Here is a 57671-nt window from a genome sequence, read left to right on the forward strand (position 1 = left end):
AGTCATAGCAACTGCTTATGGATATGGCGAATTTGAATCTTATGCCTACTCGGCAGGGGCTAGTTTCCTTCCCCTCAATGCCAGTCCCATTCCCGAAGGAGGCTGCCTGAATGATACCATATTTTTTTCCACGGGATTACCCGAAGATCGCGTCTCGGTCCAATGGGATTTTGGAGACGGAAATAGTTCTACAGACTTTGAGCCAAGCCATATCTACACTGCCTTAGGGTCTTATCCTGTAGAGGTAATCATAGAGGATTTTTGTCTGAATACCATTGATACAATCAATCAGGATTTGCTCGTTACTCTCCGCCAAAGTCTTGAAGCGTTCAATGACACCCTTGTTTGCGAAGATGATCCCGTACAATTGGGGGCGACTGATCTGGCAGGGGCAAGTTTCGAATGGCAAGGACCCCTGGACTATTTTTCGGAGGAACAGTTTCCTCTGATTGATAATACGGATCCGGCTATGACAGGAGCCTATACAGTAGTCGGGATCATATCCGGATGCGCCACCTTCCCCAAAGAACAATTTGTAGAAGTGCGTCCCCTACCTGATCCCGCTCTTGGCATGGATACCGTAATCTGCGATGGAGGTCCCATTCTACTTGATGCAGGCAATTGGACGAGTTATCGCTGGCAAGATGGGAGTATGGAAAGCTCCTTTACCGTTACGGAAGAAGGAAATTATTTTGTGGAGGTAATAGATGATTTGGCTTGTGTAAATGCAGATTCTATCCAGATAAATCGATATTGTCCTCCCACCCTCTATGTCCCTACAGCCTTTACTCCCAATGATGATGGGCTCAATGATTTTTTTGGTATCCTTGCTGAGGATATGACCCAGTTCAACTTAAAAATATTTGATCGCTGGGGAGGACTGATTTTCCAAACAGATTCTCCTGATGAATTTTGGAATGGGCGGATTGCCGGTGGAAAAATGGCTCCACAAGGAGTATATGTATGGCTGGTCAGGTATGAATTGCCCCTGAGAGATAACACAAGTTTCCTCCGTCAGGAAAGCGGAACCGTAAGCCTGCTTAGATAAATAGAAAAATATCCACCATCTATTAACAATTTTAACATCAGGGATACAATGCATTGAATAAGTCGTATATTTGGCGGGTTAAAATTCTAAATTATGCAATTATCTAGTCGAATAGCTTCCGTTGCACCTTCAGCGACCCTTTCTATTTCAAAGAAAGTAAGAGAGTTGAAAGCAGAAGGTCGCGACGTTATCGGACTTACATTGGGTGAGCCCGATTTTGATACACCTGAGCACATTCGTGAAGCTGCCAAAGCAGCCCTGGATGCAGGTTATACTCACTATCCTCCCGTTGCAGGATATCCTGAACTGAGGCAAGCTATTGTAGATAAACTTAAACGGGATAATGGCTTGAGCTATGCTCCAAATCAGATTGTAGTCTCGACAGGTGCGAAACAGTCTCTGTACAATGTAGTTCTGGGTATGTTAAATCCTGGAGACGGGGTTATCCTCCCTACTCCTTACTGGGTATCCTATGAGGCCATGTGTATCCTTGCTCAGGCGGACATCACCCGAATTCCAACCAGCATTGATACTGCTTATAAAATCAGTCCGGAGCAATTAGAGACTGCCATCAAGCCCAATACGCGTTTGCTATTCCTTACGACTCCTTCTAATCCAAGTGGAAGTATGTACAGCGAGGCAGAATTGGCGGAATTGGTGAAAGTGCTGGAAAGACATCCGGAAGTGTATATCATTTCTGACGAAATCTATGAACATATCACTTTTGGTTTTGATCATGTAAGCCTCGGAAGCTTTGAAAGTATTTTTGATCGGGTGATCACAGTAAATGGCTTTTCTAAAGGCTATGCCATGACAGGATGGAGATTGGGATATATCGCCGCTCCTCTAGAAATAGCGAAAGTAAGTGAGAAGCTTCAGGGTCAATGTACTTCCGGCCCCAATGCTTTTGCCCAACAAGGAGCAATAGCTGCCTTAAATGGAGACCTCTCCCCTACCTATGCTATGCGGGAAGCATTCCGCAAAAGGAGAGATATGATGTATGATGAATTGAGAGCTATAGAAGGACTGGAAGTAATTCTACCCGATGGAGCTTTCTATTTCTATCCAGACCTCAAAGCATTTTTAGGTAAAACTTCTCCCGCTGGCAAGAAGCTCGATGACATTGGAGAGCTTTGCCTTTACCTGATAGATGAAGTAGGATTGGCCCTTGTTCCTGGCAATGCCTTCGGAACAGCAAGTCATGCCCGTATATCTTATGCCTATGCAGATGAGGTACTAAAAGATGCGGTAAATAGATTAAAAACAGGCCTGAGTAAACTCAGCTAAGACATATTTCACAAAAAATCGGTCAGAATCTGTAACCTGGCCGATTTTTTTTCGTTAATATTACAACATTCCAACATTTGTTCATATATCTGAATATGTCATTGGTAAAAAGAAGAAATATCCCATTAGAGTCTCTCAGCAAAATGGCTGGGATTCTCAAAACCATTGCTCATCCGGTAAGATTGGACATATTAGAATTGCTTGAAGCGGAGAAATCTCTGACCGTAAGTGATATCAAGGATAAACTAGGGCAGGAAGTTGAAACCTCTATGTTATCCCATCATTTGATAAAAATGAAGGATAAAGGCATTTTGGTTTCTGAGAAAAAGGGCAAATACATCTTTTACCAATTACGTGATCCCCATATCTTGCAGATCTTTGATTGTATGCAGGCATGTAGATTAATTTGGGAATAAACTCTAAAGAAACACGCAGGAAATAGATTACATGGAAATATTAGGATACTTTTTAGCACTACTTATTGGCTTCACCATGGGATTATTGGGAGGAGGAGGTTCTATCCTCTCTGTTCCGGTATTAGTATATATCCTGGGGATCAGTCCAGTACTTGCTACAGCCTACTCCCTTTTTATAGTAGGAGTAGTAGCCAGTGTAGGAGCAGTAACCAATTTTAAAAAAGGTCTGGTTGATTTAAAAACAGCTATTGTTTTCGCAGTCCCTTCTTTTATTGCTGTTTACCTTACCCGGACCTTTCTTCTACCCGCAATACCCGATATCCTGATAACAACAGAATCCTTCGTTCTGACCAAGGATATTGCCCTGATGATTTTCTTTGCCATCATCATGTTCGCAGCCTCTATTTCCATGATTAGGAAAAAGTCAGTCCCTTCTCTCAAGAAATTCAGGGAGCAAAAGTTCAATTATCCGATGATTTTATTGGATGGTTTTTTTGTGGGTACCCTGACGGGAATTGTAGGCGCTGGTGGAGGCTTCTTAATAATACCTGCATTGGTTTTACTGGCGAGGCTGCCTATGAAATTGGCAGTTGGGACTTCGCTCACTATCATTGCCATAAAATCTTTGATCGGCTTTTTAGGCGATATACAAACGGGTCAGGTCATAGATTGGAACTTTCTCCTCTTTTTCACCCTGCTGGCAGTAGGAGGAATTTTTATCGGAGGGTATGTATCTAATTATATTCCCGGGAAAAAGCTTAAATCCGGCTTTGGCTGGTTCGTCTTATTCATGAGTATTTTCATTTTGGTAAAGGAATTACTCTTCAATCAATGAATCTTAATTTTTTAAACTAAATACTTGTTCTATGCGAAACAGATCACAGAAGTATTGTCACATCTATTTCGCATATTTGTAGAATTTTAATCCTCACTATTATGGTAGTTGAACAAATTTATACAGGATGTTTAGCACAGGGTGCATATTACATCGAGAGTGAAGGGGAAGCCGCGATCATCGATCCCTTGCGTGAGGTACAGCCATACATTGAAAAAGCCGGTAAAAAAGGCGCAAAGATCAAATACATTTTTGAAACCCATTTTCATGCGGATTTTGTCAGCGGTCATGTGACCCTCGCAGAAAAAACAGGGGCTCCTATTGTATATGGTCCCAATGCAAATCCAAAATTTGAAGCACATATTGCAAAAGATGGAGAGGTATTTCAGCTAGGGAATCTTAGTATCACTGTACTACATACTCCAGGCCATACCATGGAAAGTTCGACCTATTTACTCAAGGACGAAAAGGGGAAGGATTATGCCATCTTTAGCGGAGACACCCTCTTTCTGGGAGATGTTGGCAGACCGGATCTCGCACAGAAAGCGGCAAGCATGACGCAGGAAGATTTGGCTGGAATGTTATTTGATAGCCTGAGAAACAAAATCATGCCGCTATCAGATGACATTATCGTTTATCCTGCGCATGGAGCAGGTTCTGCCTGCGGGAAAAACATGATGAATGCCACCCAGGACAAATTGGGGAATCAAAAAGAGATGAATTATGCCTTACGGGCGGATATGACGAAAGATGAATTCATCAAGGAAGTAACGGATGGCCTCCTGCCTCCTCCCGCCTATTTCCCCCTCAATGTACAAATGAACAAAGAGGGATATGAAAGCATCGATAAGGTTTTGAATGATGGGAAAATGGCGCTTTCTCCAGATGCTTTTGAAACAGCTGCAAATGAAACCGGAGCAGTTGTGCTGGATGTGAGAAATCGCGAAGACTACATCAAAAGTCATATCCCACGCTCTATCTTCATAGGGCTCGACGGAAGCTTTGCTCCCTGGGTAGGTGCCCTGATCAAGGATGTCAAACAGGAAATTCTCCTGGTGGTGGATGAAAGCAAAGTGGAGGAAGCCATTACACGCCTTGCGAGAGTAGGCTTCGACAATACCCTGGGTTATCTGAAAGGAGGCCTTGAAAGCTGGCAAGCAGCCGGAAAAGAAACGGATCATCTTCCTACAGAAACCGCCCTTGAATTTGCGGACAAATTTGCAGAAGGAAATATTCAGGTACTGGACGTGAGAAAGCCGGGTGAGTATGCCCTTGAGCACGTAGATCAGGCCTATCATGCACCTTTATCTTTCCTTAATGATCACCTGGCCAGCATTCCCAAAGACAAAGCCGTGTATATGTATTGTGCCGGTGGGTATCGTTCGGTAATCGCAGCTTCCATCCTGAAATCCAGAGGTATTCATAATCTTGTCAATATCAAGACCGGATACAAGGGAATCGTAGAGACTGAAGTAGCTCGCAACAATCAAGTTGCTGCAAAATAGAAACCCCTGTGGTTTGCTACAGAGTATATTCCCTTTAATGAACAAATTAACCCCTACCCACAGTAGGGGTTTTTCTTACCTTAAAAAGAGCTTGATATTTTACAAATTGGAAATTATCAAGTTGTGTGTCAAATTTATAGACAAATTAGTTCTGATACCTAAAATCATTTATAACAGGTTACAACGCTATTCTCAAATACAGTGGGATTCTATAAATACACTTTAATGAATTAAACCTGGTACAGTCTAACTTCTTAATGTCTCCACAGTTTTTGAATAATTTCTGGGTTGCCTGACTCAACATACTCTCCTAATAATATGTACTTAATAATTCGGTCGGCTAATCAAGCTACCATAAAAATCAGAATATTTCGGATTCTTCAAATATTCTACTGAAATTAGATTCAACTCCTAATAAATCCAATTTGTTATATCCACAATGGTTAGAAAGCTATTTTAAATATAAATACTAGCACACTCTTTACTATGACTACAGAACTTTTCAGAATATTGGATTTCCGGCCCGTGCCGCTGGACACTATTGATAGTTCCATAAATTGGTATAAAGATCAAGTTACAATTGATCAAAATGAAGGAATTTATGACCTAATTAAAAAACCGAAAGAGGACTATACACCTGCTGATAAGACTAAGCTGGAATCACATCAATGGCTGGACGATAATAGCTTCAAAAATTATTTCCTCACTCCCTTAGCCAAAGAATGGAAAGATTCAAGTAGCTCTTTAAAGGATTTAAGAAACTTGTTGATAGTAGACGCTGCAAAAATAAACAGCTACAAAAGCACAAAGATCATAGCTGACTGTTTGGCTTTGCACCTCATTGAAAGTTATAATCTGAATAGAAAAGAAAATGCCCGCATAAAAATCAAGGATGAAATTGAGAAACGAGTTCCCATTTATCATAATCTGCCTCTGTTAGTACTTGCTACTAAAACCTATGTGAACAAAGGTAGCCTCAGCAGATCTGAACTGATTGAAATTCGGCAACTCAACCCCTATAATCTCCAGGCTCTGTTTCATAAACAGGAGTACCAATCTATGATGGTAGTCGATGAAAACATAAAACAGGTCAATGATAGCCTGAATAAGGCAGTAAAGGAACAAAAATCTTTACTTGAAGAGTTGGAGAGTCTTGGCGAAGAATTAAGGCGGGAAGCAAAAAAATTACAGGTAGAAAAAAAACGAATCCAGGAAAAGTACAATACCGATATTGAGACTGGAATAAATGAGAAAAGCAAAGGACTCTGGATATTTAGAAAAGAAACGTCCACCCAGACTGAGGCCAGCAAAACGGCAGAAAAAGAAAAAAAAGCTGCCTTAATGAAAGCAGAATCAGCTGCTTTCCAAAAAGCAAAAAAGATCCTTGAGAATAAAACCGTCAGAAAAAACGAGAAAGAAGTTAAGCTCCTTGAAGCATTTCCCGCATTAAAGGCTCCTGTGGATGAAGAGTTTCAGTCTGAAAACACCCCCCATGCACTTTTAGCAGAATTGGAGAACATTCCTTTGCAAATTATTGCCAATCTAAACCTAATATACTTGCATCTATCCGAGTTGGAAACCTATGGAGAATCCCTTCCAGAGGATTTGCCCGCCTGGACCCAGGAATATCTGGAGGATGGCAGGCCTGTTCGACAAAAACCCGCCTTAAGAGATATAGGGATAGCACAGGTACTGGATGTGGAAATGAAACCCAAGGCTTATTTCGTAGAAGAGGTATCGGATGTTGAGATTATTCGGGCCAATGAAAGCTATGAGCATGAGATTACCAATAGTATCGAAACTTTTGAAGATACGGAAGAGGAAACAGAGGAATCAAAATCAGAGTCTGAAAATTTGTCGTCAGAAGTCTCCGCTGAGTTTAGCAAAGATATAAGCAAATCAACAAATGAAGCAATCAAAGCCGAAGCCAAGCTTAAGGTTAGTGCAAAGTACGGAACAGCAAAAATACAAGCATCCGCAGGCGGGTCTTATTCTCGAAGTCAATCTGAGCAGGAAAATTCAAGCCGGAATACCGCTCAGAAAATCACCAAAGAAGCTGAAAAAAGTTTTTCTCAAAGACAATCAAAAAGAATCAGGAAGGCCATAACGACTAGGAATATTGAGCGACATCTTTTCAAAAGAGAAGCAGCCGCCCTAAGCAAAACGGAATTAAATCTTTGGCTTAAAATGCGCCAGGAAGTACAGCTCAGGCAATTTGATACAGCCCTGACCCTGGTTTTTGATATTCCTGAGCCAGGAATCTGGCTGTTGCATCATCTTCAATCCCAAAACTCACATCTGAAGGAACCCGAAATTCATAGGATCAGTCTATCCAGCATAGATGAATCAGAAATAGAGCTATGGCAAAATCGATATCCTGAAATAAGCATTCCTCTTGCCCCCAAAAAGTTCATCTACCTGACGGCTCAGGAAAATAGTGCCCAGAGTGAAGGAGCTGATAATTTTCTCGAGAATCCTGATAACAAAATCAACTTTAGCTCAAGTATCCAGTTTGCAAAAAACATGAGAATTCCTGCTCATTACATTCCTGCTAGTCTTGATGTCACTTGTTCAGGTTATTATAGGGAAAGTTCTAGTCGCAAAGATTGGTTTGAATGCCGTAGTACTTTTGGTGGAAAATATCTTGGAAGGCTAAGTGGATATGGAGTACAAAATGAAAATTATGACCTGACTGATCTATTCAGAGAAAAAGATGTAAACTATGCTGAAGGTCTTGATTTAGCTATCCATGTGCTAAGTGCTCGGCACAAAATTGCCCAGATTAATACTAAGCTGCTATGTAAACGCACAGATGCAGCCATGTATGAATGGAAAGCAGAAGTACTTCGTATAATCAAAGAGGCTCAGCTTGTCCGACAGGAAGAATATGAGCGACAATTAAGCATTGCAGAAATGCGCGGGAAGGATACTACCGTATTTAAAGAACGAAGCCCTGAGGAAAACAGGCGAATGATGGAAAATGAATTGAAAAAATGGTGTGTGCAATCTATGATAGGAGAACCTCTAGGATTTAATGAATCTGAAATTCTCGTACATAATATCAGCTATGGCAGCTTAAATATGCCCGAACCGAGATTTGGACAGGAAATGATGGGTAGGAATGGTTTGGCTTATTTAATGAATGAGTGGTTTGAATGGGACGCTATGACCTTCTTTTCTGATGATTATCTAGCAGCCAGAAGGTCGACCTGGGCAAATAAACTATCCCTGAATTATGCTGACAAAGAATTCGAAACCTTTTTGAAAGCAGGAAGGGCATCAGTTTATGTACCTGTAGCTCGAGGTAGTGAAACCAAAGTACTCAGTTTTCTACAACAATTAATGAATGTACATACTCCTATAGCTGAGATTGTCAATTCGTATTTAAGCTATGTTGACTCTGAAGATCTGGAAACATTGCCGCATATTGATCTACTCAACAAAGTACTGAGAGACAAAAAGAAAGGTTTTATTCCTGGTCCAGGTTCGCTTTCTTTTGACAATGCGGATTTAAGTAAGGCCATCCTATCATATAGTGAAGAGGATTTTGAATTGACGCGCTGGTACCCGTCAATGGATGATATAGGTAGAATTATAGAAATTCGAGGGGTTGAATATGAAATAGTTGATACAAATGATGAAGATCTTACACTGACGCTGGGAAGGCCTTATGAAGGTGCTATAAAAGAAAATTTGAGCTATCGCTTAAAAGGGGTAGCTATTGGAGAACCCTTCTATATAGATTTGCCTACAGGATTTGAGATCAACCTTACCGACGCCAAACTTGTCCTTGAGAAGCTCAATGAAATGATTGCTGGAAGCCTGCCTGAAGCTCCCCCCATACCTGTTGCCCCAGCCCTCAATGAAGAAGAATAGTTTATGGAAGATCAAAAGGACAATAAGGAAATCGTCTATGGAACAGATGAGCAGAAAGAAATTGATCAAATTAATTCATTTGAAAAAGATGATAATGCAATCCTCGAATTAATAAATGAAAGCAAAGAACGCCAATTGTTCGCGCTGAGAAGTATGAGAAGCGCAGCTATTATAGCTGTAAATGGGGTACAAGACATGAGGATTGGGTTTTTGGAAAAACCAGAAAAACCTTCGTTAAATGAGATCCTCACAGATTTAACCTTCAATACCCTGCTTTCATTTGGCCTGGCGGTAATGGGGGGACCTGGAATAAAATCTTTACTTGATACTTTGATGACTCCGATCCTGAGGTCACGTCATGTATTTAATGCTTCGGCAACATTAGGTAAACTCAGCGACCGTGGCTTTTCTGCTTATACGCGTATAAACTACAGTATAGTCAGGAAGAACAAAGGATTGCTAACGGACCGTTTTTTAGATGAAATTAAAGAAAAAGATCTGGCCGCAGCCTATAGTTTTTCTATATCGAAAGACATTCAAAATGGATATAATCATATAGATAAAACTAAAAAAATGATGGATAAGTTGAGTAAAGCTGGGAAATATAAAGAACCAGAAGTGAGAAGCAGTTTATCTGGAAATCTACTGGAAAAAGTTCTCTCTCATGTCAATTATCAAATGTATGAAGTAGGCATATTACACAAAAGCTATGAAGTTCAGATCAATTCAGGTTTACTTAACAAAAAAGAAAACAAACTACAAAAGATTGACCTGATTAGGCTGCTAATGGAAAATTGCGCTCCTGTACCCAGACCGGATCAATTTCCTATAGCTTATGACAATCTAGCTCGATTTTTTGAAGCCTGTCTATGGGCCAAATATTTATCGGAAGATTTGCTATATAAGGATCCTGAAAATCCGGATGTAGTAGGATGGGAAGCTATTGGTGCAGGTAATTTCATTGTGAAAGGTGCAGGAAAAGAACTCTCTACCTATCTGGCGAAAAGATTGGTAAATGAGAAAGGCATTTCCTTTTTTACTGCGGCAGATGCAAGAGGTGGAGGAAAAGCATTGGAATCCGCTATAACTACAGTTGGTCAGTACCTGCGAAACACCCTGGTTGAAATGGAAAAGAAAAAGAATAATAAATTTTATAAAGCACTTAGAAATCCTGAGAATTTAAGTAGATAATCAAGTGCCAAGTCGCATTTTTACTAGGTTTTCTCAATTTTTTCAACTTCTTATTTCAAGTCTAAAATTTTGAATCCATTCGATCTCCATAATCCTTTAAGTAAACGCAGGTTGGAAGAAAGAAAGAAAAATCCAGAGGCATCCATAACCTGATCAATATCAAAACGGGTTATAAAGGTATCGTAGAAACAGAAGTTCCACGCAATAATCAAGTGGCGGCAGGAAACTAAGTATAAAATATGTGAAGAATTCAGGGAGTGACTAAGCCTTGGCTCCCTGTTTTTTTTGTGTCTGCTTTTTTAGCGCTTGTTTTTTCTTTTGCTGAAGAGAAATGAAAAGGACACCCCCCAGAACCAGCACACCGCCCATAATCTGAACCATGCTCAACCTTTCTCCCAGAAAAATATAGGCAAGAATAATGGTCGAAATAGGACCCGAACTTCCGACAATGGCAGCATTGGACGCACCAATCAATCGAATGCCTTCGGATACCAGAAAGGTAGGAATGACTGTACTGAAACTCGCCATCAGGGCTGCATACATGTATACCTGCCAGGGGAAATCCAGGCTAGCAAATCCCTGATTATAGATGAGGTAATGGATAATCACTGCACTGGAGGAAACGGTAAGGGCATATGAAGTAAATACCCAGGTACCCATTTTCGGCAGCAAGCGCCCACTCCCGGCTAAATAAAGTGCATAACAAAGCGCACTGCCAAGTATCAAGGCTCCTCCCGTGTATAAATCCTTTTTGCTTCCAATTTCTACATTGCCGAAAAAGACAATCATGATCCCTATATAGGTCAGAATCAAGGCAATGATCTGCTGCCAGCTCAATTTCTCCCGAAAGAAAAACACCCCTATCAACACAACGATGGTCGGATAGATAAATAGAACCAATCTTTCCAGGCTGGCACTAATGTATTGCAAGCCCAGAAAATCAAACAAACTGGCCAAATAATAGCCCAGGATTCCTAGTGCAAAGATTTGCCAATAATCCTTTCCCTTGGGTCGATAGGTTCCAGCCTTTTGTGATAGGTAGATGGCGATCCCCAGAAAGATGGGCAGCGAGAAAAGCATCCGAAACAGCAGCAGGCTAATTGCATCGACTTCATACTGATAAGCCAGTTTTACAAAAACGGCCTTGGTCGAAAACATAACTGCTCCTAATAAGGCCATAAAAATTCCCCACAATTGCTGGTAATTTGCCCCCTGCCGTTGATTTTCCATGCTGTTTTAGCGCGCTTTTTGACGCGGACGCAAGTTAGAGGAATTGTCTGGAAAACATGCAGCTTTGCTCGAAAGTTCTGGGGCTGTATCTTTGCCCCTCGAATTAGCGTAATAAGTTCCATGACAAATAAATTGAAAGAACTGGTTGAATGCGAGATCAATTCGATTTCCAGTATTCCCCTCGATGGAAAAATTGAAGAGGCGGTTGAACTTATCTATAAACAAATCCATGAAATTGGTGGGAAGGTCGTAGTTTCAGGGGTTGGGAAAGCGGGCTATGTAGGCAGAGCGATATCTTCAACCTTTTGTTCCACAGGCACGCCTTCTGTATTTCTGGACGCCCTGGATTCACAGCATGGAGATTTAGGAGTTTTACAAAAGAACGATGTCCTATTCCTGATCTCCAATTCAGGAATGACTCGTGAGATCATCGAGTTAGCCGAACTGTCTTTAGCGTTGTATCCCAATCTTTCAATTGTCCTCTTAAGCAAAAACCCGGAAAGTCCTTTGGCCAAAATGGCTAAAATATGTGTCCTGACCGGATCGCCAACCGAAATTTGCCCACTAGGCCTTACTCCCACTACCTCGACAACAGTTATGGGAGTGGTAGGAGATCTGATTGTGGTTTTATTATTGGAAAAAATCGGTTTCACCAAAGAAATGTATGCCGCTCGTCATCATGGCGGGTATTTAGGTAAAAAAGCCAGACAATGAATAGCTCACTCACCCTTATCAGCGGTCCCTGCGCAGTAGAAGAATTGGAAACCTGCCTGGAGATCGCCAGAGAATTGAAACGAATCACCGCAAAACTGGGGATCAAATATATCTTCAAAGCCAGCTATAAAAAAGCCAATCGAACCAGCCTTAACAGCTTTACAGGAATCGATGAGGATAGCGCTTTAAACATCCTGAAAACGGTAGGAGAAGAAGTGGGAGTAGAAACCATAACGGATGTTCATGAAAGTAAAGATCCTGCGAAAGTAAGTCAGTTTGTTGATCATCTTCAGATACCAGCCTTCTTATGTCGTCAGACAGATCTTTTGTTGGCTGCGGGCGAAAGTGGATGTGGTATCAATATCAAAAAGGGCCAATTCCTTTCTCCGGAAGCCATGAAGTTTCCTTTGGAGAAGGTCCTTTCTACCGGAAATGAGAAGGTCTGGCTATGTGAAAGAGGAACTACCTTTGGCTATCAGGAATTGATTGTGGATGCAACTTCTATAGCCCGAATGAAAGAGCATGGAGCAGCAGTCATCATGGATTGTACCCATGCTACCCAAAAGCCTAATCGGACCGTAGGTACAACAGGAGGTGATCCCGCTATGATTGAGACCCTGGCCCTATCTGCCATTGTTACCGGAGCGGATGGGCTTTTTATTGAGGCGCACCCCAATCCTTCTGTAGCAAGGAGTGACTCTGCAACCATGCTTTCTTTGGAACATATGGAAGCTCTCTTGACCAAGGTGATGAAAGTGAAGGCTGCAGTTCTGTAGAAATTGTCATCTCGAAGCTTGGTAGAGGAAAGGCTTGCGGGCTGAAATATCTGGTATTTGGACTGCCTTATTTTGAGAATCATTTTGTGATGGCTAGAGATCCCGGCTCTTGGATTAAGGCCGGGATAACAGTTCGTGCATTGAATAAGTCGTAAAAGCAGCTAAGCCTCTCATCCCGGAATCTATCAGATGTCCAGGATCTCTAGCTTACTCAATCCCCCAATTTCACTCCACAGAAAAAGCCACCCCACTCGCATGGGATGGCTCCAAGGTAATAATGAGATTCCTGATTTCTAGTATCCGGGGTTCTGGGTCAATTGTCCATTGACATCCATCTCCCGTTGTGGGATCGGATAAACAAGGGCATCAGCATCAAAAGCCAATCCTCCTATGCTTACCTGATTTCTTTTTCTATCTCTCAAGAGATGACCCTCAAACATCAACTCAAGCTTTCTTTCCTGAAGAATGCGATCCAAATCCAGATTACCGGCATCTATCGCAGCCAGGCCTACTCGGGAACGCACCAGATTAATGTCTTCGGCAGCTCCTGTTGCATTTCCAGCTCTGAAACGAGTCTCAGCGCGAGTCAAATACATTTCTGCTAAACGGAGAATATTGATGTTACCGTCCTGCGCAGAATTGTTGATCCACTTTCCAGTACGATCGATCCCATTTCCATCTACATAAAATAAGTCGCGACGGGCATCACCGGATTCATATTCTGCCAGGTGGGCAGGAGTAACATCGATATCTCCCCTACCTCCAAATTCTGGAGCTGCGTAGAAAGTGATAAAATCATTAGCGCCGTCCTGTGAGGTTACCTCTATAGAGAAAATATCCTCTGGCGAATTAGAAGATGCATTAAAGCTGGCAGCATAGCTGGCATTAAGTGAATACCTCAAAGAGGAGATCACACGATCAGCTTCCTGGTCAGCCAAATCATAATTCCCCATCATGAGATGCACGCGGGAAAGAATTCCACTTGCTGCAAAGGTTGTTGCAAATACTCCATTCTCTTCTGGTAGATTTGCCTTTGCATAGTTCAGGTCAGCCAGAACTTGCTCATAGATTTGAGCAACACTCGCCCTGGGCACTTCACTGGATGCATCAATAGCACGTGTGGGTAGCAAGACGAGGGGCACAGCGAGATTACTGCCAGGATCACCCGAATTATAAGGCTTGCCAAATAAATTGACCAGGTCAAAATAGATCACAGCTCTCACAAATCTGGCTTCGGCCTCAACTCTTCCCTGATCCCCAGCTTCCAGAATATCAATGGCACTTAGGACATTATTTGCCCGGTTGATGGCTTCATAACTTTCCGTCCAGAATCTTTCTACATCTCCATTTTGAACGAGAATGGTTTTCTGAAAAATTTGCTCTGGCTCTTCAAAGGTTCCTGCCCAAATTTGCTCTCCATCATCAGCGAGCAATTCTGAGAGGTGCTGCCCTCCGCCCCAAACATCATTGTCAGACAATCCGTCATAGGAACCGACAAGCGCAGCGATAACATTATTGGCCGTATTGAGTGCAGTTTCTTCATCAATAGACTGCTGTGGAGTCACATCCAGTCTGGTATCGCAGGCAGTAAAAACCAGCGCCCCGGCACACAATACGGATAGGAATTTATTAGATAGCTTATTCATTGTTCTGTTCATTTAATTAAAATCCGATGTTAATACCAAAGATGATTGTCTTGGACTGAGGAGCAGAGTAGAAATCATTCCCCAATCCGATATTACCGGCAACAAAGTCAGCATTTACTTCTGGATCCCAACCCTGATAATCGGTGAATGTCATTAGGTTTTGACCAGTAGCATAGATGCGTACTCTGTTCATGCGGAGTTTTTGCGTAAAATCTGAAGGCAATTGGTAACCAATGCTTACTGTTTTGAGACGCAGATAAGAACCATCATCGATAAATCTGGAAGACTCACTCGCTCCATTCAGGAAGCGAACCTCTGGGATGTCTGTTACATCTCCGGGATTCTGCCAGCGGTCCAAAACTCTTCTGTCCTGGTTGTCAAACCAACCAAATCCATCCATCTGGAATACTCCACCGCCATTGTAAATCTGGTTTCCTGAAACTCCCTGAAGGAAGATATTGAGGTCAAAGCCAGCAAATGAGAAGGTATTATTGATTCCGTATATGAAGTCAGGATTAGGATCTCCAACAACTACACGTTCGGCTTCATTGATATTGTTAGTCGTACTAGTTTCATCAATTACATTTCCATTATCGTCCATAGTGTTCAGGAAGAAAAGAGCATCTCCTGTGGCAGGATCTACGCCTGCATATTCAGGTGCAAAGAATACTCCGATTGCCTGACCTTCTACTGCACGGTTGATGAAACCTCCTTCGATAACCTGATCATCCAGATTGGTAATGAGGTTCTGGTTTCTGGCAAAGTTGATGCTGGTAGTCCAACGAAATTTGCCAACAAGGTTTTCGGTATTCAATACAAATTCCCATCCCTTATTTTCCAATTCTCCAACGTTTCTCAGCTGAGAAAGGAATCCAGTTGTGGAAGGAACGTTTACATTGAGAAGAAGGTCTGTGGTGTTTTTGATGTAATAATCAATTTCACCATTAATTCTTCCTTTGAACAAACCAAAGTCCAGCCCAATGTCTGTCTGTGTAGTTGTTTCCCACTTCAGATTGGGGTTAGGAGATTGTGTAGGGTTGATACCTGAGTTCCCGGCGAAAGCCGCTCCCCCACCCCATAATCCTCGGGATGGGAAGTTGGTGGTTGGCGTATTACCCGTGATACCGTAGCTAGCTCTCAATTTCAAGAATGAGATAAGGGAATTGTCTGTAAGGAAATTTTCTTCTGAAAGAATCCAGCCTAAAGAAGCTGCTGGGAAGAATCCATACCTTTCGTCATTTCCAAAACGTGAATCGCCATCCACACGACCTGCAAGAGAAAGCAGGTATTTATCCCCAAATTTGTAGTTGGCACGTGCGAAATAGGAAACAATATTAAAGATGGTTCCAGTGGAAGTACCTCCAAATATTTCAGCGGCACTGGCCAGTTTTTGGAACTCATCATTAGGGAAGTTACGGCCTTCTACACGAGCAAATTCTGTATTAGATTCCTGGAAACTCATTCCCCCTACCAAATTCAGATCACTCTCCCCAAAGCTTGCATTATAGGTCGCAAAGTTGTTGAAAGTGAAATTGAGGGTATGGGTAAAGTTATTTCTTCCCAATCCATTAGGTTCACCAGTATTTCTGGCAACTGCACTACTGAAGTATTGCTCCTCATTTTGTGAAAGGAAGTCAACCCCAAATTCCGATCTTAAAGAGAGTCCTGGTAACACTTGCCAATCCGCATAGAAGTTTCCGATCGTACGGAAAACTCTTGCTTGAAAGCTGGTATTATTTTCATAAAGTTTACCGTTGAAGTAAACCGTTCTTTCGAAAAAATCTCCTGTTTCCGGATCAACCACCGGCTGGGCTGATGGAAGAGCAATCAATTGAAGAGGAGTTGAAAAGGAGTTGTCATTAGGTAATCTGTCGTTTCTTGTGCGGGCGAAATTCATGTTCATTCCGATCTTCACATTTCTGGAAGCTTTGTGATCCAGATTCAAGCGTCCACTGAAACGGTCGAAGTTGTTGTAAATGAGGATACCTGACTGATCGAGATAAGAAGTACTGATAAAGAAACTGGATTTATCCGAGCCTCCACTTGCACTCAGGTTAATTTCCTGAAAACCTGCGTCTTCCTGGAAAGCTTCCTGCTCCCAATCTGTATCATTGCCATCTCTCCAACCAGGGATACGGCGGTCTCTCCACTCATCAGCGGTCAAACCAAATACAAGACCGTTTCCATCATTGAAATCAGAATTGTCAAAGGCTTCTTGCCATAAATCCAGGTATTCAGGTCCGCTCAACCATTCCCGGTTATTAGTCGGCTCACTAAAGCCCTGCTTATAATCTACATTAAAGCGGGTTTTTCCAGCTTTCCCTTTTTTGGTAGTAAGGATCACAACACCATTGGAAGCACGTGAACCATAAATTGCAGCAGCAGAGGCATCCTTGAGGATTTCAATCGATTCAATATCATTGAAATTAATATCCGCCAAAGGATTCGTCGGTGCATTCAGGCTGGATTGACTGGCAGAAGTAATTACAACCCCATCAATCACATAAAGAGGTTCATTACTAGCTGTTACAGAGGCAGATCCACGGATTCGCATATTGATTCCCTGGCCCAGTTTCCCGTTTTGCTGAGAAACCAACACACCAGCAGCTCTTCCTTGCAAAGCCGACTCGAAACTGGTTACAGGTATATTTTCGATATCCTGACCGGAGATTTTAGCGATATTCCCCGTAAGGTCTCGCTTTATCTGAGTTCCGTATCCTGTAATAATTACTTCATCAATTTGCAGACTCTCGGTCATGTTGATATCAATGACCGATCTACCGTCAATGGTAATTTCCTGTGTTTCGTAGCCAACATAGGTAAAAACAAGTACTTTCGAATTTTCGGGTAAATTCACCACGTATTTACCCTGAGCGTTAGTGAGTGTGCCAATCGTTGTTCCTTGAACAACGACAGTTGCTCCTTCCAGTGCATCACCTTCCTCATTCAGGACGGTTCCAGACACTGTCCCTTGTCCATATGCTGAGGTGAACAGCATAAAAACCAGGGCAAGAGATAAGAGTCTATTTCTCTTCATAGGTTAGATGTTTAAAAAAGGCTAAAATAATTCTGTTCGGTCCTAAAGACCGTCATTACATTTAATCCGTAATTGATAGGTGCTTATGCGAGAAATAGGCGAGCGTAGATTGTGTTTTCTATACTACGCAATTGCTTGATTGCTCATAGCAATTCAAGATTAGCATAAACTAAAATAGGAATCTCATCGGTCGAATGACCATGCATGCATGTAATCTCAAATGATAGTTGCTTTACAGAATGGAGGCGAGTATTATTTGTGCTTTCAGAATGTGTCTTTCGTAGTCTCTTTTGATTATACAACATCTACATCAAATGACAGTTAAACGCCGATTTGACCTAGACTCATTTTAAATTCCCAAAAGGGATTTTGTTTATTCCAATTATGTAACGGGGAGAAACTCTAATGAGTAGCCTCTAGCTTAATTATTTCTTCAAAAATATTCTAAAAACCATGCCCAGCCTCTCGAATGCCGGTTTTTGAGAATCTGTATTCGGTGGAAAATCCTACCCCATAACAGTGTTATTATTTATTTCAATTATATATCATTCTGAAATTTTTCAAATCAGCTCTATGCTTTTTCTGTCTTTTTTCTTCAAATTCATAAATCATTCTTCCTAATTCTGCCAAAAATGGAAAGCCAATTTCCTCATATTCATAGGTATCATCATTAAAGATTTGGTTCTCATTCACAAAAATCGTCGCCGTAAGCATGAACTCTATCCCCTTTTCCAAATCAATGATGTAGGCATTGTCCGTAAGAAATCCATAGGCTACTCCTACTTTATTAAACACCCGGATATGATCCGGTATTTTTTCCTGATTATCCCCAAACATGAAAAACTTCACATATGAGTCATAATAATAACTGCTATCTGGATAGGAGGGATATCTACTCTCCCTGGGAAGGATAGACATATATTTCCACAGAAATTGACGATCCTCTTCTGACAAGTCAAATCCTAAACTCCCCATAACACTGTTAGGAAAAAATACAGACTTCAAAAGCCTTTGTTGATCTTCTATTGGGAAACGATTTTTGCTAGCGAAATCTTTGGCTTGGTTTATCCTTTCCCCTCCACGCATCTCTCCTTTTCCTAATAAGAGGCTTTCTCCATCTAAGAAAGATAATTGGCTGATCTTGCCTTCTTCCCTATATATTTCCTTCTCTTCCTCATAAAAGGTAAATGGATTTGTATGCTGATTTTCAGCTTCGCTCAAGGCAATCGATAGACGGTGGCTAATTTTCGTATCCAATAGACCTTTATCCCATAAAGCTTGATTGAGAGCTTCCTGGCCTAGAAATTCATATAGCCGGTTGAAGGCATCATTATCACTTACCACCATCACCTTTTTGATATAATTTCCGATAGAAGGAAGATAATTTTGAGCGCTGCTATCTGCCACTACCTGACTTTGTCCTGAATACACACTATCAATCCTAAGTGAAGTTTCACGATCCAGACCGTCTATATTGAGTTGCTTCAACTTTTCAAGTGCTAGCACTGCCGCCGGAAACTTAACAGTGCTGGCTGGATAGAAATACTCATCTTTGTTTAATCTAAAGGAATGGCTATGAAAGGAAGGTTGATTTTCTGCATCCCGATTAATTTGGGTATACTGGATTTGGAGACGAAATTTCTCCGCATCTTGATATACTTCGCTTACCACCCCTCCCCTTTCTTTCATCATACTTTCCAATAAAGGCACTCTCTCTTCTTCACAACTCAAAAGAAAGACCAGGAGGATTATCAGGGGACTAAAGGTTCTCATCTTGATTATTTCTTATTTTGAAACACCAATTTACACTGGAATGATTCGAAAAAATAAGATAAGCTACCTGATCCTTTGTCTTTTTCTCTTGCTCGGCTGCCGGGAAGAAAGAAAAAAGCCCCAGGAAAAAACTGCGAGACTGGAAATCATAGATAAACCCATTCAATTTGACAGCTTGAGGAAAGCACTCTCCCTTGAGTACCTCAAAGATCATCATGGACTCATTCAAAAGGAGCCTATGATTATTCCCAGGATCATCGTAGTCCATCATACGGTTATTCCCAGTCTGGAGAAAACATTTGCTGCCTTCGATCCTCCTACCCTCCCCGGAAATCGAGCTTATATCCAAAAGAGTTCGTCCCTCAATGTTTCCTCCCAATTCTCCATTGATCAAGACGGGAAAATCTACCGTTTTCTTCCAGATACGACTTTCGCCCGCCATGTCATTGGCCTCAATTATTGTTCTATCGGGATAGAAAATGTAGGCGGAAGCCAGGAATTGCCTTTAAACAAGGAACAAATGGAATCAAATATTCAACTGATCCGCTATTTGGTAGCAAGGTATCCCATTGAGTATGTAATCGGTCATCATGAATACCAGGAGTTTATAGGTCATCCCCTCTGGAAAGAAAGTGATCCCAACTACCTGACAGATAAAAATGATCCGGGAGAAGAGTTTATGTCGGGAATCAGAGCCGCTTTAGCTGATTTGAAACTAAAAGGCCTGCCTAAAAAACCTATATAGTCTTTCGGATTGATCTCAACATTTTTGGTACTCCCCGCCCTATTTGCGTAATTGTCGCTGAATTTATTAACCTAACCTATGCCTCTTGCGATGTCAAATAAAACCATCTTGAATAAGCAAAACCTCATCTTCATTTTCAGTTTTTTGTTTGTGTTTACCACTTTCGCCTGCGCACAAAAAGTGCGGGTTCCAATTGTCCATAGCAATATGGAAAAGAAAGGCGGCAAACTACAGGTAAAGGCTGGAGATCGCGTCTTTGTTGAAAGAGTTACAAATTCCAGCCTTAATCTCAACAATATGCGCGGGAATCCCACAGGTACAGAGAGTGGGATATTACTCGATTTTGCAGATACAACTTTTAGCGGAAAAGTATTCTACGGATTGCTGCCGTATCATGACTCAAAACACCCCATGCCTATTTATCGCAGACAGTTGGCGGTAGAAAAAGGAAAAGTCGAGCTGGTTTTGGCCAGAAGTTTCGAAGGAAGGTATGATATGATTGATTGGGTAACAAAAGGATATGGCACCCTGGGATATCGAGTTATTTCAGCAGATGGTGAGACTTTGTATGATGGAATAGTTGGATTCAAAAAAGACGATAATGGTTTTGGCCTGGATGCTACCATCATTGAAGGACCTTTCGTCAACATCCTTACAGAAAACTCAGCTACGATCTCTTATGAAACCCTTGAAAAGGAAAAGACTTATGTAGAGATCAACGGGCAAAAGTTTGAAGATAGTAAAGCAAGCACTCATCATGAGATTGTAGTAAGTGGATTGGAAGCCAATAAGGAATACGAATACAAGGTATTCTATGGAAGCATGAATCAGGCTTATACCCTCAAAACAGCTCCCAAACCTGGATCAAGAACCCCATTTACTTTTGCATATGCCAGTGATTCCCGTAGTGGAAATGGAGGAGGAGAAAGAGATATTTATGGTGCCAATAGCTATATCATGAAGAAAATCATGGCTTTGGCAAAAATGAAAGAAATCTCCTTTATGCAATTCTCCGGGGATTTGATCAATGGATATTTGAGCGACAAGGGGATGATGGACCTCCAATATGCAAACTGGAAAAGAGCCATTGAACCTTTTGCTCATTATTTCCCGGTTTATGTAAGCATGGGAAATCACGAAGCTTTTGTTCGTGTGTTTGCTGAAGGTGAAAGAGGATTTGGACTAATGGTTGACAGATTTCCATATGAAACAGAATCTGCTGAAGCCATTTTCTCAAATCACTTCGTACTACCTACAAATGGACCAGAAAGTGAAGATGGTGCGGTCTATGACCCGGAAGAAGCTAAAGTGAATTTCCCAAGTTATCAGGAGAATGTATTCTATTACATCCATGATAATGTGGCCGTAATTGTGCTCAATTCAGACTATTGGTATGCACCAACTACCCAGGCGCTCTCTGTTACAAGTGGGGGTATGCATGGTTATTTGATGGATCAGCAAATTGCCTGGTTGAAAAGCACCATGGAAAGCCTGGAAGCCAATGAAAATGTAGACCACATTTTTGTTACCCAACATACGCCTGCTTTCCCGAATGGAGGACATACACAGGATGATATGTGGTATAAAGGAAATAATCAAATGCGTCCTTTTGTTGCAGGTAAGCCGGTAGCCAAAGGAATTATAGAAAGAAGAGATGAATACCTGGACATCCTGGTAAATAAAAGTGAAAAAGTTATCGCTATCCTGACAGGTGATGAGCACAATTATGCTCGTACTGAATTGAGCGACAAAACTCAAATTTACCTGCCAGATTATCTGGGAGATAAAATCAGCTTATCCAGAACCATTTACCAGATCAATAATGGAGCTGCAGGAGCCCCTTACTATGCCCAGGAAGAAACGCCCTGGACGCCTATGGTGAGCGGCTTTACCACCCAGCATGCGCTTGTTTTCTTCCATATCAATGGAAAAAGCGTTGAAATGGAGGTAATCAATCCAGATACCCTGGAACCTGTAGATAAGCTAAAACTTAGATAAATACGATTATTATAAAACGGATTTCAGATCCAATAAATAGAATAAACATGTTACGGAACTACTCACTAATTCTGATTAGCCTATTTTCCTTCCTGCTATTTGCATGTGAAGGTTCCAAAACTGCTGAAAAAGAAGATAAAAGCCCTTCTCTTCCTGTTGCAGACGACAATAATGGAGGCATTCAGCTTTCAGATGGATTTGGGGCAATGGTCGTGGCAGATACACTCGGGATAGCTGGCCATATTGTGGTCGATGATGAAGGGGATTTATACGTTAAATTGAGAAGGACTAAAAATGAAGAGGGAATCATTGCCTTGAGAGACTCAAATGGCGATGGCAAAATGGATGTCCAACAAGGCTTTGCCAATTACAATGGTACTGGAATAGACTTGCACGGAAATCACCTATATGCTTCTTCTGATGTGGCAATCCATCGATACAAATTGACCCCAGGAGAATTACTTCCGGATACCAGCAGCATGGAGACCTTGATCAGTGGATTCCCCGATCAGGGACAGCATGCTTCCAAGCCCTTTGTATTTGATGACAATAACAATATCTATGTAAATATTGGAGCCCCTTCAAATGCCTGTCAGGAAAAAATGCGTCAGGTAGGCTCTCCCGGCCTTGATCCTTGCCCTCAATTGGAATATCAGGCAGGCATCTGGCGCTTTAATGCAAATGAAGCTGGCCAAACACAAAAGGATAATGGGTATAGATATGCCTCAGGTATCAGAAATGCCATGGCTTTGGACTGGAACCATAGCAGCAATGGCCTCTTTGCTTTGCAGCACGGCCGCGATGATTTACACAGACTGGCGGAAAACCTGTATTCCGAAAAAGACAATGCAATCCTCCCCGGAGAAGAATTTTTCCAGATAGATCAAGACGATGATTTCGGATGGCCATATTGCCATTTTGACCAGTTGAAAGGAGAGAAGCTCCTCAATCCTGAATATGGAGGTGATAGAGAACAACAAGGAAGATGTGAAGGCATCAAAAAGCCTATTTTCGCATTCCCAGGACACTTAGCTCCCAACGACCTGATTTTCTACCAGGGAGACCAATTCCCTTCCAAATACAAAAATGGCGCCTTCATTGCCTTTCATGGTTCATGGAATAGAGCTCCTGAGCCACAAGGGGGATATTTTGTAGTCTTTATTCCTATGGACGCAAGTGGAAAAATCACTGGAGAATGGGAAGTATTTGCAGAAGGATTTCCTCAGGTTGAAACGGTAGAAAGCCCAAGAGATGCCGTTTACCGTCCAGTAGGATTGGCAGAAGGACCTGATGGTTCTCTTTATATAAGTGATTCAAGAAAGGGAAGAATTTGGAGAGTCATGTATTACGGAAGCAAAGAAGTTTAGGATAGCAGAATATGAGAATATTTGGTATATTTCTAGTGCTGGGTATTATTTGGATTTCCTGTACAGAGGAAAAACAAGCCAAATCTGATCAGACACAAAGCCCGAAAACGGAAGTAAAAAAAGAAGAACCGAAAGAGGTAGATCCGAGATTTGCGGAGGGAGAGGATAATTATAAAACACACTGTATGACCTGCCATATGAAGGACGGCTATGGTGTACCAAATCTCAATCCTCCCCTTGCAGAAACCGAATGGGTCAATGGAAATAAAGATACGCTGATCAGTATAGTACTCGAAGGAAGGACGGGTGAAATGGAAGTCAATGGCGAAGTGTACAATGGCGTGATGATCCCACACAATCACTTAAGTGATCAAGAAATAGCTACTATACTAACATATGTCCGGGCAAGCTTTGGGAACAAATCCAGCCCAGTGATGGAAGAGGAGGTTGCCGGGGTCCGGGCGCAATTATAGATCGGATGAAATTCCTGCTTTGCTTTTCCCTGTTTTGCTTTTTTTCTTTGGCTATGGCCCAGAATAATAAAGCCAGCCTTTCCCGTTTGGAGATCTATGATATTCGTAAAGGCTCAAGGGAAGTCATTTATGAGCATAAAAAGCATTTTGAGGCTCCGAACTGGAGCCCCGATGGCTCCTATCTCTTATTCAATAGTGCGGGAAGGCTGTACAAAATCAATTTAAATGGGCGAAAGCCCGAGGTAATGAATACGGGTTTCGCCCGACAATGCAATAATGATCATGGCATCTCCCCGGATGGATCATTCATTCTCCTCAGCAATAATGACCTGGAAAGAAAAACGGGACCAAGTACCGGAGGGACATCTCGGATATACCAGATTCCTATAGAAGGGGGCGAACCCAAGATTCTCACCCCTATAGCCGCTTCCTATTGGCATGGGATTTCTCCTGATGGGAAGGTGATTGCTTATACTGCTTCCAGAAATGGAGAGTTTGATATCTACATCACCCATTTAAACGATAATGAATGGCATGATGAAATCCGTTTGACCGATGCACCAGGTCTGGACGATGGGCCGGACTATTCTCCAGATGGCCGATATATATACTACAATTCCTATCGGAACGGGAGCATGGAAATATGGCGTATGGATGCTGATGGTTCTTTTAAGACCCAACTCACCAATGATGAATACTCCAATTGGTTTCCCCATCCTTCTCCGGATGGCAAACATTTGGTTTTTATTTCATATCTCAAAGACCAGGGCTATGCCCATCCCCCTATGAAAGATGTCATGCTCCGGCTCATGGATTTAGAAACGGGAGAGTTAGAAGTTCTCTGCTCCTTCACCGGTGGTCAGGGCACAATCAATGTTCCTTCCTGGGCACCGGATGGAAAACGCTTTGCCTTTGTCAGTTACGAATTTTAGCCTAGCGGAATAAAGAGGGATCATTCGTATCCCAGAAAACGGTATCATTCACATACGGAAGAGGTCCACCAAAGCCTCTGAAGATCTCTGGAGCAACTCTTGGAAAACCAATAGGATCAATAGCTACAGGATCGAGTAAAGGCTGTATGTTTAAGGGCATAGCTGTTCTACGATAGTTGTTGTATGCCTCAAATCCATTTCCCCAAAGCGCTATCAGGTATTCTTTCATGATGATATCCAGCTTCTCCTCAACTGTAGCTACCCGATTGTATTGATATAAGACATAGTTGATGTAGTTTTCTTCCTCCATCTGAAGTCTGTTAAGAATTTCTCCTACACTTTCACAAACAGGAAGCAGACAGCTATCCGGTCGGAAATCAGGGTCAAGATTAACAGCAAAACTCCTTACCTTTTCAAAAGATTTACGGATACCTTCTTCCAGCATAATTATAGGATTGTCCTGGGTTCCTATTGTCAGGGCAGCTTCCGCACGAATGAAATACATATGCGATGCATGAAGCATAGGCAAAAGGGCTAAATTTTCTCCTGTCCCTCTGCTATTGCCCGCTCCTCTTTCAAAGGAGTTATCGTCAAACTTTCCCCCAAATGGATATAAGCCAATCAGTGTTCTACTTTCCTTATCATCGCTAGGCCCCATTCCATTTCCATGATCTCTTCCATAATATCCAGCTTCACTAGCGATACAATAGGGCATATTGCCATCTATATCTTTATAATGCTGAGGAGTTTCAGGTATCACGCCCCCCTGACCGAGTACCTCAAAATTCGGACAAATTGCGACTCTATCAGGACTAGTAAAATCAGGAACTTGTCGATAGAAATAAAAACTGCTTCTTGGATCAGCTACTGATTTTTCCTCTGTCAGTAACCACATAAAATAATTGGACATAAAAGGAGGCTGCCAATCACCATTATCTCTATAAGTTAGTTCGAATAAAGGGGCTAATTCCCCTTCTCGACCCGGAGCACTTTGATAGCGATATTGAAAGTCCTCCGATATATCTTCTATTAGCTGACCATCTTGAATTATCTTATTGATCTCCTCCCGGGCATTTTCATCCACTAAACGGGTGTTATTATACGCCCGGAGCTTCAAACTATTTGCGAGTCGTATCCATTTATTAGCATCTCCCGCAAAAAACAAATCAGCAACAGGGGATTCCTGGCTTTTTTCCAAATCATCTACCGCTTCACTCAGTAGGCCAATTGAAAGCATATAATTTGAATCTTGCGGAAAACCTGCATAAAAACCCTGACTTGTATTTCCGTTTAAAGAAGGCACTTCACCAGACACTGGCGCTAATTCATATTCATTACTCAAGTCAATTATCATTTGGTAAGTAAAGGCTCGAAGGATCTTGCTACTTCCTGAAATAAAATAGGATTCTCGCAAGTCCGATGATCTGATTAACTCCCTGCTGGAAGTACTCAATTCTCCAAACAATCTCGCAGCTTCTTTTGTAACTGTGAATTTATCCACCCCTTCTCTATAGCTAGAATTTCTCATAGGAAGCATACGACTCATTTCCATAGTATAGGCTTGCCATTCCTCAAAGAAATCAATCAGGTGGATCTGGCTTTCTGCATACAAAATGTGTAATTCTTCCTCACTAAGGGGGTCTCTTCCAGTATCTCGGCAGGAAAAAAACAGAACTGAGATAAGGAGTATTAAGCAGAAGTGATGGATTTTCATGGTTTGTAAGGTGTATATATCGGAACAAAAAATGACTTAGAAATTCAGGAAGTCTTCTATTTCATCAGCATCGGTATAAATATAAGACGCAGCAAAGAGCTTTTCCATAAAGTCATCCAATAAAATATTTCCATTTTAGAAGGCTTCCCACTGAAAAAAGCGCAATATATTTCGTCCATTTTCAAATTTTTTTAAGGGCTTCCTTATTATAGATTTGGGCATTACATTCGGGCAATTTTTAATATATGACAAAACAGATTTCTTCTCATATTCTCATGGTCCGGCCTGCTAATTTTGGCTACAATGCGGAGACAGCGCAGAACAATGCTTTTCAGACAAACGATCAAAGTTTGAGCATTAATAAGATTAAACAAAAGGCCATTCAGGAATTTGATGACTTCGTGCAGACTTTGAGAAATGCAGGAGTAGATATTATCGTCGCCCAGGATACAGAGGAACCGATAAAAACGGATGCGGTTTTTCCCAACAACTGGCTTACGACCCATGAAAATGGAGCTGTCATCACTTATCCCATGTATTCAGAAATGAGAAGTCGGGAGAGAAGAGAGGATATAATAGAGGATCTGGGAAAGAGATTTGAGGTAAAGGATCGTTTCCATTTGGAGGGAGGTGAGTCCCAAAATCTCTATCTGGAAGGAACCGGGAGCCTGATCCTCGACAGACCTAACAAATTGGCTTATGCCTGTACAAGCGACAGAACCAGTGTAGAACTACTGGATAAGTTTTGTTCTTTCACTGGCTACAAAAAAGTTCTCTTTCAATCCGTCGATCGAAACGGAATTGCGATTTACCATACCAATGTAATGATGGCTTTGGGAGAAACCTTTGTGGTTATTTGCATGGATAGCATTCGCGATTCCGATCAGAACCAGGCATTACGCAGACTTTTTGCCAGTAAGGATAAAGAACTTATAGATATAAGCCTGGAGCAAATGGAAGCTTTCGCAGGAAATATGTTGCAGGTTAAAAATGAAGATGGAGATACTTTCCTGGTTATGTCCAGCCAGGCATATAAGTCCTTAAGAGAAGATCAAATAGACAAAATTCATCAGCATACGAAAATCCTGCATAGTCCTTTAGACACGATAGAGGCTTATGGAGGCGGGAGTGCACGTTGTATGATGGCTGAGGTTTTTCTCCCTTTGAAAGTATAGTCTTTCGACAAAGTGTTTTCTGAGGCCTCCTGAGAATTTTTCGGAACTTACTCCTCTACTTCTTCAGCTGATTGAAGCAGGTAGTTCAATTTATCAATATCCTCGATGTTCAATTTTAAAATTCCTTTGAAACTGAGGTACTGATCCGTATAGTAAGTCTTGTCGTAAGACGTCAATTCCAATTCCAGGACCGTTTCCGGACCGGCACCTCCACAAAAGAAACAAGAGGCAAAGGGATTTTGAGACAGGATGTATCTTTCCGGTTCGATAGGAATGATGTACCCACTGATTTGCACCTCTTTATCTTCCAGATCTTTTACACTTTGGCCGAAAGTTGGATACGGTAGATACTGGTCAAATTCTTCATAATACTTATCCTCGAAACTGACATCGCTCAGATTCGACCAGTCAATCTTGATAAGCGGAGGATGAAAGGCCAGCAAAAGAGGCATAGCCAGAGCTAAAATATAGGTAGTTATCTCTTTCATAAGTTCGAGCAATTAATCATTCAACACCTGGGCTTTGTCCAAAATATAATTCAACTCTAATTCTGCATCATTCAGCTTAAGAATGCCTCGAAATTCGAGATATTCATCCGTCTCAAATTTTCGGTCATAATCTTCCAAGCGCAATTCAATCACAGACTCCTGCCCTGCCCCACCACAAAAAAAGCAGGAGGCAAATGGAAAGGCAGAAAGTACGTATTGCTCACCACTTACATCCATAGGAAGGACATAGCCTTTAATTTTTACTTCTTTCCCCTCCAGTCCTTTTACAGACTCACTGAAACTCGGAGTACCATACCAAAAATTTGCCTCATAATTCTGGACATAAGAATATTCTATCTCCGCAAGAGTTTCCCAGCTCAAATCAAGCTGAGCGGAAAGTCGAGAAGAGGCTAGTATAAATAGGATAAAAATAAATTGTCTCATAAATCAGGAACTGAGGGTTTCAGCGATATCCGTCCTCCATGCATTGAGGGCCGGTAAAAATGCAGCCAATACACCGAGGATCAAACTGGCAATTAACAAAAAGCCCTCTTCTTGCATACTCGATAATACGTCAAGATCATATCGGTAGTTGGTTTGGATTAAAGAATCCAGGATCTGGATTCCCAGGCGACTCATCAGAATACCCGCTATGTATCCAATAATGGCAATCATCAAGCCTTCCAAAACAATCATCATGAACAATTCAGGGCGCGTCGCTCCCAGGCTTCTCATCAAGGCCAATTCGTATTTGCGGTCGAGCAGATTATTATAGAGGGAAATAAAGATGCTGATTCCAGAAATAATCATGATTGCAATAGCAATCCCTCGAATCAGTTGAATTCCTACGGCAAAGAGGTCAAAAAGACGATTCACCTCAATAGCAGGCAATGCTGCCTGCATACTCGTTTGGCTATTGACCATTCGGGGCAGCTGCATCATACCCATAGGACTACGAAACTTGATGAGCATGGCAGTTATATCGCGGTCTTTTTCCTCCACATCATCATGCTCCTCCTCATGTTCCTCATGCACTCCCCAAATACTTTCGAGACCTGTCAATATCAATTGATCCAGAACAGTACCTGATTTCTCAAGCGTTCCTACTACTTTATAAGGATGATTTTCATGCGCATTGACTTCTCCTATCAGGCCGTGATTGCTAAAAAACTCATCGCCTATCTTGAGTCCGAGTCTTTCAGCCAGGACTCCTCCCAGCACTACCTCAAACTCATGATCCCAGGCATTCCCTGCTTCGATTTTCCCTTCGTAGAGTTTCAGGTATTCATCTGTAGTTCCCAGTATTTTAAAGCCTTTGTAGTTATCTCCAAACGCCAGGGGGATTCCCTGCTCTACCAAAGGATGCTTTTTTAGTTTATTAGCTTCTGCAAGGGAAATATTACCTGTCGGATTATCGATATGATAGACACTGCTTAGAATCAATTGAAGAGGACTGCCTTTCGCCCCTATCACCATATCGATCCCCCTGATGTTCTTTTTAAAGCTTTCATCCAAACTTTCCCGCATAATCAAAAGCAAGGAAATAATCCCTACTCCCATAGCAAAAAGGAGCAGACTCATAAAAGTCGGCCAGGGTCTTGCCCAAAGATTCTTCCAGCTTATTTTAAATAGATTCAATTTCTTTTGCTTAGAGTTCGACTCGGTTATCAATGCGATCCTTCAGACGCTTATCATGGGTAACGATCACTAAGCTCGCTCCAGCGATTTCTGCCTGTTCTTTCAAAAGATCCAGCACCTGTTCACAGTTCTTGTCATCAAGCGCACTAGTAGGCTCATCTGCCAAAATCACTTTAGGTTGATTAATAAGCGCACGAGCAATGGCTACTCTTTGTTGTTCGCCGATACTTAGTCTATGGGGATAGTCTTTCAACTTCCCCCCTAAATTCAATCGACCCAGGGTATCTCTTATAATCCCACTTCCCCTATTTTCTGATCGGGCAAAAAGCTGGGCCATCTTCAGATTTTCCTCCACGTTCAGGGCCTTGACAAAATGGGCTGACTGAAATACCATACCTATGTGTCTTCCCCGAAATATATCCAGGCTAGCTGCCGGCATGCTACTAATTTCTTCTTCGTCTATAAAAATTTGCCCCGAAGAAGGCCGAATAAATCCCGCAAGTAAATTGAGAAAGGTAGTTTTCCCTTTTCCCGATTCTCCCAGAATCAAAAGACTTCCCCCTTTCTCGACATCAAGATCAGGAAAATGAAAAGTTCGTTCAGGAGTATATGAAAATGCTAAAGCCTGGGTTTGCAACATAGACATGAAATTCCCTGCAAATATAGTTTGAAATCTGTTGAATGCTTAAATATAAGAGCTTCTTTCCAGCGATTTGAATATTCTCGACCAATGGCTTAGAGGCTTTGACAAACAGGATTTGGGGAGATATGAGGCAATCCGTTGCTAGCTGACGATCGAAGGCTAAAATTATTTAGAAATATTTTTGCAACCCTGTTGCAAGAAGCATTATATTTGCCCTATCTATGATGAACATCCACAGAAAAGATAGAGATAGTAGAGAACTTTCTGATGTATTGGGAATGGGCAGTGCACTTTTATGCCTGCTTCATTGCGTTGCTGCTCCGGTCCTTATCGGATTTGGTGCCAGCTTACAGGAAGTCCACAGCTCTTTCTTCCTCCATGAATTTTGGGATATTGTCTTTCTTGCATTGGGTTTTATCGCGGTTTTCTTCTCAAGTAAACATAGCCGAAGCAGCTTCCTGAAGATTCTCTTGTGGACGACTTACCTTTCTCTTTTCTGCAGCGTTTTGCTTCACCATAGCAGCCCCGTGTTTGAATACCTCATATATGCTGCTTCTATCATTCTCATCATAGCTCACACCCTCAATTTTCGGAAACTCGTCTTACAGAAAAGTAGCCGTATCTAAATTGCGATTCAGCACCTGAGATACTATATTGACCTAAACAAATCGAAACTACTATGTCTCGCCCTATTAGCCTATTTTCCATTTTTTTCCTCCTCCTGATTTTCTTCATCAGTCCTGAAATCCAGGCACAAAAGAAAAAGAAGAAAAAGAAAGAAGTAGCAGAAGTTCCTACTCTCACTTACTCAGAAAGCATGTACCAGGCCATGAGCTGGAGAAATGTCGGTCCTCATCGCGGAGGCCGTTCTACAGCTGTTGCAGGCTTAGCACATGATCCCTTTACTTATTATATGGGAACCACCGGAGGAGGATTATGGAAAACTAGTGATGCAGGTGCGAGCTGGAGTAATATCTCCGATGGTTTCTTTCAGACAGGATCTGTGGGGGCTATAGCTATAGCAGATTCAGATCCAAATGTCATTGTGGTTGGCATGGGTGAATCACCTGTAAGAGGGGTTATGACTTCCCATGGAGATGGGGTTTATAAATCAACGGATGCGGGAAAAACCTGGAAGCATATGGGCCTGAATAAAGTGCGCCAAATTTCACGGGTTCGTATCCATCCAAAAAATCCTGATCTGATCTATGTTGCCGCCCAGGGGAGTCCGTATGGATATACGGAAGACCGAGGTATTTATAAAAGTACAGATGGCGGAGAAAATTGGGAGAAAGTTTTGTACGTAAGCGAAAAAGCAGGTGCATCGGATCTGAGTATGGATGCCCATAATCCTCGTGTACTATATGCCGCTTTCTGGGAACATATCAGACATCCCTGGAAAGTAGTCAGCGGTGGACCTGGTAGTGGAATATATAAAAGTACAGATGGAGGGGAAAATTGGGAAGAATTGAGTAAAGGTCTACCGGATTTGATGGGGAAAATCGGAGTTTCAGTTTCTCCCGCAGATCCCAATCGTGTATATGCCATTATAGAATCCCCGAAAGGAGGGCTGTATCGCTCAGATAATGCCGGAGAATCTTGGAGACTTATCAATGGAGACCGTATCCTGCATGCGAGAAGTTGGTACTATATGCATGTTTTTGCCAATCCGGTGGATGCCGATCAGGTCGTAGTCTTGAATGCTCCTTACCTTCGTTCCAAAGACGGGGGCAAAAGTTTCAGCCCTGTAAGAACGCGACATGGGGACAACCATGACCTTTGGTACAATCCCACCAATCCCGATATACAAATCAATGCCAATGATGGAGGTTCAAACATCACCTTCAATGGAGGAAAAACCTGGAGTATTCAAAGCAATCAGCCTACGGCCCAGTTTTACCGTATAAATGCCGATAACCGCATACCTTACTATATATACGGCGGCCAACAGGACAACAGCAGCATGGCCGTACCAAGCCGTACAGCTCGCGGAGGAATCTCCGTAAATGATTTTTATCCGGTAGGAGGCTGCGAAAGTGCCTATACGGCTTTCGACCCTAATGATCCCAGCATTGTTTATGCGGGTTGTTATCAGGGAATCATCGAAGCCTATAATACGGAAACACGTACCGGCAAAGATGTGATGGCCTACTCTTTCCTTGGATTGGGTACACAGCCTAAAGATCAGAAATATCGCTTCAATTGGAATGCCCCAATTCTGGTTTCCAAACATAATCCTGAGGTGATTTATCATGCAGGAAATGTATTGCTCAAATCCACCAATAAAGGATTGGCATGGGAAGATATAAGTGGAGATTTGACCAGAAATGTAGATGAGCATCTGGGCTTTGGCGGCGGACCTATTACCAGTGAAGGAGCCGGTGGAGAAGTATATCATACCATTTACTATATCGCAGAATCCCAAAAAGACGCCGAGACGATTTGGGCAGGAACAGATGATGGTTTACTTCACCTTACCAAAGATGGTGGAAAAAGCTGGACCAATATCACTCCTCCCAATATCGGGGAAGCCATGATTAATGCGATCGAAACTTCCTCTCATGAAGAAGGCACAGCCTATGTTGCTGTAAATAGATACAAATTCAATGACTTTACCCCCCATATCTTTATCACCAAAGATTTCGGCAATACCTGGGAAAGAAAAGTATCAGGCATAGAGGAAGAAGCCCATGTACGAGTTGTTCGTGAAGATCCCAAAAGAAAGGGCTTACTATATGCAGGTACAGAAACCGGTTTGTATATCTCTTTTGATGAAGGAAATAGCTGGAAGAAATTTCAATTGAATCTCCCCATTGTCCCAATTACAGACTTGAAGGTACACCACAATGATCTTCTGGCTGCAACCCAGGGACGTGCATTTTGGGTCTTGGATGACCTTACTCCTTTGCATCAGATGGAAGAAAGCATTTCAGATGCCCAGGCCCATCTCTTTCAACCCCGAAATCCTTATCTCTATGGAGGTGGAAGAAATGACCGCTCCAAGACCCTGGGGGTAAATCCGGATAATGGAACCGTCTTCTTCTATACCCTCGCCAGCGACAGCTTGAAGCCCACTGCAAAGATTTATGATGAAGGAGGAAACTTGATCCGGGAGATCAAAAAAATGCCTGCAAAAGAAGGGATGAACAAATGGGTATGGAATATGCAGACTGAGAAGATAGAAGGAATAAAAGGGATCATGGTTATTGGAGGGTTAAATGGCTTTGAAAAAGGACCGGGCAATTACAGAATGGAAATGTTTGTTGGTGAAGACACTTTGAGTAGAAGTTTCAAAGTATTGCCTGATCCACGTTTTGGAGCCTCACTCAGAGAATACCAGGAAAAAGAAAGCAGCATGATCAAAGCCTATGATGCTGTTACAGATCTTTATGCTTCTGTAAGGGATTTACGAGCCGCAAATAAGCAGATTTCTTCTTTTCTGGAACTATTGGGAGACGATCACGAAGAACTGACGAAAGAAGGAAAATCTATTCAGAAAGAAATCAAGGAATTGGAAGCTCTATTGATCCAGCCGAAACAAAAAACATTTCAGGATGTAATTAATTTCGAGAATAAACTGGACGCGAATCTGGTATACATCATGGGTGCAATTGATGGTTCTCCCCCACCCGTAACACAAGGGCAGAAAGATCGTTTAGTTGATGTTCTTGCGGATTGGCAGGAAGTTTCTGCAAGGATTGATCAGCTTTTGGGAGAAAAACTCTCTGCATTTAATCAGGCAATCAAAGCGAAAGATATCCCCCTTATTCAAGTGGGAAATGAATAAAATTGTAAGAATAGGTCAAGTTCAACGACAATTCTGATATGAGGAAATATTTATTTACATCCGGCTATAGCCTTTTGATAGTAGCTGTCTTTAGCCTGCTCCTTGTTGGATGCAAATCCGGGGGCAAAGATAATTCCAGCTTTTCCCAACCTTTGGAACCTAAATTTGTGAAAGAAGGAAGTTTAACCCTCATTGATAAAGACAATCAGGCCAGTATTCGCCAGATTGATATAGAGATTGCAGATGAACCGGAAAGTATTGAAATCGGATTGATGTATCGCCGGAACATGAGCGATAGTCAGGGAATGCTATTTATCTTCCCGGCATCGGAACCCCGCTCTTTTTGGATGCGAAATACCTATATCTCTCTGGATCTGATCTTTATTGATTCCGAAAACAGGATAGTCAATATCCAAAAAAATGCCTCTCCAATGTCTGATAAATCCTTGCCCAGCACCGCTCCAGCACAATATGTACTCGAGGTGATCGGTGGCTTTTCTGACAAATATGGATTAGAAGCCGGAGACCTGATCAGTTTTGAACGAATAAAAAATCCTGCCTGATTGAATTTCTGTCATCTTTAAGACATACCCAAGCCAGACTATCGACTATTTTTGATTGTCTAGTTTGGTATGAAAGCAATTGCCCACATATTTTTTGCAATTATTCTCCTGGGTTTTATCGCCTGCGAAGAATCAGCAGAGGTACCTGATCCCGGTACAAATCAAGGCAATGGAAATCCTAACCCCAACCCAAGTCCCAGTCCTACAAATCCTGATTGGCTAGTTCCCATAGAAGAAGTATTGGATGGGGGTCCGGGCAAAGATGGTATCCCTTCTATAGATGAGCCTGAGTTTACAGATGTTATTGACGCGCGTTCATTTTTGTCAAACCAGGACCTGGTAGTAGGGATAAAAATCGGGAATAAGACAAAAGCCTATCCACACATGATTCTGGATTGGCATGAGATTGTGAATGATAGTCTGAATGGGCAGTATTTTTCGCTGAATTACTGTCCCTTGACAGGTACTGCTTTTGCCTGGGATAGAAATATTAATGGAAATGTAACCACTTTCGGAGTTTCTGGTCTATTGTATAACTCCAATCTCATTCCTTATGATAGGGAAACGGATAGCGAGTGGTCCCAATTGCTCCTGACATCTATTCACGGGAATAATAAAGGAGTAGAAGCAGATTTGATCCAGGTGGTAGAAACCAGTTGGGAAACCTGGAGTCAAATGTACCCGGATACACGGGTGATGAATACGAATACAGGGTTTGAACGGAGATATGGCCTTTATCCTTATGGGGATTATCTGACAAACAATTCACTCATATTTCCGGTTAATCCCTTAAACGATCTTTATCATAAAAAAGAGAGGTTCCTCGGCATCTTGCAAGGACAATTCCTCAAAGCCTATCGATTCAGTGCGGTGAATCATTCACCTATCGAAGTTCGGCCAGATTTTTTTGCAGGAATTCCTTTGGTGGTTGTTGGCAGCGAAAGCAAAAATTTTCTACTCGCCTATCAGCGTAAATTGGAGGATGGTACAGAGCTGAATCTATCTGCGGTTCAAAATGAGTTGCCGGTAGTTATGAAAGACCAGGAAGGAAATAAGTGGGATGTTTTTGGGGAAGCAGTGAGTGGACCTAGGCAAGGAACAAGATTAGTAAAAATTAAACAGACCATCGGATATTGGTTCGCTTTAGCAGCATTCTATCCAAATCCGGAAGTTTTTAGATAAAAAATCAACAAAACCGAAAACACAAAGAGTTATTGATTTGTTTCATTAAGAATAATTAGTGAAGTGTGGTGTGAACAAAGACATCGACTGTGCAAAACGGTTCGGTGTCTTTTCCTTTTTATATATATTTGAGGATGAAAAGAACACTCCTGTTAACAGCATTATCCCTCATCCTGTTTTTTCCACTTTTTTCCCAGGATTCATTTAGTGAAACTGAAAAAGAATTCATCCTCTCCGGTGAGAAAGAAAGCCCTATGCGCTTGTATTTAATCACCCAAAAAGAGGATTCAACTTTACTGAGAGAAAAGTCAGCAGATGTAAGGGTGGATAAAGAGGATGAAGTACTTCAATATTTCATCCGAAGATTATACAAAACCGTTACCGACCCAAAATCAATGGGAGTAGGCATAGCCGCTCCACAAGTAGGTCTTTCGAGAAGAATCATCTGGGTACAAAGATTTGACAAAGAAGGATTTCCTTTCGAAGTATATCTCAATCCCAAAATTGTACAATACACCAGTTTGAGACAGGAAGGCCTGGAAGGATGTCTGAGTATTCCGGATGTGAGAGATACTGTAAATCGCGGATATGCCATCCTGATTGAATACGATAAGCTTGACGGATCTCATCATTATGAGATGATCGAAGATTTTACAGCTGTAATCTTTCAACATGAGATCGATCACCTCAATGGCATCGTATTTACCGATCACCTGAATGAAGAGATGGAGAATGCCCAGAAAGGCAAAGTCCTGGCATCAGATAAAGCCACTGAATCAAGTATCCCACGTGCAGATGAACGCTGGCAGCAAAGAATTTCCTATAAAATGGAAATCGACATGGATGTACAGAAGGATCAGTTAAGCGGAGTTCAAAATATCGCATACACCAATCATTCACCCGATACCCTCAATTCTGTTTTTTATCATCTTTACTTCAATGCTTTTCAACCAGGTAGTATGATGGATGTGCGTTCCAGAAGTATCCCTGATCCGGACGGTCGTGTCAGAGATCGAATTTTTCATCTGGAAGAAGATCAGATTGGGTATCAAAAAATCAAATCTCTCAAATACCGCGGGGAAGCCATAGAGTTTAACATGCAGGGAACTATTCTGGAAGTAGAGCTCCCTTCTCCCATTTTACCTGGGGAAACGGTACAATTGGATATGGAATTTGAGGCGCAGGTTCCCCTACAAATCCGTAGAACCGGTAGAGATAATCGCGAAGGCATTGAATATTCAATGGCTCAGTGGTATCCGAAGCTGTGTGAGTATGATTATGAAGGATGGCATGCCAATCCCTATGTAGGCAGAGAATTCTATGGGGTTTGGGGAGACTTTGATGTAACCATCAATATTGATAAGAAGTACGTAGTTGCAGCTTCAGGCTATTTACAAAACCCCAATAAAATCGGGCATGGATACGAGGATGAAGGAGTTGAAATTGAGCCGGTCGAAGGGGATAAATTGAGCTGGCGTTTCATCGCCCCGAATGTACATGATTTTCTTTGGGCAGCTGATCCGGACTATCGCCATACCAAACACCAGGTCCCTGATGGTCCTATGCTTCATTTCTTTTATCAGGTGGACTCTACCCGCAACAATTGGGAGAAACTTCCTGAAGATGCTTCAAAAGCATTTCAAATCCTGAATAAGACCTTTGGCAAATATCCCTATAAACAATACTCTGTGATCCAGGGAGGAGATGGGGGAATGGAATATCCCATGGCGACCCTAATCACAGGATCTCGTTCTTATGGAGGTCTCCTTGGAGTTACGGTACATGAAGCCATCCATAGCTGGTATCAAATGGTACTGGGAAGTAATGAGTCTCTCTATCCCTGGATGGACGAAGGATTCACCAGTTTTGCCAGTAGCTATGTATTGGACAAGATCAACAATAAGAATAGCCTGAATCCCTATGCGGGTTCATATTTCGGATACCAAAGCCTGGTGCAAGCCAATGCAGTTGAGCCTATGAGCATGCATTCAGATCATTATAGTCTGAATAGAGCATATATTACCTCTGCCTATTCCCGGGGAGCCATCGCGCTTAACCAACTAAGTTATATCATGGGCGAGGAGAAATTCTATCCAGCCATGCTTCGCTACTATAATACCTGGAAATTCAAGCATCCCAATGTAACCGATTTCAAACGCGTGATGGAAAAAGAATCCGGTCTGGAACTGGATTGGTATTTTGAATACTGGATCAATAGTACGCACAATATTGACTATGAGGTCAGTACGCTGGAAGCCTTTAAAAAAGGAAGCAAGGTAAGCTTGAAGAGAGTAGGTAAAATGCCGATGCCATTGGACATTCTTGTTACCTATAAAGATGGGAGTCAGGAGCTGATTTATATTCCCCTCGTTATGATGCGGGGCGAGAAAGAGGCTGAAGCCTGGTATGGGGAGGTAAAAAGGACGGTATTAGAAGACTGGCCCTGGACAAACGAAGAATATACCTTCACCCTCGATAAGAATCCCAAAAATATTGATCGTATTGTGATTGATCCCAGCTACCGGGTAGCTGATATTGATCGTAAGAACAATTATTTCCCGTCAAGTAGTAGAAAAAAAGGCGGTATGTTTGGCTCAAGAATGAAGCGAGAAGAGATACGGGAATAAAAGATTTTTTATAAACGCATGATGCAATGCTTTAGGGGTCGATTAAGATCGGCCCCTATTTTTTTTACATCAGTTCGAGGGCTTCTAAACTCACATCGATACGATGATTGACGAAGTCTCCAATATTTTCCTGATCCAGAGGTTGAATATGTGTGGCGAAATAGAGGATACGATCCCCTTTCTCCATTCTTCCTACGTACCAACCCATATTTATTCCGCCATCTATTGACCAACCACTTTTGGCATAAAGTGGATCCTCTGACTTCCCTTCCACCCGCATAATCTTTTTGAGTATTTCCACGAACTTTTCTTCCACCTTTAATTTCCCTTCAAAAATCCGCTGCAGAAAATCAATCTGTTGAAATGGGCTAATCCGGGAGTCCCCCATGAGCCAAAAGGTATCCAAACTTTCCTCATCAAAGACCATCTCTTTATACTCCATTTTGTCTACCCAATGCCTCATTTGTTTTACTCCCACTTCTCTTGCCAAATGCTGATAACAAGGCACACAGGAAACCTGAAAGGCACGAGCCAGATTCATATCTTCTTCCCATACATCCAGGGCCTTCTCTTCCCCATCCCAGTAGAACATACTCGTTTCATCTTTCACCACTCCCGTACTCAAACCTACCAGGCTATTAGCGATCTTGAAGGTTGATGCAGGTAAGTAGCCCGATTCACTATAGGATTTATCATTGCCATAGTAGGTATTCTGATCAGGATCATAAATCAAGATTCCTCCAAAAACATTCCTTGCCTTCAACAGACTGTCAAAGGCAGGCATTTCTTCGAATTTCATTTGGCTGGAGATTTCCATAGATTTCATCTCATCTTTCTTCTTCTCTTCCTGACAGGAAAATAAGAAAAAGATTATCAGGCTTAGGGCTGCTATTTTATACAATTTGAGTAATTTTCAGGCTTAATCTCAGGATCCAAATTTAGGTATTTATCCATGAATTTCTACTACTGCCTGCTCGCTGCCTGGTCCCTACTTGCGATTATTATTTTGCTGGTTCTTTTGTTTACAAAACTGATTGCTCCTTATGGGAGACACAATCATTTGAAAAGCAAAATGACCATCGCCAATCACTGGGGATGGTTCTGGATGGAATTGCCGGCTTTGGTCTTGTTTCCATTAATTACCTGGATCGGTCCTTCTACAAAATCCTCCTTCCTCTATTTATTGCTCGGGCTTTGGGTTCTCCACTATTTCAACAGAAGTATACTATTTCCTTTTCGACTAATAAGTCAGGGAAAACAAATGCCTTTGCTTATTCTCATTTCGGCCTTGCTTTTCAATGCCACAAATGGATTTTTCAATGGCTATTATCTGGGCTTTCTGGGAGAAAGTCAATCCCTGGATTTTAGCTTAAACCAAATACTAGGGCTTCTCCTATTTTTTGGAGGTTTCTTCATCAACCTTCAGGCAGATCAAATACTTATCAAGCTCAGGAAAAAGGGCAAAGGATATCAAATTCCCCAAAAGGGTCTATATCCTTTTATTTCCTGCCCAAATTACTTGGGAGAAATAATGGAATGGACAGGCTTTGCTTTATTGGCCTGGAATCCGGCTGCAGCAAGTTTTGCACTCTGGACCTTCTGCAATTTATTTCCTCGCGCACTCACTCACCACAAATGGTATCAAGAAAAGTTCCCGACTTATCCCGCATCGCGAAAAGCCATTATTCCTTTTTTGATATAACTTCAAAAAAATAATCTATATCCGGGATTGATAGGTATGCAGATCAAAATAACGCCCTTGCTTTGCCATCAATTCATCATGGCTTCCTCTTTCGGCTATTTTACCTTCTTCTATCACCAGGATTTGATCAGCTTTACGAATGGTACTCAAACGGTGAGCAATGACAAAGGTAGTTCTCCCTTTGAGTAACTCAGTCAAACTCTGTTGGATAAATTTCTCACTCTGATTGTCCAGGTTTGAAGTAGCTTCGTCAAGGATAAGTATACGCGGATTGGCCAGGATCGCTCTTGCAATGGTAATTCTTTGCCTTTGTCCACCAGAAAGCTTCACTCCTCTTTCCCCAATCAAGGTTTCCAGTCCCTCCTCAAAACGATCTGCGAATTCATGTACATAGGCTGCTATGACCGCATTTTCGATTTCATCTGTGGTCGCTGAAGGACGTGAGAAGAGAATGTTTTCTCGTATGGTCCCTTCAAACAAAAAGTCATCCTGCAAAACCACCCCGAGTTGAGAACGGTAGGATTCTAAATTGATGCTTGAGAGATCGATTCCATCGACTGTAATGGTCCCGGAATCGGGATTTAAGAAAGAAGCTGCTAATCCGGCGATGGTTGTCTTTCCGGAACCAGAAGTCCCTACCAAGGCTATGGTAGAGCCTGCAGGAGCATCAAGATTTATGTCAGTCAATACCTCTTTACCTTCATCATAGGAGAAATGAACATCCGAAAAAATAATATCTCCTTTGATTTCGCCAATCTTATATGTCCGATTCGGGTCATCATCTTCGGTTTTCATTTGCAATAATTCTTCTGTCCGATCCAGTCCGGCAAGGGCATCTGTCAGCTGGCTACCGATATTTCCGATCTGAACAATAGGAAATACCATAAGGGCGAGTATACCCATATAGGCAAGCAAATCCCCTTCAGTCATATTCTCTGCAATCAAATCCGGAGTAGCCAATAAAAGAATCAAGACAGTCGCTAATCCAATCAGAAAAGTTGCCATACTGGTAACAAAACTGGTGGTAGTCAGAGAGCTTTTGATGTTTTCATAAATTCGGAGCACACCGGATTTAAATACTTGAATCTCCTGTTCCTCCGCATGAAATCCTTTGATTACCCGTATGCCACCCATTGACTCTGTCAGACGTCCGTTGACTTCTGCCTGAATCTTTCCCCTCTCCCGGAAGATAGGTCGAATCCTTCCAAAAGCGCGAAAAGATATAACGCCAAAAATGATCAAAGGAACCAAGGCGACAAAGGTAACTTTCGCATTGATGTAAATGAGGAAAACAAAGGCTCCGACAGCCGTAATACTGCCTCCGATCAATTGGGTAAAACCTGTTCCGACCAGATTCCGAACCCCTTCCACATCCGTCATCACCCGGGAGACCAGACTCCCCGATTGGGTATTATCATAGAATTTGGTTGGCAATTTTATAATATGCTGCTGCACCCGAGAACGCAGTTCTGCAATCAGGTACTGAGCTTCTACGCTCAATAGTTTAACCAAATAATAAGAAGTAACGGCCTGTATAGAAATGGCAATCAAAATCGCTGCCAAAAGGGGGTAGAGTAATTCGGTATTGCCCATTCCTACTACCTCATCTATGATGTATTTAGGTGCTATAGGCAAAACAAAGCCGGCAGCTCGACTTATCAATACCAAAAAAAGCCCGAAGCCCAGCAGCCGCCTACGCGGCCAAATATAGGTTTTAAATGCGGCTTTGAGGTTACTTCTGGGTTTCGCTTTCTTTTGCTCAGTTTTCTTAGCTTCTAGTGTTTCAGCCATTTTATGGTGTTAAATAGGAGTTTCGGTTTCTGTGTATGCTTGACACAGTGCGGGAAAAAACGTGACAGATAGAATTCCCGTTTTTGCATAGATTCCTTCTCCTGATTTGCCTCTCGCAGACTTTTTTAGGAGATTGAATACTATTAATCAGGAAGTTCGAAAAAGATTTCAGTATGGCAAAATTAAAGACACATGTAACGAATCAGGATGTCATCGCATACGTCGAAGCAATCGATCATGAGCGAAAAAAAGCAGAAGCTTTTCAAATCCTGGATATGATGAAAGAGATCACAGGAATGGAGCCTCGGATGTGGGGACCTTCCATCATTGGATTTGGGTCTTATCATTATAAATATGAAAGCGGGCATGAAGGAGATGCAGCCTTACTTTCTTTTTCCCCCCGCAAAGCAAAGCATGTTCTATATGTACTGAACCAATTTGAGGGACAGGAAGCCCTATTGGAAAAGGTCGGGAAGTACAAAACCGGAAGAGTATGCCTGTATATTAACAAATTGGCAGATATAGACTTTGAAGTACTTCGAGAGATTTGCAAATCCGCATTTGAGCATGCAAAACAACAACACACTTAGCCTATCTCAAATATAAATATGAAACAACTATCTACTTTCATTGTGGCTTTGCTGCTATTAGGCAGCTCATTCGCCCAACAAAAAGAAACCTACGATTACACACGGGCCAACAGAGACATGGTGAGCCATGGAGTTCAGGCCATCCTCATGTGTAATGGACTCTTTACCTCTGAAAGAAGCCTTGAGCAGGTTTTTTCTCAGGAATTAGCTTATCTACCCCAGCCGGTAGGTACAGCCAGAGGAGGTGATTATCAGGTGGATTGGGAAAGAAAAACCGTATCCATCGGTGTACCCGGTGGGACTCCCGTTATGCGAGCTGTATTTAGAGAAGGTATCGGCTGCATCATACTTGCCCCGGACCAGACCTTTGAAGATATCCCTGATTTACCGGAACAAAGCCTTCCCATCCTGGCCGGTGATCCTGCAGAAATCGATTGGCCTATGGGAGATCAAAATGCCCACAAGGAAATTCCCAAAATGGTGGATAAAGAGGCATTGGCAGCTGCCTCTGATTGGGCATTTGAGCGGGAAAGTTCCGAGCAGGTAAGTCTGAGTCTGATTGTTATGCATAAAGGAAAAATCATTCATGAGCGTTATGCAGAGGGCGTAAATATGTTTACCAAAACCCGTACCTGGTCCACAGCCAAAAGCATAGCTGTAAGCCTGATCGGGATGATGGTAGATCAAGGAAAAATGAATCTGGATGAACCTCTGGGACTTGATTGGTTACCTAAAGGGAGAGATCCGGAAACTGATCCCAGAAATAAAATTACCTTACGCCATGTACTCAATATGTCCAGCGGTTTGTATACCGTCGATAATGGTCGAATGGAATATGCTACCGGTTCCGGGCTTTCATACTGGGCAGGAGCCAGCTCTATCAATGGAGCTCGGAATCGTGGCCTGATCCGTGAACCTGGCAGCCATTGGGATTATGAAAATTATGATACCATTTTGGGTGTAGTGGCAATGAAAAAAGCCCTGGGTGGTGATTCAAAAACCTATATCGAATTTCCACGCAAAGCCCTATTAGATAAACTGGGAATGAGAAATACCTTTTTGAGTACAGATAGATTTGGCGATTTTATATTGAGTAGTCAGGTCTATACCAATGCTCGCGATTTGGCGCGATTTGGTCAATTGTACTTACAGGGAGGTGTTTGGAAAGGAGAAAGGTTAATCTCTGAAGATTGGATCGAATTCGTTCGAACTCCTGCTCCATCCACTGCAAAAATTGGGAATATGTATGGCGGCCAGTGGTGGTTGGTTCCGGATAGTAGAAATGATGTTCCAAAGACGGCCTATTCTACTGCGGGGAATCGTGGTCAATATGTTATTGTGGTCCCCGAATATGATCTGGTAATTGTACGCCGAGGACTTGATTATGGACGCCAGGGTTTCAATCGATGGGACCTGACCCGAGAAGTTCTCAAAGCTTTTCCAGAAAAGGCAACTTCTGACAATGATTAATTAGGCATAAAGCCTGATAGAGAAATATATGAATGGAAGGATCTTCTCCTTCCATTTTTTATTTTATACTCAATACACCTACACCACCCATGAAGAAATTACTGTTCAGCATCCTCCTCCTATCCCTCTTCGGACTTAGCCATGCCCAACACAGTGCGGCCAAACCTGGTGAAATGGTCGTCATCGAAGGCGATTATTTCGGTGATCCCATTGATGGATATAATTTGTATTTACCGAAGACTTATCCTTCCAACATTCAATCTTATCCGATCCTCATCTACCTATGCGGCGGAAGTTCGGTTGGAGGTGAAATTGATGTGGTTAAACGCTGGCCCATTCCCAAATTGCTAGTGGAAGAAACAGACATGAGCCTGGAAAGAAACCAATATGCCCTGGACTCTTTTATTGTGGTTGCGCCTCATATGAAAGCGGGTCCTTTTCGTGAACGCCAATGGTACCTGAATGAAGGAGCCATTGAAATGATTTTATCAGAGATATACGAGAAATACAATGCCGATCCCTACCGGGTGTATATCACCGGATTGAGCCGAGGAGGTCATGGTACCTGGGGATTGATGTCAAAAATGGGAGATCAATTTGCAGCAGCCGTACCTATAGCCGGAGAAACCCATGGAGTTGAAGGCTATGATAAAATGCTTAAGCTTCCCATTTGGACGGTTCATAATACGGAAGACAATATGGTGGGAGACGGTGACACAAAAAAGATCGTTAGCAAGTTGGAGGAATTGACGGGAGAGAAATTTCTTAAATTGAATAGCCCTACAGGAGCTGAAAGTGATTACCTGAATCATAGCCGTATTTTCAGTTCTGTTCCTGCGGAAGGTCATGATTCCTGGACCCCTATGTATGAGAGTGTAGAATTTTATAAATGGCTGCTCAAACATCGCATTAAAGATTGATGAAAGAATTGGATATTGACATTCGAAAAGTAGCCCTAAGTGAGATTTTGCCTTTACGCGAACTCTATCTACAGGAATGCAATTTCCAGATTCGATACGATGCCTGCCACATCAGAAACTGGACAGACTCTTACCTTATTTCTTTGGCTGGGAAAAAGATCGGATATGCATCCATCAAAGGATTGGATGAGCTTGCGGATAGAAATGCCATTTTTGAATTCTACCTGCTTCCTCATCTTAGAAATAAATCTTCCTTAGTTTTCGCAGCAGTTCTGGAAAAGGTTCAAGTTCCCTATTTGGAATGCCAGAGCAATGATCTCATCCTTTCTCCTATACTTTATGAATTTGGGAAAGAAATTGAAAGCAAAGTCATTTTATTTGGGGAAAGTCATCAAAGTCTGATCAAGAAAGAGAACGTTATTTTTCGCCCTCTCAAAAAAGGCGATGATGTATTTGGGAAGAAAGAAAGTGATAAGGGAGCATATGTTTTAGTATGGGAGGGCGAAGTTATTGCAGATGGAGGCTTTCTCACCCATTACAATCATCCCTTTGCAGATCTCTACATGGAAGTAGCCAAGGATTTTCGGGGAAAAGGATATGCCAGTTATATCTTGCAAGAAATTAAAAAGGCCTGCTATGAAGCGGGAAAAGTCCCTGCAGCCAGATGCAGCATTTCCAATCCAGCCTCAAAAGCCAGTCTGCTTAAAGCAGGTATGCAGGTGCTTGGCTATATGTTGAAGGGGAAGGTCAAATAAATGTTGGAGCAGCACAGATTTTCTCAGAACGAGTTATAAATCAAGAAACGATATAGAGGTTAAACCTAAACTCAACAAGACTCTGTCATCCCGGATATTTTCCTCACTCTGCTCGAAAAACTCCGAGATGACAGTTCTTATTTGATAATTGAATGCTTTGACAATGTTAATATTGTTCCCTAAATGGTACAATATATGAGCTGGCCCTAGCGGTGTATTATTATCAATCAATCTGATCTTCCATTGCTTTAATCAAAAAATCCACATCCTTTTTCGAAGTACAAATCGAAAGGGATATCCGCAAGGCATTAAGCCCATGTGTGCTCATGGGACGACAATCAATTTTATACTCATCGAAAAGGGCTCGCTTTACCTTCCAAACATCCTTGCCCACAACTTCAACTCCCTGGATGGGACCCGAAAGATCATCCGCAGCAGGGCTTTTCAATTTCAGCCCCTCAATTTTAGAGACTTTCTCCCGAAAATACCGCTTTAGCTCATAATGCCTGCCTACGATTTTCTCATGACCGATCTCATTTCGATAATCGACCGCCGCTCCGAGCCCTAAATATTCTGGCAAATTGCGGGTATTATAGTTTTCAAAACGGCGAATACTTTTGTCTTTGTATCCTCTGGCGACAATCATGGGAGTGAGTAATTTTTGCGCTTTTTCTGTCGCATAAAAAATCCCCATTCCTTTGGGTGAGAACAACCATTTATGTGCACTATTTGCATAAAAATCACATCCCAATTCATGCATATCAACATCTATCGCACAAGAAGATTGAGCCCCATCAACTGCTACTAAAATTCCTTTTTCATGCGCCATTTCGGAGATTTCCTTGATCGGCAGGATCATTCCATTGGTATTGGTAAGGTGAACGATGGAAATGACTTTAGTATGTTTCGTGATGGCTTTTCGAAAAACATCCAGCAATTCTTCTTTAGATTCTGGCAAGGTGGGAAGTTTGGGACGCACAAGTTTTACTCCCCTACTCTCCTGATGAAACCGCCAGGGAGCCATTGCACTCATATGCTCATGATCACACAGGATTACTTCGTCTCCTTTCTTAAGATCCAGACTGGAGGCAATGAGGTTCATGCCTTCGGTAGTATTATGGATCAAGGCAATTTCTTCTTCATCAGCTTTCATCAAGCCAGCTACTTTCGCCCGGACTTTTTCTTTCTCTTCCTGCCAACCTCCCCACATGTATTTGGAGGGAAAGCCATCCAGGGTAGCTCGGAATCCGTTGGTCGCCTCGACAATAAAGCGAGGACAGGGGCCTAAAGAACCCGTATTGAAATAGTTTAAGTCATCTTCAAAACTGAATTGGGCTCGAATTTCTTCCCAATAGGCTTCATCTTCTTTAGTAGAAAGGGAATTCCCCAGATCCTCCCAGCTTTCCAAAAGGCTATTCTGTCTGGCCTGAGTTAGTATCGGTAGTCCGGCTAATCCTAAAAGTCCTGCTCGGAGGAAATTGCGTCTGCTCTTAGTCTTCATAGATCGATGTTTGAAAGAAATATGAATCTACGGATTTTAGTGAGATGCTTAGGCTATTTTTGAAATTCTCTTGTTTTCAGCAGGTAATTTCACCAGATTTAGCCTACAAATACATTCATATGCAAGCACTTATCCAAACTCCTTGCCCCTCTCTCGAAGAAAGCCTTTCCTTTTATACCCGTCTGGGATTCAAGATTGTTTCTCCGGAAAATCCATGTGTCGTTTCTGATGGAAAAGCTTTTATTGAGATAAATCCGGATCGCTTTGCACGAGCCGGATTGAAATTGTACAAGGAAAGTTGGAAAAATGAAATCGCAAAACTCAAAAGAAGTATACCTGTCCTGGAGACAGAAAATGGAGCTTTATTTGCAGACCGAAGTGGCGTTTGGATTTACCTTATTGAAGGTAAAGCTGGTCTGGAATTGAAAGCAGAAGAAAACAGCAGTTCTCATCTTGGCAATTTTGCTGGTCTGAGTTTAGAAACCATTGATATAGCTGCTGCAGCTGAAGTCTATGAAATCCTGGGGTTTAACAAGACTATGGGAGGTCCCGAACAAGGATGGGCCGCCTATCAGCATGATAGCGGTATAGGGGTCAGTTTGATGAAACCCAATGCTTGTCCTCACCTCTTTTTCAATCCCTCTATGACTTATTTCAATGGAGGCAAAAATCTTCCAGTTATCGCCAAAATCAAAGAAGCAGGCATTCCGATAACAGAAGGTATCACGGTTTTCAATAAAGAAGGAATAGTTGACAATGTGATCATCCGTGATCCAGGCGGATATGGCTTTTTCATTTTTAATGATTAAGACTTTGAGAAGTCTTCCCTTTTTTCACCGAAAATGAAAACAAGCCACCGACCTGCATATGGAAGGACTTGTAGGCGCATTTCCATTGATGGTACATTCAGGAAATTGGGGCAGACCTTGAAGGCTTTAAAGGAAACCTAAGATAACAATAGAATCCCCTTTACATATTTACTGTTTTTGCTCTGGCGAAAAGGGAGTCTCTGACTGATCTTACCTACTTCATCATCCCATTCGCGATTGTATTTAAGCTCCAAAATGAAAGCAGGGTCTATACTGGCCTCATAGCTATTCCATCTCGAAGCATGGATGGGAAAGAATTCCAGTTGCCGATCCAGAGTAAGGCGAAATTTCTGATCAAAAGAAAGTAAATAGGAACGACTGTATCTATTAAAAAGACTGGGCTGTAAAGCGCCGAGTTCCGGAAAGGACTGTAAGATAGCTGGAAGCTTTTCGCCTAATTTCGCCAGATCAAAATCCTCCACATCAAAGGCATCCTTCCAGCCCAGTTCATTATGCTTATGCTTTATTTCCAGTTTTGCTCCCTTTATGATCTGCTGAGTATCGCCATACCACCTGATTCGATATTTCTTTCTTTCATTCCAACCCAGGACATTTTGATTCCAGGTATTCCTATCCGGGAAATCGAGGTAAATATTGTTGACGATCCTATCGGGATATAAGGTACTGAAAGAAGCCGGATGCAAATCAATGATTTGTTTCACCGCATCCAGACTCATGGACTCGATCCTGAATTTTCGTTCATATCTCAATTCTTTTTTCATAGCAGTTCATTGAGTATGGGAAAATCCCAGACCAAACTGGAATCAATAGGATCATATTCCAGATAAAGCAGTCGATCTTTGGGCAATTGAGCTCTTTTTATAGGATCTTTTTCAACACTATTGTTGATACCTGAAGCCAGAAACCAAATGCCATCCTTGCTTTGGTATTGATAGGATTTTGCTTTGATGCCCAGATCACCTGAAATCACGACCACTTGTATGCCTCTTTCCTGTACTGCCTGCAGCAAAGGGTAAATTTTCCTTTGAAATTGAGTTCTTGCCTCACAGGTATAGGGCCACCAGGCTTTGTCTGCATTGGCCGTTTCTTTGGCATCCATCTCAATTTCGGTATCTGTCCAGGTCAGCATATGGGACATGAGGATCAAATGGCTGGCATTGCGAAGGGTATCGCAGGTCCGTTGGATCATCCTGAATTGGTTCTCCTTGGCTTCGCACTCTGTTTCTTTATAGGAGGTATGGGTAACTAATACTTTCATTCCTCCAAAATCAGCTAAATAATGCAAGGGCCTACCCGTTTTTTCCCTTAGCCAATCCATATTCCCATTGCGGTAATCGTGATTGCCCAGGGCCCAGAGAGTTGTATGTTCTCCTAAGGAAAAAAGTCGATCCAGATAAGTCAGGGTCGCCTTTTCTTTCGTTGTCTCGGAGCACATATCGCCTCCTAGCCACAATTGCTCGTAACCACTCAAATCCAAGTGTTCCAACCTTTGATCCACCTTATTATCACCCCTGTGCCAGCTATATGTATGCCCCATGAATAGGATGCCTTTTTTAGGCTGGGGATCAATCTCTTCTTTACAAGAAAGCAAAGAGATAATCAGGATGATATATAGGAAAGCTTTTTGCAAATAGAACGATTATAAAGTCTCTGCCAGTTTGCCCTTGAGTCGTAATTCTGAACCTCTTTCGATCAGATGGAGAAAGTTAACTTTATCAAGAATCAATTCTTCTACTTTTATTTTTGCAGGGCCAAATTCCGGTTTTTTCTGGTAAGCGGTAAAGGCCGTATTGCAGGAGCTGATTTCGATCCTTTTGACTTCTGCATTTGAAAGGTCTTTGGAAGCCAGGGCGATATTAGCTCCTTCGATTTTTGCATCATAGATGATCACAAAAGACTCCTCCCCTACACTGATGCCTTTATCACCAGGATTTCTCACTTCCAATCCAAACAAATTGACACGGCTACCCGAAAAATCTACTCCATCATTCCCAGTTGAAATACATAGCAAATCATGGATATCACCTTTTCCAAAGTCTACATCTAAGCCATCTGAAAAGCTATGACTGATCACCGAATTACGGATTTCAAACTCCGAACGAATGAGGTTGATCGCATCTTCGCACTGGTTTTCATGAACCAGGAGATGCGCTATATCCACCTCAGATTCATAAAAACACAAGGCACCCGTCAATTGCCATTGGGCTTTATTCAGAGAAGAAAAATGCTCCAGATTTGTATAGCGAATATTTGATTTTTCAGCTGCTTGTAAGACGGTAAAGCCAGAGGCTGTTTTATCTGAGGAGTACAAATGAATGGCTTCTTCTTCGGTTCCCAAAAGCTGTACAGCAGATCGTGAGATAAAGGCAGCTCCTTTTACGAAATCCAAGCGAGTTCCGGGAAGTATCTCAACCCTATATCCAGGCGGAATCAGGATATCCTTATCTATCTGATGCTTTCCTGATATCAAGACTTTCTGTCCCTCAATTTTCAGGAAATCACTTTCTTCCAGCTTAAAGTTTGCCGAAGCCAAAGGAATTTCCGCCAATTCTCTTGACCAGGGAAGTACTCGACTTTCATAGATTTCATCTAATCCGGGTAATTTGAAAAGAAGTTTTCTTGTATCCTTTGGCCCTTCAAATTCTGTAAACTCAATCAATTGCTCCTGATCAGAAGGCCAAACAAAGATTGGCTCCTCCAAATGCGTTTCATCCAGCGCAATAATTTCAAGCGGAAGCAGGTGATAATTTCTCAGTCTATAGACCGCCTGATTCCCATTCCCTTTTTCCATAGATACCCGGATGCTATTGTCATTGAGGGGAAATAGCAAAGCCCGTATCCTTCGGGCATGTGCCTTCAATTGATCGGGATCATAAGTGTAGTCAAAATATTCTTTTCGAAGCTGGTATAATTTACCTTCCCATAGCGGTCTGAGGTCAAGAATCAGATCATCGAGATAGGCAGGCTGCGTGAATTTATTCAGATACTGATGGTATTTCTTGACAAAGGCAGTATCCCGCATATGCTGTTGGATGAGTTCATCTTCCGGGTTTCCCAGGGCAAGGTTTATCCCTTCTCCCAAAATTCGCTTTCCTCCTCCCAATCCAAAAATGCCGGATTCTGTATAACCATCATAGGCTATAGGTTCCAGTTTCGCGAGGACTGGATTATAGTAGAAGCGCTGGTTATGCCAGATAGTACTGTGATGTGCCTGACAGATATCGGTGATCGCATAGTATTTGGCCAGCAGATCCAGGTCGAATATCTCAGAAACAGCTTTCTTTCCTTCCTTGTAGGACAACATCAGGCTCCGCCCCACTTCAAACTGTTTGCGGAGCACCGAATCCTCCAGTATTCTTTTTTCTCTGAAAGCCAGTACTTCTGCAGCTTCAAAACTTTTATGTTTATCCTCCACCTCTCTACCGGGGATATCCATATCAAGTGATCTTTTCCGGGCATTCCAGACCCCATCTTCAGAAAACTTCAAAATCGGTCCTTCTCTTCTAGCTCTGTATTCTGGCAGGATTTTTTCGAAATGCTCTTCCAGGGCGTATATTCCTTTTTTCTCTCCATTAAGGGATACTTTCACGAAGTCATAGCGAGGACTCAGGACATCTTCTCTTGCCAGGAATTGATGATACATCCATTCACTCAGGAAGTCTCGATTCTCAGGTCTTTGAATGGAAAAGGTTGTCATGCGATTCCAGGCATGTTCTTCTTTTGCCCGAATTCGAAAAGACCATTTTTCATATTTCAGGTGATCCATCCAGTCTCCCTTGAAGCGAAGTTTAACAGGAATTTCATCTGTGGTTTCGATAATACGAGCTTTTACCCAATCCTTATCCTCCGCAAAATAAATCCCGGTATTGAGGATTTCCTGCCGACGATTTTTGAGAAAATCCATTCGGCTGTCATCTATCTTGAGATTTAGGCTAAAAATACTGCTATCAATATGTCCGACGATCGCACTTGAAGCCATCGCAACTCTTTCTATACTCAGGTCATCAAAATAAACTGCACTGGCTCCTCCCATAGGATAAATCCTAATTCCCTGTTCCTGATAATAAGCAGGAACCTCAAAGCTGAGTTCAAGCTTTTCCCATTCTTTATCGTCAATCTCAGAGGCTATGTCGCTGTGCTTATAGAAAGCTTCCCCAGCCGGATTATCTATGCTTACAACCAATCTACTAGCCTCCAGCTTATTCCCATACCGCCAAATGCTCACCCGATATCTATCTCCGGGTCGAGCTTTTTTCATCAGATAAAACATCCCATAAGCCTGGTCTTTATCGGTTTTGCTGGAATGATTTCCCGTTCGGGCATAGGTATCCGACTGGCTTTCTGCATTCTCAAACAAAGCCCCTTCTCCCTGGAACATACTTTTGCTTCCATCAAACACCAATTCTTCTGCCCCACAAAAAATGCGCTCTTTTACCTGAGCCTCATAGGAGGAGCGAGGGATATAACTGATCAGGATAAGCAATAGACAAATCCCTAGTAGAATCAGCAGGGATTTTTTCCCTATTTGGATAGGAAAAGAATATGAGCTACTATGTCCATCTTTCAGGATCATAGGGCCAGTTCAGCTTGATCAACGAGGGAATAGGTAGTGGAAGCAGAAAGGGCAGTCAATTTTGTTTGCAAGCTTGAAATTTGATCCAGGGAATCTGTTTTGATCCGGTAACTCAAACTCATTTGTTCCAGGCCTTTGTCCAATCTTTTCAACTCCACAAAAGGGAACAGTTCGGTAAGTACCTCACTCACCACTTTTACATCCTCTACGTCCGTTTGGATATTGAGATACATGGCATCGGATTTTTTCAATTCCTCAAATCCATTATATCTATGGAGGAAGTACATAAACAGCAGGATAAACACAAAAGCAACAAAGGCAATCAGAATTTGACTGGCTCCTGCTGCCAGACCGATGGCTATGCACAAAAACAAATACGTCAATTCTTCAGGGTCTTTGATTGCCGCTCTAAAGCGAACGATAGACAAGGCTCCAACCAGGCCCAGAGATAGAGCTATGGATGACTTTACGATGGTTATGATAAGTAAAGTAGTGAGTCCCAACGGAAGAAATATATTGGCAAAGCGCTTTCTATTGGAGATGGCATTTCCAAAACGAATATAAAATTGCCTGAGAATGGCGCATAAAGCCGCTGCAAAAAATAAATTAATCAGAAAATCCCCCAGGCTTACCGACTGGGAAAACTCTTCAAGATAAGACTCAAATATGTTCATGAAATTGCGTTAGCAGGATCTTGATCCATTTATCTTACGAAGGTAACAATTTGTTTACAAGCATGCTGAAAAATGCCTACGCTGCCGTTTTCTGCAAATTATGCACAGCTCTCTGCAATTTTTCTTCAAGTCAGCTTAATCTTATGTATCATTATGCTTAAACCCTTAGAAATGAATAGACAGAACTACTACTCGATCCTCCTTTTTTGCCTCTTTGCATGCTTTAGTAGTCAGCTAAAAGCTCAATCCTGCGACTTTATCCCGGGTATGAGTCAGCAGGCCCGTGTTCAATGTGGCCTACTCGAAGTACCTGAAAATCACGACAATAAAGCCGGAAGGAAAATTGAAATTGCCTATGTGGTTCTCAAAGCCAAAAATGAGCAATCTACTGCACATCCGCTGATTTACTTTTCCGGCGGTCCGGGAGGTGCCTCTATCCATCCCATGATTGCTCAGGGAAGAGCTCAAAGTAGCATCAACCAGGATCATGACATCATTATGTTTGATCAAAGAGGGATCGGATATTCCTCAGGACTCCCCAATATGGAAGCTGATTTCTTCAGCCTTATGTCTCAAAATGCCGATGAGGCGAAGGAACAGAGCCTGATGAATGACTTAATAAAGAAGTACAAAAAGATGTGTGATGACGAAGGCATTGGTTTGGAACACTACAATACCTTCCAGAATGCCAGAGATGTGGGCGCACTTATGGATCATTTGGGATATGAGAAATACAACATATCCGGAGGATCATATGGTACTCGTCTGGCTCGGGTGGTTCAGGATATGTTTCCGGAGAAAGTCAATTGTAGCTTGCTCAATTCGCCCAATCCTTTGGGGGATGATTTTCTGATTGATCGCATGGAAAGTTATAGCCTGGCATTGAGCAGAATATTCGATTACTGTGAAGGAAGTGAAGACTGTAAAAAGAAGTATCCCAATCTCAAAGAAGAATACATTGCAGCTATTAAAAAACTTAAGCAGAAACCCATCATTGCAAAGGTAAAAGGAGAAGACTTCTATGTAAATGCCCAGGATGCGGTTTACCTACTTCGCCGACTTTTATACGGAAATGCCTCCCGGGAAAAAGCTCCTGAATTGATCATGGCTTACAAAACCGGAAATACCGCTCCGATTGAGGCGGTTTTGGCAAATGAAATTCTCTTTACCAATTTCTACAATTCCTCCATGTGGTTATCGGTTGAACGCTATGAAGCTTTCCACGAAGAAAATACGCCCAAAAAAATCGCTGCGGTTTATAAAAAAATGGAACTTCTTCCCGCACGACTGGGTATTTTTACTTCTGCTTATACTGCGACTATGAATCACTGGCATCAATCTGTTTTGCCTGTATCTGAAAGAGACTTTAAACAGTCCGCAGTACCATCCCTTATCATGGTCAATCAATACGATCCGGTGACACCTCCGGAAAATGGCCACATATTCCAGAAACACTTAAGCAATTCCTATCTCTATATCCTCGATGAAGGAGGGCATGGAGGAGGTAATGAGGATTGTCGGGAAAAGGTCATGCTGGAGTTTATGGAGAATCCGAAAAAGGAACCTAATACCTCCTGTCTCAATCTTTATAAGGAGTAGGCTTGATTTAGCATTCTTCTGAGAAAGGTTTATCTTGTTTTTCACACACAAGAAAAGCCCTATGCCTTCATTAGAATTCAATGATTTTGTAACGGCTATCCTTACTGCCGTAGGAACGCTTGCTTTGTTTTTATTAAAGGAAAGAATAGATCGGAATAAAGAGCGCAAAAGTCAGGAGCAAGAAAGATTGAGCTATTTCAAAGCTTACACAGATCCTTTACGGGATTATTGTTATTCCTTGCAAAAGCGCTTGTATGATATCTTTAAATACAAAGCCAGATTTGTAGATCAGACGGTCCAGCATGATGAATTTCAGAATTACCAGTACATCAGTACCCTATATCGGTTTTGTGCTGTACTGGGATGGATCAGGGCAGTAAACAGAGAGTTGGCAGGGGTAGAGCTAGGTAATGCTGAGAATTATAAAAATCTTAAGCAAGCTTTGAAGAAATTTGAGAAGGCACTAACTAATAAAGAAGTTGATTCGAGTCGCCTGGAGTATTTGGCCATAAAATGGGGATTAGACATCAGTAGTTTACAAGCTGATGCGCAAAAATTAAAATCCTTTTGCAATGAATTGGATCAGGCACTTTGGCAGGAATTGATTTTGGTAAATCAGGCTAAAAAGCAAAAGGAAGGAGAAATGATCACCTCTGATTCTTTGCAAAGCCTAAGCAAAAAGGATCAATTGTCTGTACTGAGGTCTATTGCAAATAAAATCTGCAAAGAAATTGGTCAGGAAGAGGTAGAAATGCAGCTGATCGAAGATACCCGGGAATATGCTTCCTTCGTTCTAGCTCGAAAAGAAGCATGGATCTATAGTAACTGGCAACAAGCCATCGGAGATATGATGCTATCTCCCAGTGATGGCAGCAATCCCAACAGGCGATTTGAGGTCATGGGTTTCAGGGCTTTCGAAAGTTTGTATTTGAAACATGAAAAAGAAGATCATGAAGACAGCCGGTGGATCAAGCGGGTAGATGCGCTCTTCAGAAACTTAAAGGTAAGATCAATTAGTAATTCTCCCACGGACGCCCGCATTCCTGTTTTAAAGGAACTTTGTGAATGTCTCTTAATTCTCATTGAAAGTCTGGAAAGACTGGATGGTGAACCGGATAAGAAAACCCGGGACAAACTAGATCAACTTTCTGCAAAAACTCAGGAAGTATTAAACGGAAATCAAAAGAAACATGAAGAGGAAGTCTCCAAATTAGCACAGGCTGAATAAAGGTATTTCAGCTTCCTACAACCTATTCTGGAATTTCTCTGTCTTTCCTTGTAAATCACACACGCTATGCGCTACTATTATCAAAAATTCAGCAGTTGGATAAAAGAAAAACAAGCGAGAATAAAGCCTGGCAACAGGGCTTTTATGGGCGCTCAAAAGGGTTTACTGTATTTTTCAATAGCCATATTTTCTATATCTGGTCTTCTAACTACCCTTTCATCCAATGACTGGAGATTTATCCTCTTCCTGATTGCATTTGCTGCCAGTAGCCTCTTAGGAGGGATTCTCATTTCCAGACTTTCCCGCAAACTTAATCGCCTTCCCAAAAAATTCCATTGGACCCTGATAGCCTCTATTCCTCTTCTTCTGATAGCAGGTGGATTTTCAGGGAAGCACCTATTTTATATGATGATCATGGCTTCTCTTTTGGGAGCCTCTGTCGCCGTTTTGAGTTCAAATGTCTTTCGAGAAAAACCCAGGGCTCACAAAATCACAACATTTATAGGCTTAGGTCTCGGAAGTATCATGCTCATTGCAGCCATATTCTATTTTGCTCCCAGAGGCTTTGAGTTGGATGATCCTTTGCCAGAAGCGAGTAGCCCTAAATGGTCTTATCCGACCTTGGCTGATCCTAGCGAAACCGGTGAGTATACAGTCAAGGAATTTTTCTATGGAAGCGGAAAGGACAAACATCGTGATGGATTCGGTGCCGCTGCGGATTATATAAGCCCAACAGTTGATGGAACTGCTTTTTTGGATGATTGGGATGGTTTTGGAGGATGGTATAGGACTTGGTACTGGGGACATGATTATCGAGAACTCCCCTTAAATGCCCAGGTTTGGTATCCGGAAGGAGAAGGACCCTTTCCCCTTGTGCTCATCACCCATGGCAACCACGGCATGCAGGATTATTCAGATGTGGGTTATGGATATTTGGGGGAAATGCTGGCAAGTCGGGGCTATATTTTTGCAACGGTAGATGAGAATTTCCTTAATGGTTCCTGGTCCGATATTTTTGGGGGACTGGAAAAGGAAAATGATGCCCGAGCATGGATACTATTGGAACATCTGAAACTTTGGCATCAATGGAATGAAGAGGAAGAACATCCTTTTTTCGGGAAACTGGATACAGAGAATATTGCCCTTATCGGACACTCTCGAGGTGGAGAAGCTATGTCTCATGCAGCAGCCTTCAATCAGCTTTCTACTTATCCGGATGATGGAAGTGTAAAATTTGATTATGGCTTCAACCTCAAAGCCGTTTGTGCTATCGCCCCGGTAGATGGTCAATATCAACCGGGAAGGACAAGAACCTATTTCAATAATGTCAATTATTTCTCCTTGCATGGCGCACAGGATGCTGATGTCACAA

General features: G+C 42.1%; 45 protein-coding genes (2 of these 45 only partly in view). 29 read left to right on the forward strand and 16 right to left on the reverse strand.

What is annotated here, in order from left to right; all coding sequences use genetic code 11:
* From R8P61_14515 to R8P61_14545, 7 genes are all read left to right on the forward strand, one after another.
* On the forward strand, positions 1-1048 hold the final stretch of the coding sequence (locus tag R8P61_14515) for a gliding motility-associated C-terminal domain-containing protein (GenBank protein MDW3648279.1). It extends 1217 nt beyond the left edge of the window; 1048 of the gene's 2265 nt are visible here — the last part of the coding sequence; its start codon lies beyond the left edge, outside the window; its stop codon occupies positions 1046-1048.
* A gap of 93 nt (positions 1049-1141) precedes the next feature.
* Positions 1142-2335: a pyridoxal phosphate-dependent aminotransferase gene (locus tag R8P61_14520; protein ID MDW3648280.1), complete on the forward strand. Its 1194-nt coding sequence runs from the start codon at positions 1142-1144 to the stop codon at positions 2333-2335.
* Positions 2336-2430: 95 nt separating this feature from the next.
* Entirely contained in the window at positions 2431-2751 is a 321-nt protein-coding gene (locus R8P61_14525; protein ID MDW3648281.1) for a metalloregulator ArsR/SmtB family transcription factor, read from the forward strand.
* 22 nt (positions 2752-2773) lie between these two features.
* Positions 2774-3586: a sulfite exporter TauE/SafE family protein gene (locus tag R8P61_14530; protein MDW3648282.1), complete on the forward strand. Its 813-nt coding sequence runs from the start codon at positions 2774-2776 to the stop codon at positions 3584-3586.
* Between the two features lie 101 nt (positions 3587-3687).
* The gene (locus R8P61_14535; protein ID MDW3648283.1) at positions 3688-5091 is read left to right on the forward strand and encodes an MBL fold metallo-hydrolase; all 1404 of its coding nucleotides are present in this window, start codon (positions 3688-3690) and stop codon (positions 5089-5091) included.
* A 486-nt stretch (positions 5092-5577) separates the two neighbouring features.
* On the forward strand, positions 5578-8967 hold the full coding sequence (locus tag R8P61_14540; protein MDW3648284.1) for a hypothetical protein: 3390 nt from the start codon (positions 5578-5580) through the stop codon (positions 8965-8967).
* 3 nt (positions 8968-8970) lie between these two features.
* A complete protein-coding gene (locus tag R8P61_14545; protein ID MDW3648285.1) occupies positions 8971-10158 on the forward strand; it encodes a hypothetical protein in 1188 nt (395 codons plus the stop codon).
* A 261-nt stretch (positions 10159-10419) separates the two neighbouring features.
* Here the strand turns inward: R8P61_14545 and R8P61_14550 are convergent, their stop codons facing one another.
* Positions 10420-11388: a DMT family transporter gene (locus R8P61_14550; protein MDW3648286.1), complete on the reverse strand. Its 969-nt coding sequence runs from the start codon at positions 11386-11388 to the stop codon at positions 10420-10422.
* A 120-nt stretch (positions 11389-11508) separates the two neighbouring features.
* On the opposite strand from R8P61_14550, the gene R8P61_14555 reads away from it, so the two are divergent.
* A complete protein-coding gene (locus R8P61_14555; protein MDW3648287.1) occupies positions 11509-12102 on the forward strand; it encodes an SIS domain-containing protein in 594 nt (197 codons plus the stop codon).
* Positions 12099-12878: a 3-deoxy-8-phosphooctulonate synthase gene (kdsA, locus tag R8P61_14560; GenBank protein MDW3648288.1), complete on the forward strand. Its 780-nt coding sequence runs from the start codon at positions 12099-12101 to the stop codon at positions 12876-12878. The genes R8P61_14555 and kdsA overlap by 4 nt, the downstream gene beginning before the upstream one ends.
* 293 nt (positions 12879-13171) lie before the next feature.
* Here kdsA and R8P61_14565 read toward each other — a convergent pair whose 3' ends face one another.
* From R8P61_14565 to R8P61_14575, 3 genes are all read right to left on the reverse strand, one after another.
* Positions 13172-14524 (reverse strand): RagB/SusD family nutrient uptake outer membrane protein, encoded by a 1353-nt coding sequence (locus R8P61_14565; protein MDW3648289.1) that lies wholly within the window; start codon positions 14522-14524, stop codon positions 13172-13174.
* Positions 14525-14540: 16 nt separating this feature from the next.
* Positions 14541-17561, reverse strand: a complete 3021-nt coding sequence (locus tag R8P61_14570) for a TonB-dependent receptor (protein ID MDW3648290.1) — start codon at positions 17559-17561, stop codon at positions 14541-14543.
* Positions 17562-18095: 534 nt separating this feature from the next.
* Entirely contained in the window at positions 18096-19334 is a 1239-nt protein-coding gene (locus R8P61_14575; GenBank protein MDW3648291.1) for a serine hydrolase, read from the reverse strand.
* 40 nt (positions 19335-19374) lie between these two features.
* Between R8P61_14575 and R8P61_14580 the strand changes: the two genes are divergently transcribed.
* The 5 genes from R8P61_14580 (at position 19375) to R8P61_14600 (ending at position 24849) form a co-directional block, all read left to right on the forward strand.
* Positions 19375-20079, forward strand: coding sequence for a peptidoglycan recognition family protein (locus tag R8P61_14580; GenBank protein ID MDW3648292.1), 705 nt, complete (start codon positions 19375-19377; stop codon positions 20077-20079).
* Between the two features lie 90 nt (positions 20080-20169).
* A complete protein-coding gene (locus R8P61_14585) occupies positions 20170-22077 on the forward strand; it encodes a metallophosphoesterase (protein MDW3648293.1) in 1908 nt (635 codons plus the stop codon).
* Between the two features lie 47 nt (positions 22078-22124).
* Positions 22125-23444, forward strand: a complete 1320-nt coding sequence (locus R8P61_14590) for a PQQ-dependent sugar dehydrogenase (protein MDW3648294.1) — start codon at positions 22125-22127, stop codon at positions 23442-23444.
* An 11-nt stretch (positions 23445-23455) separates the two neighbouring features.
* The gene (locus tag R8P61_14595; protein MDW3648295.1) at positions 23456-23917 is read left to right on the forward strand and encodes a cytochrome c; all 462 of its coding nucleotides are present in this window, start codon (positions 23456-23458) and stop codon (positions 23915-23917) included.
* Between the two features lie 53 nt (positions 23918-23970).
* Positions 23971-24849, forward strand: a complete 879-nt coding sequence (locus R8P61_14600; protein ID MDW3648296.1) for a transporter — start codon at positions 23971-23973, stop codon at positions 24847-24849.
* A gap of 1 nt (position 24850) precedes the next feature.
* Here R8P61_14600 and R8P61_14605 read toward each other — a convergent pair whose 3' ends face one another.
* Positions 24851-26563, reverse strand: a complete 1713-nt coding sequence (locus R8P61_14605) for a SusD/RagB family nutrient-binding outer membrane lipoprotein (GenBank protein ID MDW3648297.1) — start codon at positions 26561-26563, stop codon at positions 24851-24853.
* Positions 26564-26808: 245 nt separating this feature from the next.
* Between R8P61_14605 and R8P61_14610 the strand changes: the two genes are divergently transcribed.
* The gene (locus R8P61_14610) at positions 26809-27738 is read left to right on the forward strand and encodes an arginine deiminase-related protein (GenBank protein MDW3648298.1); all 930 of its coding nucleotides are present in this window, start codon (positions 26809-26811) and stop codon (positions 27736-27738) included.
* 47 nt (positions 27739-27785) lie between these two features.
* Here R8P61_14610 and R8P61_14615 read toward each other — a convergent pair whose 3' ends face one another.
* The 4 genes from R8P61_14615 to R8P61_14630 are packed head-to-tail and all read right to left on the reverse strand — an operon-like array spanning position 27786 to position 30504.
* Complete coding sequence (locus R8P61_14615; GenBank protein MDW3648299.1) at positions 27786-28226, reverse strand: DUF3299 domain-containing protein; 441 nt, start codon at positions 28224-28226, stop codon at positions 27786-27788.
* A 12-nt stretch (positions 28227-28238) separates the two neighbouring features.
* Positions 28239-28670 (reverse strand): DUF3299 domain-containing protein, encoded by a 432-nt coding sequence (locus R8P61_14620; GenBank protein MDW3648300.1) that lies wholly within the window; start codon positions 28668-28670, stop codon positions 28239-28241.
* 3 nt (positions 28671-28673) lie between these two features.
* Positions 28674-29864 carry an FtsX-like permease family protein gene (locus R8P61_14625; protein MDW3648301.1) on the reverse strand — a complete coding sequence of 397 codons (1191 nt, stop codon included), beginning with the start codon at positions 29862-29864 and terminating at the stop codon, positions 28674-28676.
* Positions 29865-29874: 10 nt separating this feature from the next.
* Positions 29875-30504: an ATP-binding cassette domain-containing protein gene (locus R8P61_14630; protein MDW3648302.1), complete on the reverse strand. Its 630-nt coding sequence runs from the start codon at positions 30502-30504 to the stop codon at positions 29875-29877.
* Positions 30505-30728: 224 nt separating this feature from the next.
* On the opposite strand from R8P61_14630, the gene R8P61_14635 reads away from it, so the two are divergent.
* The 5 genes from R8P61_14635 (at position 30729) to def (ending at position 38666) form a co-directional block, all read left to right on the forward strand.
* Positions 30729-31133 (forward strand): MerC domain-containing protein, encoded by a 405-nt coding sequence (locus R8P61_14635; protein ID MDW3648303.1) that lies wholly within the window; start codon positions 30729-30731, stop codon positions 31131-31133.
* A gap of 53 nt (positions 31134-31186) precedes the next feature.
* The gene (locus R8P61_14640; protein MDW3648304.1) at positions 31187-34294 is read left to right on the forward strand and encodes a glycosyl hydrolase; all 3108 of its coding nucleotides are present in this window, start codon (positions 31187-31189) and stop codon (positions 34292-34294) included.
* Between the two features lie 38 nt (positions 34295-34332).
* Entirely contained in the window at positions 34333-34857 is a 525-nt protein-coding gene (locus tag R8P61_14645) for a DUF192 domain-containing protein (GenBank protein ID MDW3648305.1), read from the forward strand.
* A gap of 69 nt (positions 34858-34926) precedes the next feature.
* Positions 34927-36039 (forward strand): DUF3179 domain-containing protein, encoded by a 1113-nt coding sequence (locus tag R8P61_14650; GenBank protein ID MDW3648306.1) that lies wholly within the window; start codon positions 34927-34929, stop codon positions 36037-36039.
* 134 nt (positions 36040-36173) lie between these two features.
* On the forward strand, positions 36174-38666 hold the full coding sequence (def, locus tag R8P61_14655; protein MDW3648307.1) for a peptide deformylase: 2493 nt from the start codon (positions 36174-36176) through the stop codon (positions 38664-38666).
* A 64-nt stretch (positions 38667-38730) separates the two neighbouring features.
* Here def and R8P61_14660 read toward each other — a convergent pair whose 3' ends face one another.
* The gene (locus R8P61_14660; protein MDW3648308.1) at positions 38731-39567 is read right to left on the reverse strand and encodes a penicillin-binding transpeptidase domain-containing protein; all 837 of its coding nucleotides are present in this window, start codon (positions 39565-39567) and stop codon (positions 38731-38733) included.
* A 51-nt stretch (positions 39568-39618) separates the two neighbouring features.
* Here R8P61_14660 and R8P61_14665 point away from each other — a divergent pair, with 51 nt between their 5' ends.
* Positions 39619-40368 carry a DUF1295 domain-containing protein gene (locus tag R8P61_14665; protein MDW3648309.1) on the forward strand — a complete coding sequence of 250 codons (750 nt, stop codon included), beginning with the start codon at positions 39619-39621 and terminating at the stop codon, positions 40366-40368.
* A 15-nt stretch (positions 40369-40383) separates the two neighbouring features.
* Here R8P61_14665 and R8P61_14670 read toward each other — a convergent pair whose 3' ends face one another.
* Complete coding sequence (locus R8P61_14670) at positions 40384-42159, reverse strand: ABC transporter ATP-binding protein (protein MDW3648310.1); 1776 nt, start codon at positions 42157-42159, stop codon at positions 40384-40386.
* Positions 42160-42332: 173 nt separating this feature from the next.
* Between R8P61_14670 and R8P61_14675 the strand changes: the two genes are divergently transcribed.
* The 4 genes from R8P61_14675 (at position 42333) to R8P61_14690 (ending at position 45894) form a co-directional block, all read left to right on the forward strand.
* Positions 42333-42749: a DUF1801 domain-containing protein gene (locus R8P61_14675; GenBank protein ID MDW3648311.1), complete on the forward strand. Its 417-nt coding sequence runs from the start codon at positions 42333-42335 to the stop codon at positions 42747-42749.
* An 18-nt stretch (positions 42750-42767) separates the two neighbouring features.
* The gene (locus tag R8P61_14680; protein MDW3648312.1) at positions 42768-44219 is read left to right on the forward strand and encodes a serine hydrolase; all 1452 of its coding nucleotides are present in this window, start codon (positions 42768-42770) and stop codon (positions 44217-44219) included.
* Between the two features lie 89 nt (positions 44220-44308).
* Entirely contained in the window at positions 44309-45139 is an 831-nt protein-coding gene (locus R8P61_14685; GenBank protein ID MDW3648313.1) for a hypothetical protein, read from the forward strand.
* Entirely contained in the window at positions 45139-45894 is a 756-nt protein-coding gene (locus R8P61_14690; GenBank protein MDW3648314.1) for an N-acetyltransferase, read from the forward strand. The genes R8P61_14685 and R8P61_14690 overlap by 1 nt, the downstream gene beginning before the upstream one ends.
* A 223-nt stretch (positions 45895-46117) precedes the next feature.
* Here R8P61_14690 and R8P61_14695 read toward each other — a convergent pair whose 3' ends face one another.
* Complete coding sequence (locus tag R8P61_14695; protein MDW3648315.1) at positions 46118-47395, reverse strand: aminotransferase class V-fold PLP-dependent enzyme; 1278 nt, start codon at positions 47393-47395, stop codon at positions 46118-46120.
* 119 nt (positions 47396-47514) lie between these two features.
* On the opposite strand from R8P61_14695, the gene R8P61_14700 reads away from it, so the two are divergent.
* Positions 47515-48204 (forward strand): hypothetical protein, encoded by a 690-nt coding sequence (locus R8P61_14700; protein MDW3648316.1) that lies wholly within the window; start codon positions 47515-47517, stop codon positions 48202-48204.
* A gap of 137 nt (positions 48205-48341) precedes the next feature.
* On the opposite strand, the gene R8P61_14705 is transcribed toward R8P61_14700, so the two are convergent.
* Genes R8P61_14705 through R8P61_14720 form a run of 4 tightly spaced genes read right to left on the reverse strand, consistent with a single transcriptional unit; the run spans position 48342 to position 53472 of the window.
* Positions 48342-48986 (reverse strand): VTC domain-containing protein, encoded by a 645-nt coding sequence (locus R8P61_14705; protein MDW3648317.1) that lies wholly within the window; start codon positions 48984-48986, stop codon positions 48342-48344.
* Positions 48983-49855: a hypothetical protein gene (locus tag R8P61_14710; protein ID MDW3648318.1), complete on the reverse strand. Its 873-nt coding sequence runs from the start codon at positions 49853-49855 to the stop codon at positions 48983-48985. Before R8P61_14710 ends, R8P61_14705 begins: the two co-directional genes overlap by 4 nt.
* A gap of 9 nt (positions 49856-49864) precedes the next feature.
* Positions 49865-52798, reverse strand: coding sequence for a CotH kinase family protein (locus tag R8P61_14715; protein MDW3648319.1), 2934 nt, complete (start codon positions 52796-52798; stop codon positions 49865-49867).
* A complete protein-coding gene (locus R8P61_14720) occupies positions 52795-53472 on the reverse strand; it encodes a DUF4956 domain-containing protein (GenBank protein MDW3648320.1) in 678 nt (225 codons plus the stop codon). Before R8P61_14720 ends, R8P61_14715 begins: the two co-directional genes overlap by 4 nt.
* Positions 53473-53643: 171 nt before the next feature.
* On the opposite strand from R8P61_14720, the gene R8P61_14725 reads away from it, so the two are divergent.
* The 3 genes from R8P61_14725 to R8P61_14735 all read left to right on the forward strand — a co-directional run.
* Positions 53644-55071: an alpha/beta fold hydrolase gene (locus R8P61_14725; GenBank protein ID MDW3648321.1), complete on the forward strand. Its 1428-nt coding sequence runs from the start codon at positions 53644-53646 to the stop codon at positions 55069-55071.
* Positions 55072-55132: 61 nt separating this feature from the next.
* On the forward strand, positions 55133-56299 hold the full coding sequence (locus tag R8P61_14730; GenBank protein ID MDW3648322.1) for a hypothetical protein: 1167 nt from the start codon (positions 55133-55135) through the stop codon (positions 56297-56299).
* Between the two features lie 66 nt (positions 56300-56365).
* A protein-coding gene (locus R8P61_14735; GenBank protein ID MDW3648323.1) for a hypothetical protein crosses the window boundary here: on the forward strand, positions 56366-57671 show its 5' portion. Its footprint extends 1067 nt past the window's final position; 1306 of the gene's 2373 nt are visible here — the first part of the coding sequence; its start codon is at positions 56366-56368; its stop codon lies beyond the right edge, outside the window.

It is taken from the genome of Bacteroidia bacterium (genome assembly GCA_033391075.1).
Taxonomy (GTDB): domain Bacteria; phylum Bacteroidota; class Bacteroidia; order J057; family J057; genus JAWPMV01.

Excerpts from the sequence above, each read along its gene's own strand:
- R8P61_14575 (MDW3648291.1), bottom strand. The coding sequence starts at position 19,334 with ATGAGAACCTTTAGTCCCCTGATAATCCTCCTGGTCTTTCTTTTGAGT.
- R8P61_14545 (MDW3648285.1), top strand. The coding sequence starts at position 8,971 with ATGGAAGATCAAAAGGACAATAAGGAAATCGTCTATGGAACAGATGAG.
- R8P61_14615 (MDW3648299.1), bottom strand. The coding sequence starts at position 28,226 with ATGAAAGAGATAACTACCTATATTTTAGCTCTGGCTATGCCTCTTTTG.
- R8P61_14555 (MDW3648287.1), top strand. The coding sequence starts at position 11,509 with ATGACAAATAAATTGAAAGAACTGGTTGAATGCGAGATCAATTCGATT.
- R8P61_14715 (MDW3648319.1), bottom strand. The coding sequence starts at position 52,798 with ATGATCCTGAAAGATGGACATAGTAGCTCATATTCTTTTCCTATCCAA.
- R8P61_14540 (MDW3648284.1), top strand. The coding sequence starts at position 5,578 with ATGACTACAGAACTTTTCAGAATATTGGATTTCCGGCCCGTGCCGCTG.
- R8P61_14600 (MDW3648296.1), top strand. The coding sequence starts at position 23,971 with ATGGCCCAGAATAATAAAGCCAGCCTTTCCCGTTTGGAGATCTATGAT.
- R8P61_14705 (MDW3648317.1), bottom strand. The coding sequence starts at position 48,986 with ATGAAAAAAGAATTGAGATATGAACGAAAATTCAGGATCGAGTCCATG.
- R8P61_14670 (MDW3648310.1), bottom strand. The coding sequence starts at position 42,159 with ATGGCTGAAACACTAGAAGCTAAGAAAACTGAGCAAAAGAAAGCGAAA.
- R8P61_14580 (MDW3648292.1), top strand. The coding sequence starts at position 19,375 with ATGATTCGAAAAAATAAGATAAGCTACCTGATCCTTTGTCTTTTTCTC.
- R8P61_14645 (MDW3648305.1), top strand. The coding sequence starts at position 34,333 with ATGAGGAAATATTTATTTACATCCGGCTATAGCCTTTTGATAGTAGCT.
- R8P61_14730 (MDW3648322.1), top strand. The coding sequence starts at position 55,133 with ATGCCTTCATTAGAATTCAATGATTTTGTAACGGCTATCCTTACTGCC.
- R8P61_14725 (MDW3648321.1), top strand. The coding sequence starts at position 53,644 with ATGAATAGACAGAACTACTACTCGATCCTCCTTTTTTGCCTCTTTGCA.
- kdsA (MDW3648288.1), top strand. The coding sequence starts at position 12,099 with ATGAATAGCTCACTCACCCTTATCAGCGGTCCCTGCGCAGTAGAAGAA.
- R8P61_14675 (MDW3648311.1), top strand. The coding sequence starts at position 42,333 with ATGGCAAAATTAAAGACACATGTAACGAATCAGGATGTCATCGCATAC.
- R8P61_14690 (MDW3648314.1), top strand. The coding sequence starts at position 45,139 with ATGAAAGAATTGGATATTGACATTCGAAAAGTAGCCCTAAGTGAGATT.
- R8P61_14680 (MDW3648312.1), top strand. The coding sequence starts at position 42,768 with ATGAAACAACTATCTACTTTCATTGTGGCTTTGCTGCTATTAGGCAGC.
- R8P61_14685 (MDW3648313.1), top strand. The coding sequence starts at position 44,309 with ATGAAGAAATTACTGTTCAGCATCCTCCTCCTATCCCTCTTCGGACTT.
- R8P61_14550 (MDW3648286.1), bottom strand. The coding sequence starts at position 11,388 with ATGGAAAATCAACGGCAGGGGGCAAATTACCAGCAATTGTGGGGAATT.
- R8P61_14695 (MDW3648315.1), bottom strand. The coding sequence starts at position 47,395 with ATGAAGACTAAGAGCAGACGCAATTTCCTCCGAGCAGGACTTTTAGGA.
- def (MDW3648307.1), top strand. The coding sequence starts at position 36,174 with ATGAAAAGAACACTCCTGTTAACAGCATTATCCCTCATCCTGTTTTTT.
- R8P61_14590 (MDW3648294.1), top strand. The coding sequence starts at position 22,125 with ATGTTACGGAACTACTCACTAATTCTGATTAGCCTATTTTCCTTCCTG.
- R8P61_14525 (MDW3648281.1), top strand. The coding sequence starts at position 2,431 with ATGTCATTGGTAAAAAGAAGAAATATCCCATTAGAGTCTCTCAGCAAA.
- R8P61_14630 (MDW3648302.1), bottom strand. The coding sequence starts at position 30,504 with ATGTTGCAAACCCAGGCTTTAGCATTTTCATATACTCCTGAACGAACT.
- R8P61_14650 (MDW3648306.1), top strand. The coding sequence starts at position 34,927 with ATGAAAGCAATTGCCCACATATTTTTTGCAATTATTCTCCTGGGTTTT.
- R8P61_14595 (MDW3648295.1), top strand. The coding sequence starts at position 23,456 with ATGAGAATATTTGGTATATTTCTAGTGCTGGGTATTATTTGGATTTCC.
- R8P61_14585 (MDW3648293.1), top strand. The coding sequence starts at position 20,170 with ATGTCAAATAAAACCATCTTGAATAAGCAAAACCTCATCTTCATTTTC.
- R8P61_14520 (MDW3648280.1), top strand. The coding sequence starts at position 1,142 with ATGCAATTATCTAGTCGAATAGCTTCCGTTGCACCTTCAGCGACCCTT.
- R8P61_14665 (MDW3648309.1), top strand. The coding sequence starts at position 39,619 with ATGAATTTCTACTACTGCCTGCTCGCTGCCTGGTCCCTACTTGCGATT.
- R8P61_14720 (MDW3648320.1), bottom strand. The coding sequence starts at position 53,472 with ATGAACATATTTGAGTCTTATCTTGAAGAGTTTTCCCAGTCGGTAAGC.
- R8P61_14640 (MDW3648304.1), top strand. The coding sequence starts at position 31,187 with ATGTCTCGCCCTATTAGCCTATTTTCCATTTTTTTCCTCCTCCTGATT.
- R8P61_14570 (MDW3648290.1), bottom strand. The coding sequence starts at position 17,561 with ATGAAGAGAAATAGACTCTTATCTCTTGCCCTGGTTTTTATGCTGTTC.
- R8P61_14610 (MDW3648298.1), top strand. The coding sequence starts at position 26,809 with ATGACAAAACAGATTTCTTCTCATATTCTCATGGTCCGGCCTGCTAAT.
- R8P61_14700 (MDW3648316.1), top strand. The coding sequence starts at position 47,515 with ATGCAAGCACTTATCCAAACTCCTTGCCCCTCTCTCGAAGAAAGCCTT.
- R8P61_14535 (MDW3648283.1), top strand. The coding sequence starts at position 3,688 with ATGGTAGTTGAACAAATTTATACAGGATGTTTAGCACAGGGTGCATAT.
- R8P61_14635 (MDW3648303.1), top strand. The coding sequence starts at position 30,729 with ATGATGAACATCCACAGAAAAGATAGAGATAGTAGAGAACTTTCTGAT.
- R8P61_14605 (MDW3648297.1), bottom strand. The coding sequence starts at position 26,563 with ATGAAAATCCATCACTTCTGCTTAATACTCCTTATCTCAGTTCTGTTT.
- R8P61_14565 (MDW3648289.1), bottom strand. The coding sequence starts at position 14,524 with ATGAATAAGCTATCTAATAAATTCCTATCCGTATTGTGTGCCGGGGCG.
- R8P61_14620 (MDW3648300.1), bottom strand. The coding sequence starts at position 28,670 with ATGAGACAATTTATTTTTATCCTATTTATACTAGCCTCTTCTCGACTT.